Source organism: Streptomyces sp. NPDC056883 (assembly GCF_042788835.1).
In the GTDB taxonomy this organism is placed as follows: Bacteria; Actinomycetota; Actinomycetes; order Streptomycetales; family Streptomycetaceae; genus Streptomyces; species Streptomyces stoeckheimensis.
In genome coordinates this window covers 429290-485748 of record NZ_JBHUBS010000004.1, presented here as the reverse complement: position 1 = coordinate 485748, position 56459 = coordinate 429290, and the positions used below count along the sequence as shown (strand labels likewise).

47 protein-coding genes (1 of these 47 cut by a window edge) are annotated in these 56459 nt (G+C 72.9%); 29 read left to right on the top strand and 18 right to left on the bottom strand.

The window, feature by feature from the left end:
* Positions 1–991 carry the 5' portion of a hypothetical protein gene (locus ACFRU2_RS14110; RefSeq protein ID WP_382971737.1) on the bottom strand. Its footprint begins 44 nt before the window's first position, so the window shows 991 of its 1035 coding nt (coding positions 1–991); the start codon lies at positions 989–991; its stop codon lies beyond the left edge, outside the window.
* A gap of 192 nt (positions 992–1183) precedes the next feature.
* Here ACFRU2_RS14110 and ACFRU2_RS14105 point away from each other — a divergent pair, with 192 nt between their 5' ends.
* Positions 1184–1594 carry a RidA family protein gene (locus ACFRU2_RS14105; protein ID WP_382971735.1) on the top strand — a complete coding sequence of 137 codons (411 nt, stop codon included), beginning with the start codon at positions 1184–1186 and terminating at the stop codon, positions 1592–1594.
* 56 nt (positions 1595–1650) lie between these two features.
* Here the strand turns inward: ACFRU2_RS14105 and ACFRU2_RS14100 are convergent, their stop codons facing one another.
* From ACFRU2_RS14100 to ACFRU2_RS14080, 5 genes are all read right to left on the bottom strand, one after another.
* The gene (locus ACFRU2_RS14100) at positions 1651–2658 is read right to left on the bottom strand and encodes a LacI family DNA-binding transcriptional regulator (protein ID WP_382971733.1); all 1008 of its coding nucleotides are present in this window, start codon (positions 2656–2658) and stop codon (positions 1651–1653) included.
* A complete protein-coding gene (locus ACFRU2_RS14095) occupies positions 2655–4271 on the bottom strand; it encodes a glycoside hydrolase family 13 protein (RefSeq protein ID WP_382971731.1) in 1617 nt (538 codons plus the stop codon). The genes ACFRU2_RS14100 and ACFRU2_RS14095 overlap by 4 nt, the downstream gene beginning before the upstream one ends.
* A 75-nt stretch (positions 4272–4346) precedes the next feature.
* The gene (locus ACFRU2_RS14090) at positions 4347–5225 is read right to left on the bottom strand and encodes a sugar ABC transporter permease (RefSeq protein WP_382971729.1); all 879 of its coding nucleotides are present in this window, start codon (positions 5223–5225) and stop codon (positions 4347–4349) included.
* Positions 5222–6280, bottom strand: coding sequence for a carbohydrate ABC transporter permease (locus ACFRU2_RS14085; RefSeq protein ID WP_382971728.1), 1059 nt, complete (start codon positions 6278–6280; stop codon positions 5222–5224). Before ACFRU2_RS14085 ends, ACFRU2_RS14090 begins: the two co-directional genes overlap by 4 nt.
* A 7-nt stretch (positions 6281–6287) precedes the next feature.
* Positions 6288–7562, bottom strand: coding sequence for an extracellular solute-binding protein (locus ACFRU2_RS14080; protein WP_382971726.1), 1275 nt, complete (start codon positions 7560–7562; stop codon positions 6288–6290).
* Positions 7563–7782: 220 nt separating this feature from the next.
* Between ACFRU2_RS14080 and ACFRU2_RS14075 the strand changes: the two genes are divergently transcribed.
* The 3 genes from ACFRU2_RS14075 to ACFRU2_RS14065 all read left to right on the top strand — a co-directional run bounded on the left by ACFRU2_RS14075 (position 7783) and on the right by ACFRU2_RS14065 (position 11558).
* Entirely contained in the window at positions 7783–9447 is a 1665-nt protein-coding gene (locus tag ACFRU2_RS14075) for a glycoside hydrolase family 13 protein (RefSeq protein ID WP_382971724.1), read from the top strand.
* 26 nt (positions 9448–9473) lie between these two features.
* Positions 9474–10526, top strand: a complete 1053-nt coding sequence (locus ACFRU2_RS14070; RefSeq protein WP_382971722.1) for a LacI family DNA-binding transcriptional regulator — start codon at positions 9474–9476, stop codon at positions 10524–10526.
* 126 nt (positions 10527–10652) lie between these two features.
* Positions 10653–11558, top strand: a complete 906-nt coding sequence (locus tag ACFRU2_RS14065; RefSeq protein WP_382971720.1) for a phosphatase PAP2 family protein — start codon at positions 10653–10655, stop codon at positions 11556–11558.
* 13 nt (positions 11559–11571) lie between these two features.
* On the opposite strand, the gene ACFRU2_RS14060 is transcribed toward ACFRU2_RS14065, so the two are convergent.
* Positions 11572–13173 (bottom strand): amidohydrolase, encoded by a 1602-nt coding sequence (locus tag ACFRU2_RS14060; RefSeq protein ID WP_382971718.1) that lies wholly within the window; start codon positions 13171–13173, stop codon positions 11572–11574.
* A gap of 62 nt (positions 13174–13235) precedes the next feature.
* On the bottom strand, positions 13236–14756 hold the full coding sequence (locus ACFRU2_RS14055; protein ID WP_382971716.1) for an APC family permease: 1521 nt from the start codon (positions 14754–14756) through the stop codon (positions 13236–13238).
* 121 nt (positions 14757–14877) lie between these two features.
* Between ACFRU2_RS14055 and ACFRU2_RS14050 the strand changes: the two genes are divergently transcribed.
* The 3 genes from ACFRU2_RS14050 (at position 14878) to ACFRU2_RS14040 (ending at position 17054) form a co-directional block, all read left to right on the top strand.
* On the top strand, positions 14878–15510 hold the full coding sequence (locus ACFRU2_RS14050) for a TetR/AcrR family transcriptional regulator C-terminal domain-containing protein (RefSeq protein ID WP_382971714.1): 633 nt from the start codon (positions 14878–14880) through the stop codon (positions 15508–15510).
* A 70-nt stretch (positions 15511–15580) separates the two neighbouring features.
* Entirely contained in the window at positions 15581–16246 is a 666-nt protein-coding gene (locus ACFRU2_RS14045) for a hypothetical protein (protein WP_382971712.1), read from the top strand.
* Between the two features lie 67 nt (positions 16247–16313).
* The gene (locus ACFRU2_RS14040) at positions 16314–17054 is read left to right on the top strand and encodes a PP2C family serine/threonine-protein phosphatase (protein WP_250743621.1); all 741 of its coding nucleotides are present in this window, start codon (positions 16314–16316) and stop codon (positions 17052–17054) included.
* Between the two features lie 20 nt (positions 17055–17074).
* Here ACFRU2_RS14040 and ACFRU2_RS14035 read toward each other — a convergent pair whose 3' ends face one another.
* Positions 17075–17491: a winged helix-turn-helix transcriptional regulator gene (locus tag ACFRU2_RS14035; protein ID WP_382971710.1), complete on the bottom strand. Its 417-nt coding sequence runs from the start codon at positions 17489–17491 to the stop codon at positions 17075–17077.
* 112 nt (positions 17492–17603) lie between these two features.
* Here ACFRU2_RS14035 and ACFRU2_RS14030 point away from each other — a divergent pair, with 112 nt between their 5' ends.
* The 3 genes from ACFRU2_RS14030 (at position 17604) to ACFRU2_RS14020 (ending at position 21126) form a co-directional block, all read left to right on the top strand.
* Complete coding sequence (locus tag ACFRU2_RS14030; RefSeq protein ID WP_382971708.1) at positions 17604–18479, top strand: SDR family oxidoreductase; 876 nt, start codon at positions 17604–17606, stop codon at positions 18477–18479.
* 220 nt (positions 18480–18699) lie between these two features.
* Positions 18700–20367 (top strand): ribosomal protection-like ABC-F family protein, encoded by a 1668-nt coding sequence (gene abc-f / locus ACFRU2_RS14025; RefSeq protein WP_382971706.1) that lies wholly within the window; start codon positions 18700–18702, stop codon positions 20365–20367.
* Between the two features lie 180 nt (positions 20368–20547).
* Positions 20548–21126, top strand: a complete 579-nt coding sequence (locus tag ACFRU2_RS14020) for a hypothetical protein (RefSeq protein ID WP_382971704.1) — start codon at positions 20548–20550, stop codon at positions 21124–21126.
* A gap of 87 nt (positions 21127–21213) precedes the next feature.
* Here the strand turns inward: ACFRU2_RS14020 and ACFRU2_RS14015 are convergent, their stop codons facing one another.
* Positions 21214–24201: a bifunctional [glutamine synthetase] adenylyltransferase/[glutamine synthetase]-adenylyl-L-tyrosine phosphorylase gene (locus ACFRU2_RS14015; protein ID WP_382971702.1), complete on the bottom strand. Its 2988-nt coding sequence runs from the start codon at positions 24199–24201 to the stop codon at positions 21214–21216.
* A gap of 246 nt (positions 24202–24447) precedes the next feature.
* Here ACFRU2_RS14015 and ACFRU2_RS14010 point away from each other — a divergent pair, with 246 nt between their 5' ends.
* The 3 genes from ACFRU2_RS14010 to ACFRU2_RS14000 all read left to right on the top strand — a co-directional run bounded on the left by ACFRU2_RS14010 (position 24448) and on the right by ACFRU2_RS14000 (position 29414).
* Entirely contained in the window at positions 24448–26712 is a 2265-nt protein-coding gene (locus ACFRU2_RS14010; protein WP_382971700.1) for a PIG-L family deacetylase, read from the top strand.
* 264 nt (positions 26713–26976) lie between these two features.
* Positions 26977–29070 carry a PIG-L family deacetylase gene (locus tag ACFRU2_RS14005; protein WP_382971698.1) on the top strand — a complete coding sequence of 698 codons (2094 nt, stop codon included), beginning with the start codon at positions 26977–26979 and terminating at the stop codon, positions 29068–29070.
* A 38-nt stretch (positions 29071–29108) separates the two neighbouring features.
* Positions 29109–29414, top strand: a complete 306-nt coding sequence (locus tag ACFRU2_RS14000) for an antibiotic biosynthesis monooxygenase family protein (protein ID WP_382971696.1) — start codon at positions 29109–29111, stop codon at positions 29412–29414.
* Positions 29415–29509: 95 nt separating this feature from the next.
* On the opposite strand, the gene glnA is transcribed toward ACFRU2_RS14000, so the two are convergent.
* The gene (gene glnA, locus ACFRU2_RS13995; protein WP_243329674.1) at positions 29510–30871 is read right to left on the bottom strand and encodes a type I glutamate--ammonia ligase; all 1362 of its coding nucleotides are present in this window, start codon (positions 30869–30871) and stop codon (positions 29510–29512) included.
* A 241-nt stretch (positions 30872–31112) separates the two neighbouring features.
* Between glnA and ACFRU2_RS13990 the strand changes: the two genes are divergently transcribed.
* The 4 genes from ACFRU2_RS13990 (at position 31113) to ACFRU2_RS13975 (ending at position 33727) form a co-directional block, all read left to right on the top strand.
* A complete protein-coding gene (locus tag ACFRU2_RS13990; RefSeq protein WP_382971693.1) occupies positions 31113–31460 on the top strand; it encodes a hypothetical protein in 348 nt (115 codons plus the stop codon).
* A 73-nt stretch (positions 31461–31533) separates the two neighbouring features.
* The gene (locus tag ACFRU2_RS13985) at positions 31534–32187 is read left to right on the top strand and encodes a DUF3105 domain-containing protein (RefSeq protein WP_382971691.1); all 654 of its coding nucleotides are present in this window, start codon (positions 31534–31536) and stop codon (positions 32185–32187) included.
* Positions 32184–32894 carry a DUF305 domain-containing protein gene (locus ACFRU2_RS13980; RefSeq protein WP_382971689.1) on the top strand — a complete coding sequence of 237 codons (711 nt, stop codon included), beginning with the start codon at positions 32184–32186 and terminating at the stop codon, positions 32892–32894. Before ACFRU2_RS13985 ends, ACFRU2_RS13980 begins: the two co-directional genes overlap by 4 nt.
* Before the next feature lie 413 nt (positions 32895–33307).
* On the top strand, positions 33308–33727 hold the full coding sequence (locus ACFRU2_RS13975) for a CBS domain-containing protein (protein ID WP_382971687.1): 420 nt from the start codon (positions 33308–33310) through the stop codon (positions 33725–33727).
* Here the strand turns inward: ACFRU2_RS13975 and ACFRU2_RS13970 are convergent.
* Complete coding sequence (locus ACFRU2_RS13970; protein WP_382971685.1) at positions 33724–34626, bottom strand: alpha/beta fold hydrolase; 903 nt, start codon at positions 34624–34626, stop codon at positions 33724–33726. The two genes, ACFRU2_RS13975 and ACFRU2_RS13970, sit on opposite strands and share 4 nt — an antisense overlap.
* Positions 34623–35369 (bottom strand): DUF998 domain-containing protein, encoded by a 747-nt coding sequence (locus tag ACFRU2_RS13965; protein WP_382971683.1) that lies wholly within the window; start codon positions 35367–35369, stop codon positions 34623–34625. The genes ACFRU2_RS13970 and ACFRU2_RS13965 overlap by 4 nt, the downstream gene beginning before the upstream one ends.
* 72 nt (positions 35370–35441) lie before the next feature.
* Here ACFRU2_RS13965 and ACFRU2_RS13960 point away from each other — a divergent pair, with 72 nt between their 5' ends.
* From ACFRU2_RS13960 to ACFRU2_RS13945, 4 genes are all read left to right on the top strand, one after another.
* Positions 35442–35939 (top strand): hypothetical protein, encoded by a 498-nt coding sequence (locus tag ACFRU2_RS13960; protein ID WP_382971681.1) that lies wholly within the window; start codon positions 35442–35444, stop codon positions 35937–35939.
* Between the two features lie 90 nt (positions 35940–36029).
* Complete coding sequence (locus ACFRU2_RS13955; RefSeq protein WP_382971680.1) at positions 36030–37679, top strand: multicopper oxidase family protein; 1650 nt, start codon at positions 36030–36032, stop codon at positions 37677–37679.
* Positions 37680–37833: 154 nt separating this feature from the next.
* Positions 37834–39207 carry a DUF4352 domain-containing protein gene (locus tag ACFRU2_RS13950; RefSeq protein ID WP_382971678.1) on the top strand — a complete coding sequence of 458 codons (1374 nt, stop codon included), beginning with the start codon at positions 37834–37836 and terminating at the stop codon, positions 39205–39207.
* 96 nt (positions 39208–39303) lie between these two features.
* Positions 39304–41058 carry an NAD+ synthase gene (locus ACFRU2_RS13945; RefSeq protein ID WP_382971676.1) on the top strand — a complete coding sequence of 585 codons (1755 nt, stop codon included), beginning with the start codon at positions 39304–39306 and terminating at the stop codon, positions 41056–41058.
* 17 nt (positions 41059–41075) lie between these two features.
* Here the strand turns inward: ACFRU2_RS13945 and ACFRU2_RS13940 are convergent, their stop codons facing one another.
* The gene (locus tag ACFRU2_RS13940; RefSeq protein ID WP_382971674.1) at positions 41076–42104 is read right to left on the bottom strand and encodes an endonuclease/exonuclease/phosphatase family protein; all 1029 of its coding nucleotides are present in this window, start codon (positions 42102–42104) and stop codon (positions 41076–41078) included.
* Between the two features lie 285 nt (positions 42105–42389).
* Here ACFRU2_RS13940 and panB point away from each other — a divergent pair, with 285 nt between their 5' ends.
* The 3 genes from panB (at position 42390) to ACFRU2_RS13925 (ending at position 45293) form a co-directional block, all read left to right on the top strand.
* Positions 42390–43250 (top strand): 3-methyl-2-oxobutanoate hydroxymethyltransferase, encoded by an 861-nt coding sequence (gene panB, locus ACFRU2_RS13935; protein ID WP_382971672.1) that lies wholly within the window; start codon positions 42390–42392, stop codon positions 43248–43250.
* 163 nt (positions 43251–43413) lie between these two features.
* Positions 43414–44445 (top strand): ATP-binding cassette domain-containing protein, encoded by a 1032-nt coding sequence (locus tag ACFRU2_RS13930; RefSeq protein ID WP_382971912.1) that lies wholly within the window; start codon positions 43414–43416, stop codon positions 44443–44445.
* Entirely contained in the window at positions 44442–45293 is an 852-nt protein-coding gene (locus tag ACFRU2_RS13925; protein ID WP_382971670.1) for an ABC transporter permease, read from the top strand. Before ACFRU2_RS13930 ends, ACFRU2_RS13925 begins: the two co-directional genes overlap by 4 nt.
* 58 nt (positions 45294–45351) lie before the next feature.
* On the opposite strand, the gene ACFRU2_RS13920 is transcribed toward ACFRU2_RS13925, so the two are convergent.
* On the bottom strand, positions 45352–49338 hold the full coding sequence (locus ACFRU2_RS13920) for a BTAD domain-containing putative transcriptional regulator (protein ID WP_382971668.1): 3987 nt from the start codon (positions 49336–49338) through the stop codon (positions 45352–45354).
* Positions 49339–49368: 30 nt separating this feature from the next.
* Between ACFRU2_RS13920 and ACFRU2_RS13915 the strand changes: the two genes are divergently transcribed.
* Complete coding sequence (locus tag ACFRU2_RS13915) at positions 49369–50193, top strand: site-2 protease family protein (RefSeq protein WP_382971666.1); 825 nt, start codon at positions 49369–49371, stop codon at positions 50191–50193.
* 6 nt (positions 50194–50199) lie between these two features.
* On the opposite strand, the gene ACFRU2_RS13910 is transcribed toward ACFRU2_RS13915, so the two are convergent.
* On the bottom strand, positions 50200–50394 hold the full coding sequence (locus ACFRU2_RS13910) for a hypothetical protein (RefSeq protein WP_382971664.1): 195 nt from the start codon (positions 50392–50394) through the stop codon (positions 50200–50202).
* Between the two features lie 174 nt (positions 50395–50568).
* Between ACFRU2_RS13910 and ACFRU2_RS13905 the strand changes: the two genes are divergently transcribed.
* A complete protein-coding gene (locus ACFRU2_RS13905) occupies positions 50569–52680 on the top strand; it encodes a TerD family protein (RefSeq protein ID WP_382971662.1) in 2112 nt (703 codons plus the stop codon).
* A gap of 85 nt (positions 52681–52765) precedes the next feature.
* Here ACFRU2_RS13905 and npdG read toward each other — a convergent pair whose 3' ends face one another.
* Positions 52766–53491 carry an NADPH-dependent F420 reductase gene (gene npdG / locus ACFRU2_RS13900; protein WP_382971660.1) on the bottom strand — a complete coding sequence of 242 codons (726 nt, stop codon included), beginning with the start codon at positions 53489–53491 and terminating at the stop codon, positions 52766–52768.
* Positions 53492–53675: 184 nt separating this feature from the next.
* Here npdG and ACFRU2_RS13895 point away from each other — a divergent pair, with 184 nt between their 5' ends.
* Positions 53676–54281 carry a hypothetical protein gene (locus ACFRU2_RS13895; RefSeq protein WP_382971658.1) on the top strand — a complete coding sequence of 202 codons (606 nt, stop codon included), beginning with the start codon at positions 53676–53678 and terminating at the stop codon, positions 54279–54281.
* 11 nt (positions 54282–54292) lie between these two features.
* Here the strand turns inward: ACFRU2_RS13895 and ACFRU2_RS13890 are convergent, their stop codons facing one another.
* Positions 54293–54532 (bottom strand): hypothetical protein, encoded by a 240-nt coding sequence (locus tag ACFRU2_RS13890; protein ID WP_382971656.1) that lies wholly within the window; start codon positions 54530–54532, stop codon positions 54293–54295.
* Positions 54533–54591: 59 nt separating this feature from the next.
* Here ACFRU2_RS13890 and map point away from each other — a divergent pair, with 59 nt between their 5' ends.
* Together map and ACFRU2_RS13880 are read left to right on the top strand one after the other, a co-directional pair.
* Positions 54592–55449 carry a type I methionyl aminopeptidase gene (gene map / locus ACFRU2_RS13885; RefSeq protein WP_382971654.1) on the top strand — a complete coding sequence of 286 codons (858 nt, stop codon included), beginning with the start codon at positions 54592–54594 and terminating at the stop codon, positions 55447–55449.
* Positions 55450–55611: 162 nt separating this feature from the next.
* A complete protein-coding gene (locus tag ACFRU2_RS13880; protein WP_351375793.1) occupies positions 55612–56259 on the top strand; it encodes a biliverdin-producing heme oxygenase in 648 nt (215 codons plus the stop codon).
* The last annotated feature ends 200 nt before the right edge of the window (positions 56260–56459 follow it).

The following is a 56459-nucleotide window of genomic DNA, read 5'->3' as shown; positions in this document are numbered from 1 at the left end:
GGTCGGCGACCAGCGGGAGGGTGTCGAAGTACAACTCCCACTCGCCGCCCGGGCCGAAGCGCTCCACGATCCCGAACGGGATGTCCTTGCCCTTCGGTCCGGAGACCGTGCCGTGCCACTCCACGTAGGTCGTGGTCCTGCCGAAGGCGGCCTGGCCGGCCTTGAAGCGGACGTCCGCCGTGCCGAAGAACCGCTGGAGGTAGGCCCGCTTGCCGGACTCCGTCGCCAGGGGAGCGTCCAGCCCCGGCCCCGACAGCCGTGCGTTGCCCGTCCGGGCGAGCAGGGCGTCGACGTCCTCTCCGTTCCAAGCCGCCAGGCGGTCCGGGATCTCCGCGGCCCGCAAGCGCTCGGGTGCCGGGCCCCGGGAGGGAGCCCGGCCGGAGTCCGCGATCCCCTCGAACAGGCCCTCGGGCGCCAGCTCCGGGACCGTGTCCCGGAACAGGGCGTGGCGGTCGTAGTAGCGGCGGGCCTGGAGGGTCTTGCCGTCGTCCCCGAGGACATTGCGCGCGATCTGCGGGTAGGCCACCTTGTGACCCTTGAGCGTGACCTCGTTCCACTGGCCGAACATCATGACGCCGCCATCGGCCACCACGTCCGTTCCCCGGTAGCGCAGGTCGGGGACCAGCCGCAGGGAGCCGGTGATGGAGGTGCCGATCACGACGTGGCCGCGCTGCGGGGCGCTGCCGGCCTCCCAGAGGGTGGCCTCCTCGTCGAAGATGTCGAGGTAGGCCTTCACTCGGGGGTGGCTCAGGTCCCCGGGGGCCGGCGGGGCGCCGGTCGGCAGCTCACCGAAGGCGATTTGGCGCTGCATGAACGCGCAGGCGTTCGGGGTGATCCGGCCCTCCAGCCGCTCGACCTTTGCGCGCACCTCCGGGCAGTCGCCCTGGGCAGCGGCCTCCCCACCGCCCGGCGGCGCCGCCGCTGCGGTCGTCATCCCCGCGACGACCGCCGCCACCGCGACCGCCACCACACCACGCCGCCCCGCGAACATCCCGTACCCCGTCCCGTTCCCGACCGATGCGGCCCGTTGCCGCTCGTGTGGGGACCAACATGCCGGTCCGCCGGGGCAGGGGTCGATTACGCCTGAGGTAATGGCCCAGGTCGAATCGGTCGACGATCTCGGCTTCGGTGAGCCTCCGAAATTGCGGTGCGTGCCGGCGCCACGCTGGGCAGACTCGCGGGCATGACCGAGAAGATCACCCGCATCAATCCCGAGCAGCTGCATGCGACGCCCGGATACCACCACATCACGGTGGTGGAGGCAGGGCGTACGGCCTACCTGGCCGGACAGTGCCCGCTGGATCGCAACGGTGATCTCGTCGGTGCCGGTTCCGTCGAGGCGCAGGTCGACCAGGTGGTCGCGAACGCGCTCACCGCCCTGGCAGCGGCGAGTGCCCGGCCGCAGCACGTGGTGCGGTCGGTGATCTACGTACGGAGCGACGAGAGGGACGTGCTCGGAGCCGTATGGCGTCGGCTCACCGAGTCCGCCCTGGGGCCGGCGTTCACCACCGCCAGCACCCTCTTGGGCGTTGCCCAGCTGGGCTTTTCCGGACAGCTCGTCGAGGTGGACCTCACCGTGGCGCTGCCCGACTGACGTCGAAAGGGAGAGGGGCAGGGGAGAAGAGGGAGAACCCCCCTCCCCCCGGGCCCCTACGCCCCGGGCCCCTGCCCCGTGGATCCCCGGACCACCAGTTCCGGTTGGAAGACGTACTCCGTGCGCTGGACCGGGGTGCCGGCCACTGCCTCCAGGAGGGCGCCCACCGCTGCCGTTGCCATGGCGCGGACCGGTTGGCGGACCGTGGTCAGCGGGGGGTCCGTGAAGGCGATCAGGGGGGAGTCGTCGAAGCCGACCACCGAGATGTCCTCCGGGACGCGCAGGCCGCGTTCGCGGGCGGCCCGTATGACGCCCAGGGCCATCGGGTCGCTGCCGCAGACGATGCCCGTGCAGCCGCGGTCCAGCAGGGCTCCGCCCGCCGCGTGGCCGCCCTCGACCGTGAACAGGGTGCGCTGGATCAGGCCGTCCCCCTCAGCACCCGGCAACGCGGCCTTGAACCCGGCTTCCTTCCTCGCCGACGGGACGTAGCGCGTCGGGCCGATGGCCAGGCCGATCCTGCGGTGGCCCAGGTCCTCCAGGTGGCGGACCGCCATCTCCGCCGCCGCGCGGTCGTCCGGGGAGATGAAAGGGGCCTGGACCTGTTCGTTGAAGCCGTTGATCAACACGAAGGGGACCCCCCGCGCCGCCAGCCGCTGGTAGCGCGAAGGGTCCGCCGAGGAGTCCGCGTGGAGGCCGGACAGGAACACGATCCCCGTGACCCCGCGCTCCTCCAGCTGCTCCACCAGCTCGTCCTCGGTGGCCCCGCCCGGGGTCTGCGTGCACAGCACCGGGGTGTAGCCGTGGCCCGCGAGGGTCTGCTCGATGACCTGGGCGAACGCCGGGAAGATCGGGTTGGTGAGCTCCGGGGTGAGGAGGCCCACCAGCCCGTTGCTGCGCCGGCGCAGCCGGACCGGGCGTTCGTAGCCCAGCAGGTCCATGGCGGCCAGCACCTTGTGCCGGGTGCCGGACGCCACGCCCGCCTTGCCGTTGAGCACGCGGCTGACGGTCGCCTCGCTGACCGCGGCCTGCGCGGCGATGTCCGTCAACCGCAGCGGGGAGGTCATCCCCGCCACCACACCGCCGTGTCGGCCGGCAGCTCCGACGGGTCGGCGAGGTCCCCGCTCGCCAGCAGTACGGTGCCCGGCGCGGGCATCCGTACCGGCTCGGCCGTGGTGTTGACCGTGCAGGTGAAGTCCCCCCGGCGGAAGGCCAGGACGCCCGCCGGGGCCTCCAGCCACTGGACCGCGTCGCCCGCGCCCAGCTCCGGGTGCGAGCGGCGCAGGTGCAGCGCGGCGCGGTAGAGCTCCAGGGTGGAGGCCGGGTCGCCGGTCTGCGCGGCCACACTCAGGCCCGCCCACTCGGCCGGCTGCGGCAGCCAGCTGCCGCCTTCGCCGAAGCCGTACGGGGCCTCGGTGCCCGACCACGGGATCGGTACGCGGCAGCCGTCGCGCAGCCCGTCCTGCCCGGCGCCGCGGGCGAAGGCCGGGTCCTGGCGGGCGGAGTCCGGGAGGTCGAGTACCTCGGGGAGGCCGAGCTCCTCGCCCTGGTAGACGTACGCCGATCCGGGCAGGGCCAGCATCAGCAGCGCGGCCGCCCGCGCCCGGGCCAGGCCCTCGGCCCCTCCCCCGTACCGCGTGACGTGGCGCACCACGTCGTGGTTCGACAGCACCCACGTGGTCGGCGCGCCCACCGGGCGCATCGCGTCCAGGGACTCGTCGATGGTGGCGCGCAGCGCCTGCGCGTCCCATCCGGTGTTCAGGTAGTGGAAGTTGAAGGCCTGGTGGAGCTCGTCGGGCCGCAGGTACATGGCCGTCCGGTCGGCGCTCGGCGTCCAGGCCTCGGCGACGCCGATCCGGTCGCCGGCGTACTCGTCCAGGACCTTCCGCCAGGAGCGATAGATCTCGTGGACGCCGTCCTGGTCGAAGAAGGGCAGCACCTGGTTGCCCAGCAGCTTCAGCTGCTCGCCCCGCCCGAGATCGGGCAGGCCGGGGGCCTTGACCAACCCATGAGCAACGTCGATGCGGAAGCCGTCGGCGCCGAGGTCGAGCCAGAACCGCAGGATCGAGCGGAACTCGTCCTGGACGGCCGGGTGTTCCCAGTTGAAGTCGGGCTGCTCGGGTGCGAAGAGGTGCAGGTACCACTCCCCGTCGGCGACCCGGGTCCAGGCGGGTCCGCCGAAGATGGACTCCCAGTCGTTCGGGGGCTCCGTGCCGCCGTCGCCCCGGCCCGGGCGGAAGTGGAAGCGCTCGCGCAGCGGCGTCCCCGGCCCTTCGCGCAGTGCCTGCTTGAACCATTCGTGCTGGTCGGAGCAGTGGTTGGGAACCAGGTCCACGATGATCCGCAGGCCCAGTCCGTGCGCCTCGCGGATCACGGCGTCGGCGTCGTGGAGGGTGCCGAACATGGGGTCGATGGCCCGGTAGTCGGCGACGTCGTAGCCGGCGTCGGCCTGCGGGGAGGCGTAGAAGGGGCTGAGCCATACGGCGTCGACGCCGAGTTCCTTCAGGTACGGCAGTCGGCTGCGGATGCCTTCGAGGTCCCCCATGCCGTCCCCGTTGGAGTCGGCGAAGCTGCGCGGATAGACCTGGTAGATCACCGCTTCTCTCCACCAGCCGGGCAGGGTGCCGGTGGAGGTGGGGAGGCCGTCCAACGAGGTTTCGGCGGCGAGGTGCTGGGTCATGTCGTCCTTGGGGAGATCGGGCCGGGGGTGAGAGGGGGCAGGCATCGGGTGGTCGGCCCGTGCGCGCGGGGCTGGTCAGCCCTTGGTCGCGCCTGCCGTCATCCCGGCGACGAGGTGACGCTGGGCGAAGAGGAAGAAGAACGCCGCGGGGATGGCGATGAGGATGGAAGCCGCGCTCATCGCACCCCAGTTGGAGGTGTACTGCGTGACGAAGGTCTGCAGGCCGCCGGCCAGCGTCAGGTGCTCGTCGCCGACCATGAAGGCGGAGGCGTACGCGACCTCGCCCCAGGCGGTGATGAAGGCGTAGAAGCCGGTGACGGCGAGGCCGGGCTTGGCCAGCGGCAGGATGAGGCGCCAGAAGGTGCCGAAGGGGTTGAGCCCGTCGACGCGGCCGGATTCGTCGATCTCGACCGGGATGGTGTCGAAGAAGCCCTTCATCATCCAGGCGCAGAACGGCACGGCGATGGTGAGGTACGTGATCACCAGGCCGAGCGGCTGGTTCAGCAGCCCCAGGTCGCCCATGAGGTTGTAGAGCGGGACGATGAGGATGGCCATCGGGAACATCTGCGTGATGAGCAGGGTCCACATCAGCGGCTTCATTCCGGGGAACTTGAAGCGGCTGACGGCGTATCCGGTGGTGGCGGCGATGAACACCCCGAGGACGGTGGTGATGCCGGCGACCAGGACGGAGTTGCCGAACCAGGTGAGGAAGGAGGTCGACTCCACCAGGTAGCGGTAGTTGTCGAGGGTGGGTTCCTTGACGAAGTCCGTGGAGATGGCGTGCTTCGCGGGCTTGAGCGAGGTCAGCAGGATCCACAGCACGGGGAAGACGGCGATCACGGCGGCGACGGCCAGGGTGGCGTGCAGTCCGGCGGAGGCGAGCGGGGAGCGCTTGCCCCGGGGGCGGCCGACGGGCGCGTTCGCAGAGCTCACAGAGTTGGTCGTCACGGTCACCACACCTCTCCCTGCTTGCGCAGCGACCGCCGGTAGACCAGCGCGAACATCGTGAGCAGCAGGAGGATCAGTACGCCCCAGGTCGCCGAGACCGCGAAGTCGCGCGGGCTGGTCACGAACGCCTCGCGGAACGCCTGGGTCACCAGGATCTCGGTGGAGTCGCCGGGGCCGCCCCGGGTGAGCAGGAAGATCACCGGGAACATGTTGAAGGTCCAGATGGTGGAGAGCAGGATCACGGTCATGCTGACCGTGCGCAGTCCCGGCAGGGTGATGTGGCGGAACCGCTGCCAGGGGGTCGCCCCGTCCATCTCGGCCGCTTCGTAGAGCTCGCCGGGGATGGACTGCATGCCGCCGAGCAGGGCGACCATCATGAAGGGGACGCCGAGCCAGACGTTGACGGCGATGACCGCGATCTTCGCCCAGGTCGGGTCGTCGAGCCACGGGACGGCGGAGATGCCGCCGCCTTCGAGGATCTTGTTGAGGATGCCGTTGTCGCGGTTGAAGAGGAACCGCCAGGCGAAGACGGAGACGAATCCGGGCACGGCCCAGGGCAGGATGAGCGCCATCCGGTAGGCGGCGCGCCCCTTGAACTCGCGGTTGAGCACGGTGGCGAGGCCGAGGCCGAGCGCGAAGGTGACCGACACGCAGGCGACGGTCCACAGGACCGTCCACACCAGCCGCTGCAGGAACACCGGGTCGGCGAGGACGTCGGCGTAGTTGTCGAGTCCGACGAACTGGTACGTCGCCTCGATGTGGTTGACGCCGATGGTCCGGCTGACGTTGCGCTCGGTGGCGTCCGTCAGTGACAGGTAGACGCCGCGGACGAGCGGCCAGCCGATGATCACGCCGAGCACGAGCACCACGGGGGTGATCATGGCCCAGGCGTACCAGTGGGTGGCGAGGGCCCGCTTCAGCCCCGGGCGGTTGCCCCCGCCGGCGCCGCGTCCCGTCGTCTTGTCAGTCCTGCGGCTCCGGCCGCGGGCGGCGGGACCGGTGTCAGGACCGGTCTCGCTGCCCGCGGCCTTCGCCACCGACTGGCTGGTGTGAGCAGCCATGGTTTCGTTACTTCCAGCCCTTGAGGATCTTGCGGAATTCGGCGCCGGCGGCCTTGGCCGCGTCCTCCGGGCTCGATGCCCCGGTGATCGCCTTGGTGTATTCGACCTTGAGCGGCTCGAAGAGCGATCCGTTCTCCGGGATCCAGGCGCGCTCGACGGCCTTGTCCACGGCCGGCTTGAAGAACTGCACCATCTCGCTGGACTTGACCTCGGGCTGCTCGTAGGCGGCCGTCCGGGTCGGGAGCAGGCTCAGCTCCTTCGCGGACTGGACCTGCACCTCCTGCGAGGTCATGTAGTCGACGAAGGCGTTCGCGGCGGCGATGTTCTTGGAGCCCGCGTACACGGCGAGGTCGTGGCCGCCCTGCGGGGCGCCCGCCTTGACGGAGCCGGCCGGGACGGCGGCGATGCCGAGGTTGGCCTTGTCCTTGAACTGGTCGCCCGCGTAGGTGTCGGCCACGGCCCAGGGGCCGTTGATCATCATCGCGGCCTCGCCCGTCTTGAAGGCGGTCTGCATGTTGGTCCAGCCGTCGGTGGCGTTGGTGATCGCCGCACCCGAGGTGACCAGGTCGCGGGCGGCCTTGAAGGCCTTGACGCCCGCGGCGTTGTCGACGGTGACCGTCTTGGTCTTCGCGTCGACGAGGTCGCCGCCCTCTCCGTAGATGAGGGGGAGGAACCAGTAGGAGTCGTCGCCGCGCAGGTAGAGGCCGGCCTTGCCGGTCTTGGCCTTGATGGCCGCGGCGGCGGTCTTCACCTCTTCCAGCGTCTTGGGGGGCTCGACGCCGGCGTCGGCGAGCATCTTCTTGTTGTAGAAGAGGCCCATGGTGTCGATGACCTGCGGGACGCCGTAGGTCTTGCCCTCGTACTTGCCGCTGGCCGCGGCCTGGGGCAGGAACTCGGTGTCGATCTTCTTGGCCGTGTCGGCCGGAACCTCGGCGAGGTAGCCGAGGGAGGCGAAGTCTGCGACCCAGCCCACGTCGGCGCGGATCACGTCGGGGGCCTCGGAGCCGCTGCTGAAGGCGTTCTTGACCTTGTTCTGCGCGTCGCCGTACGGGACGTTGACGTACTTGACGGTCACCTTGGGGTGCTTGGCGGTGAACGCCTCGGCGATCTTCTGGAAGGACGCCTTCTCGGCGTCGTTCGAGGTGTCCCACCACGTGACCGTGCCGGAGAGCTCCCCGTCGGCCTTGGCGCCGTCGCTGCCGTCCTTGGTGTCACCGCCGCAAGCCGTCGCCGCGAGCGCCAGAGCCGCGACCAGCGCGGTGGCCGCTATGCCACGCCGCATATGAACTCCTTCGATGATCCCGGCCGCGCCTCGCGGTTCCGAGTTGCCGAGAACGTAACAAGCCTGAAAGCCGACCGAAAGACCTTGCGGGAACTTTCTGCAAGAAGGGGTGATCGTTACATCCGTGTGTCCGTACGGTTGCCGCAGCTTGCTGTTAGTTCGAACCCTCTTCGACTGTCCGGGCCCGCAACCAGGGGGTGCGTACGCGCGTTGACCCGATATGACCCACGAGTTGACCGCCTCCCGGCTTGCAAGCGCTTCCAGCAACGCCACCGCGAGCGGCGGCTGGTGGCGCGATGCCGTCATCTACCAGGTGTACGTCCGCTCCTTCGCGGACAGCGACGGCGACGGCATCGGGGACCTGCGCGGGGTCCGCGAGCGCCTGCCCCACCTGGCCCGCCTCGGGGTCGACGCGGTGTGGCTGACCCCCTTCTACGTCTCCCCCCAGGCGGACGGCGGCTACGACGTCGCCGACTACCGGGCCGTCGACCCGCTCTTCGGGGACCTCTCCGACGCCGACGACCTCATCCGCGCCGCGCACGCGCTGGGGCTGCGCGTGATCGTGGACGTGGTCCCGAACCACACCTCCGAGCAGCACGCCTGGTTCCGGGAGGCGCTGGCCGGGGAGCCGGGAGCCCGCGACCGCTACCACTTCCACCCCGGCCGGGGGCCCTGCGGGGAGCTCCCGCCCAACGACTGGGAGTCGGTCTTCGGCGGGCCCGCCTGGAGCCGGACCCCGGACGGCGCCTGGTACCTGCACCTCTTCGCCCCCGAGCAGCCCGACCTGAACTGGGAGAACCCGGAGGTCGCCGAGGAGTTCTCCGCCGTCCTGCGGTTCTGGCTCGACCTCGGCGTCGACGGGTTCCGGGTGGACGTGGCCCACGGCATGGTCAAGGCCCCGGGACTGCCGGACATCGGCCGTGGCGCGCAGGCCACCCTCATCGGCATCGAGCCGCTCCCCTTCTTCGACCAGGACGGCGTCCACGCGATCCACCGCTCCTGGCGGCGGCTGCTCGATTCCTACGAGGTCCCGCGCATCGGCGTCGCCGAGGCCTGGGCGCCCACCTCCGAGCGGCTCGCGCTCTACGTCCGCCCCGACGAACTGCACCAGGCCTTCAACTTCCGCTTCCTGAACTGCCCCTGGGACACCACCGCGCTGCGCACCGTCATCGACGAGTCCCTCGCCGCCACCGCCTCGGTCGGCGCCCCGACGACCTGGGTGCTGTCCAACCACGACGTCGTACGGCACCGCACCCGCTACGGCAGCCTGGCCCGGGCGCGGGCGGCCGCGCTGCTGATGCTGGCCCTGCCCGGATCGGCGTACGTCTACCAGGGCGAGGAGCTCGGCCTCCCCGAGGTGACCGACCTCCCGGACAGCGCCCGCCGGGACCCGGCCTTCGCCCGCGGCGCCGGGCAGGACGGGCTGCGCGACGGCTGCCGGGTACCGATCCCGTGGTCCGGGGAGGAGCCCCCCTACGATTTCGGGCCCGCCGGGAGCTGGCTCCCGCAGCCGGCCGGCTGGGGCGGGCTCAGCGTCGCCGCGCAGACCGGCGACCCCCACTCCACCCTGGAGCTCTACCGCGCCGCCCTGGAACTGCGCCGTGCGATGCCGGGCCTCGGGGCGCCGGAGGCGGGGCTCCCGGAAACGGACGGGGCCGGGGCCTCAGCCGGGGCCGGGGCCGCGGAGTCCGGGATGCAGTGGCTGCCCGCGCCCGAAGGGGTGCTGCTCTTCACCCGCCCCGGCTTCGCGTGCACGCTCAACACCCGCCCGGTCCCGCTCGAGATGCCCTCGCCCGGACGGCCCGTCCTGTCCAGTGCCCCGGTGGAGACGGACGGCCGCACCGTCCGGCTTCCCCCGGATTCGTGCACGTGGTGGTCATTGTGAACGTCCGACCGGTACAGTCCAATCCCGTGACCGCACGGCTAGCCGACATCGCAGCCCAGGCGGGGGTCAGCGAAGCCACAGTCAGCCGCGTGCTCAACGGCAAGCCCGGTGTGGCCGCAGGCACCCGCGAATCCGTGCTGGCCGCCCTCGACGTGCTCGGCTACGAACGCCCCGTACGGCTGCGCCAGCGCAGCGCGGGACTCGTCGGCCTGATAACCCCCGAGCTCGACAACCCCATCTTCCCGGCGCTGGCCCAGGTCATCGGCCAGGCGCTGACCCGGCAGGGCTACACCCCGGTGCTGGCCACGCAGACGCCCGGCGGGTCCACCGAGGACGAGCTCGTGGAGATGCTCGTCGAACGCGGGGTCTCCGGGATCATCTTCGTCTCCGGGCTGCACGCGGACACCACGGCCGACATGGGCCGCTACGACCAACTCCGCGGGCAGGGCGTCCCGTACGTCCTCATCAACGGTTTCTCCGACAAGGTGCAGGCCCCCTTCGTCTCCCCCGACGACCGGGCCGCGATGCAGCTCGCGGTGACCCACCTGACCGCGCTCGGGCACACCCGGATCGGGCTGGCCGTCGGACCCAAGCGGTTCGTGCCGGTGGTCCGCAAGATCGAGGGCTTCCGGCTGGGCATGAAGGAACGGCTCGGACTCGGCGAGGACGAGATCGAGGAGCTGATCCAGCACTCCCTCTACACGCTGGAGGGCGGCCAGGCCGCCGCGGCGGCGCTGATCGCGCGCGGCTGCACGGCGGTGGTGTGCGCGAGCGACATGATGGCGCTCGGCGCGATCCGGGCGGCCCGGCAGCAGGGGCTCAAGGTCCCGCAGGACGTGTCGGTGGTCGGCTTCGACGACTCCCCGCTCATAGCGTTCACGGATCCGCCGCTGACCACCATCCGCCAGCCCGTGCAGGCCATGGGCCAGGCCGCGGTGCGGACCCTGCTGGAGGAGATCGGCGGTACGCCGGCCCCGCACAGCGAGTTCGTGTTCCTCCCCGAACTGGTCGTCCGCGGCTCGACCGCCTCGGGCCCCCAGCAGGGCCGCGGACCCGCGCGCGGACCCGCACGCCCCTGAGGCGCGCCCCTGCCGATTCCCCTAGGGACGCAAGGCCTCCGCTCGTCCCCGAGGCTGAGGGGCTGCGGCCAAGACCGTCCCAAGGGATGATCGAAGGCGAGTCCGCATCTGGCAGACTCTTTTCCTATGGGTGAAGCGAGCGTGAAGACACTGGATACCCGGACGGACGTCTCGTCACCCCCCGTGACCGAGAGCCAGGACCGCCCGGAGTCGTCCGAGCGTGCACTGCTCTCCAGGCTGCGCGTCCCCCGGCGACCCCGGATCTGGTTCGAGGTCCTGCTGATCGCGGTCAGCTACTGGACGTACTCGCTGATCCGCAACGCCGTGCCCGAGCAGAAGGCGGCCGCGCTCGCGAACGCCGACTGGATCTGGAAGGTGGAGCAGACGCTCGGCATCGCCGTCGAGGAGAGGATCAACCACGCCGTCGATTCGGTGACCTGGCTCGTGGTGGGCATGAACTACTACTACGCCACCCTCCACTTCGTCATGACCATCGGCGTGCTGGTCTGGATCTACCGTTTTCATCCCGGGCGTTACGCGGCGACGCGGCTCGTCCTCTTCGCCACCACGGGCGTGGCCCTGGTCGGCTACTACTTCTACCCGCTCGCGCCGCCCCGGCTGATGAACGGGCAGAACTTCATCGACACCGTGCTGGTCCACCACACCTGGGGCTCCATGGCCTCGGGCAACCTCAAGCACATGTCGAACCAGTACGCGGCCATGCCGTCCATGCACATAGGGTGGTCGCTCTGGTGCGGGCTGACGATCTTCGCGGTCGCCTCCGCCCCCTGGGCCCGGATCCTGGGCCTGCTCTACCCGACGGCGACCCTGGTCGTGATCGTGTCCACCGCCAACCACTTCTGGCTCGACGCCGTCGGCGGCATGCTCTGCCTGGCCTTCGGCTACGCCGTCTCCCGCGCCTGGTACGGATCGCTCCCGCACCGGCTGCCGCGCCGGCCCGAGGAGACCGGCCGCCACCCGGTGGCGGCGGCCGTCCTGAACCATCCGGCGCTGGCCCGCTTCCAGCGCTGAGCCCCGGCTCCGCTCACCCCTCCCGGTGGGTGATCCGGCCTCCCGACATGGTGAGCCGGACCGGTGCCCCGGCCAGCTCGTCCGCCGGAGCGTCCACCGGGTCCAGGCCGAAGGCGGTCAGATCGGCCCGGAAACCGGCCGCGATCCGCCCCGCCACCGCTTCCTCCCCCGCCGCCAGCGCCGCGTGCGAGGTCATCCCCTCCAGGGCCATCAGCCCGCTCAGGGCCGCCCCGGTCCAGGCCCCCGTACCGGCCGAGGCCGCGCCGCGCGGGTCGCGGGCGGTGGCCAGGACCTGGCGGGCGTCGTAGTGGGCGATGGGCCAGTCCGAGCCCAGCGCGAGCACCGCGCCGGCCTCCCGCAGGTCCCGGCAGCGCCAGGCACGACCGGCCCGCTCCTCCCCCAGCCGCTTGGACCACTCGTCGCTGTGGTCGGCCCGGGTGTACGCGGTGTGCGGCGGCTGCATCGAGGCGATCACCCCGAGCTCCGCGAACCGCTTCAGCTGGCCGTCGGGGACCGTCTCGATGTGCTCGATCCGGTGCCGCATCCGGCCCCGCGGGCCCAGTGACTCCACGGTGTCCAGGACGTGCCGGACCGCCGCGTCGCCGATGGCGTGGGTCGCGGTGCGCACCCCGGCCGCGTCGAGGACCCGTACCGCCTCGGCGTAGGCCTGCGGGTCGGGCCAGAAGGCGTCGGTGCCCCGGCCGTGGCAGTCGGCGTGCTCCAGCCAGGCGGTGCCGCCCTCCACGGTGCCGTCCATGAAGAACTTGACCCCGCCGACCTTCCAGTGGCGGCCCAGGAGCCGCTGGAGCTCGATCAGCTCGTCCAGGTCCTCGCCGGTGGCTCCGGGCATGCACCAGGGCGAGAGGTTCAGCCGCAGCGGGAGATCGCCCTCGTACTCGGCGGTCGCGAGCAGGGCGGGTACGTCCCCGTCGCCGAGGTCCATGACGTGTGCGCCGGTCAGACCGGTGGCGGCCATGTCGGAGAGCAGCCCGGTGAGGCGCTCCCGGCGCTCGGTGTACGTGGGCTTCGGCGCGAGCGAGCCGACCAGGTCCATCGCGGCGTGCTCGACGAGGTGGCCGGTGGGCCGCCCGTCGGGGTCGCAGACGATCTCGGAGCGCTGGGCGAAGGCGCGCGGGCCGGTGATCCCGGCGGCGGCCAGGGCCGCGCCGGAGGCGAGCGCGGAGTGGCCGTCGTAGAGGCGCAGGAAGGCGGGGGCTCCGGCGAGGGCCTCCTCGATCAGGGCCTTGTCGACGGGACGGCCGCCGAAGGCGTTGTGGTCGAGGCCGAAGCCGGTGACCCAGCCGCCGGGGCCCCGGTCGGCGGTGCGCAGGGCGGCGCGGAGCTGGTCGAGGTCGGTGACGGCGGAGAGGTCCGTACCGGTCGCCATCTCGATGCCCCAGACGGGGTGGCTGTGGGCGTCGGTGAGGCCGGGGGTGAGGGTGGCGCCGCCGAGGTCGACGGTCTCGGTGCCGGGGCCGCGCCAGTCGCGGACGTCGGCCTCGTCTCCGACGGCGACGATCTCGCCGCCGAGGACGGCCACCGCGCGGGCCTCGGGGCGGGCGGGGTCGAGGGTGCGGACGCGGGCTCCGGTGAGGACGGTGTCGGCAGCGGGCACGGCTCTGCTCCTTGCGGGGGTTCGGGCTGGTCGGGCTGGTCGGGCTGTACGAGTACTGCGGGCTACGGGGACGCTACGGGCGCGGCGGGCTCCCCGTGCGCTGCGGATGCTGCGGCTGCTGCGGGCACCGCGGGTTCCTCTGCCCCGGCCGGCTCCTCCGCGAACCGTGCGTAGACCTCGGGTCGGCGGGTCTTCAGGCGCTGGGCGAGGGCGAGCCCGGCGAGGAAGACGGCGGGGACGAGGGCCACGAGGAGGGTGTTGACGGTGGTGGAGGCCATGGTGAAGAGGGCCACCTTGGAGATGACGAGGCAGATCGCCACGGCCAGCAGCACGGCGGCGGCGACGGGCGCGATCAGGGTCCGCCAGGGCCCCTCCTCGTGCCGGACGCGGCGGAAGTAGACGGGTACGGCGATGGCGGCGAGCAGCATCAGGGCCATGAGGCCGATCATGCCCGGGGTGTTCACCCAGAGCAGGAGCTGCTGGTACGGGTCGGCTCCGGCGAGGGCGAAGCCGAGGACGACGACGGCGCCGAGGGCGGTCTGCGCCGCGCCGGCGACGTACGGGGAGCCGTGGCGCGGGTGGATCCGGCCGAGGGCGGCGGGCAAAACGCCTTCCTCGGCGAGGGCGAGCGCGTACCGGTTGATGGCGTTGTGGAAGGCGAGGAGGGAGGCGATGACGCTGGTGACGATGAAGACGTGCATCAGGTCGGCCGCCCAGGGGCCCACGTAGGTGGTGATGGCGGTGAAGAAGAGGCCTGCGGGGTCCGCGGCGGCCGCGGCGAGGACTTCCTCGGAGCCGAAGGCCTGGATAACGGTCCAGACGATGAAGGCGTAGAAGAGGCCGAGGAAGGCGACGGCGATGTAGGTGGCGCGCGGGATGGTCCGGTCGGGGTCGCGGGCCTCGCGGCGGTAGATGACGGTGGACTCGAAGCCGGTGAACGCGGCGAAGGCGAAGGCCAGGACGGCCGCGGTGCCGGGGACGAGCACCGCGCCGGGGGCGAAGGAGCCGGCCGAGAGGCCGTGGGCGCCGCCCTCGATGAGCACGCCGCCCGCGAGCAGGACGAGGATCCCGGTCTCGGCGACGAGCAGGATGCCGAGCAGCTTGGCGCCGAAGTCGATGGAGCGGAAGCCGCCGTACCAGATGAGGAGGAGGCCGGCGAGGGAGACGGGCAGCCAGGGGATGTCGAGGCCGGCGAGGGCGTGCCCGGTGTCGGCGGTGGTGGTGCCGAGGAGTCCGTAGACGCCGATCTCCATGCCGTTGTAGCCGATGAGGGCGAGCAGGGCGGCGCCGATGCCGACGCGCTTGCCGAGGCCGCGGGCGATGTAGGCGTAGAAGGCGCCGCCGCTGCGGACGTGGCGGCTCATGGTGGTGAAGCCGACGGCGAAGATCGCGAGGGTGAGTCCGGCGAGGAGGTAGCCGGCGGGGGCGCCGACGCCGCCGAGCAGGATCGCGACGGGGGCGACGCCGGCCATGACGGTGAGCGGGGCGGCGGCGGAGACGACGAAGAAGGAGATGTCGGCGGTGCCGAGGGCGCCGCGGCGCAGGTCGGTTCCGCTACTCGGCGGCTCTGGCGTTTCGGGCATGCGGGAGCACCCTTCTGCGAACGGCAGGTGGCAGGGAAGAGAAAACCTAAAGGTTTTCGGTTTTCGGCAATGTAGCCTCCGGTTTTGGCGTACGGGAAGACCTGACGGCGGGAGAAATACGATGGCGCGGCCGCGCACCCCACTGCTGGACCGGGAGCGGATCGGCGCTGCCGCCCTGCAACTGCTTGCCGAGCAGGGCGAGTTCAGCGTCCCGCAGATCGCCCGGGCGCTCGGGGTACAAACCGGGTCGCTGTATCACCACGTGGACGGCCGGGCGGGGGTCATCGAGCTGATCCGCGAGCGGGTGTGCGCCGGGATCGACGGCGGCACGCTGTCCTCGCCGGAGCCCTGGGACCGGGCGCTGGAGGCCTGGGCCCGGTCGTACCGGGCCGCCTTCGCCGCCTATCCGCGGGCCATCCCGCTGCTGATGACCACCCCGGTACGGGCGCCCGCGGTGCTCGCGCAGTACGAACGGGCGGTGGCCCTCCTGCTGCGGGCCGGCTTCGCCACCGAGGAGGTGATGCCGCTGCTCACGGGCCTGGAGAACCTGGTCCTGGGCTCGGCCCTCGACCTCGCGGCCCCGGATGCCATGTGGGAGCCGACCCCGGGCACCCCGCTGCTCGCGCGGGCCCTGGCCGCCCAGGGCTCCGGGCGCGCGGAGGCCGCCTTCGAGGTGGGCCTGTCGGCGTTCCTGGCGTACGCGCGGGACCTGCGCGGCGGGGCGGAGGCGGCCGGGGAGCCTGACGCGGGTTGAGCAGGTACGCCCCGGCCAGGTGAGTACGCGTACTCACGCGCCGGGCTCGGCATGATCAGAAACTGGGCGCATGACCCGAACCCACGGCTCCACCGGCACGTTCGCCCGCTCCTCGCGCCGGCCGCGGCTCACCCTGGCCCTGACGGCCCTCGCGGTGCTGGCACTCGGCGCCTGCGGCACCGCGAAGGCGACGGGCGGCGGTGAGCCCGCCGCGCCCGCCACGCCGACAGCGGCGACGGCGGCAGCGGCCGCGAAGCCCATGGGAAGCCTGTCCTCGCCGGCCCTGGCGGGGCTCCAGAAGGAGATCGCGCAGATCTGCCCCGCACCGGGCACCCCCATGGAACAGCCGCCGAGCCCGCGGCCGGCGCCGCCGGGCGAGGAGGCCCCGGCGGGCACGGTCGTGCCGGCCATGCCCACGACGGGTCCGATGGTGGACCTGGACACGCGCGACTGGTGCGCGGGCGTCCAGCACGAGTCGTACGTCTACCTGGGCATCGAGAAGATCGCGGAGCCCACCCCGGCCAAGGTCAGGGCGGCCCTGACCGCCCTCGGCTACCCCGACGACCGCATCCACGACCTCAAGCAGTCCGGTGCGACCACGCACTTCTCCCTCGACCTGCGCGAGAACGGCGGACGGCTCTGCCTCCAGGGTGCGGTGGGCGGCGAGGAGCCCGTCACGGACAAGTGCGTGGCCCCCGCGACCGGCCCCTTCGCGGCCACGGGTACGCAGTACTGACGCGGCACCGGCCACCGGAGCCGCCGGACACGCGCCGCGCGCCCGGCGGCGGGACAATGGTGGCGTGGTGGCGTACATAGCCGTGACGGCCCTGAGTCATGTCGGGCTGGTCCGCGAGCACAACGAGGACAGCCTGGTCATCGGGCCGTGGACGCTGTGCGGGACCACGACCCGGAGCCCCCAGACGCTGCTGTTCCCCCTCGGCAGACCGCTGGTCGTCGCGGTGGCCGACGGCCTCGGCGGGCAGCCGGCGGGCGAGGTCGCCAGCGAGCTGGTCGTACGGGAACTCGCGCTCCTCGGCCCGACCCTGGAAGGGGCCGAGGCGATCGAGGACGCGCTGAACCTCTGCAACCGCGCGGTGCACTCCGCCACCGAAGGCCGTCCGGAGCTGACCTCCATGGGGACCACGGTCGCCGGCACCCTGGTCCTGCCGGAGTCGCTGCTGTCGTTCAACGTCGGCGACAGCAAGGTGTACCGGGTGGCCGATGACGGGCTCCGCCAGGTCAGCGTGGACGACAGCCCGCCGCTTCCGCCGGGGCAGCGCACCACCTCGGCCGTGACGCAGACCCTCGGCGGGAGCCGCGCCGAGCACGTCCTCACCCCGCACGTGGCGGCCTTCCCGCTCTCCACGGGCGACCGGTACCTGGTGTGCACCGACGGGCTGACCGACCCGGTGCCCGACGAGGCCATCGACGAGGTGCTGCGGGTGCACGACGACGGCAAGGCCGCGTTCGAGCTGTGGAAGGCCGCCATCGAGGCCGGAGGCCCCGACAACATCACGCTCGCGCTGGTGCGCATCGGGGCCTGAGGTCCGCTAGTTGGCGGCGGCTAGTTCGCGGCGGCGGCCGCCGCCTGCCGCTGCTTCGTCTCGTCGTAGGCCGCGCGGGCCTTCTCCACGTCGTCCATGCGCAGACCCGTCCAGTGGGCGAGGGCCCGGACCCGCTCGGCGGCCTCGCGCCCCAGCGGGGTCAGCGAGTAGTCGACGCGGGGCGGGATGACGGGCTTGGCATCACGGTGCACGAAGCCGTCGCGCTCCAGCGTCTGGAGGGTCTGCGTCAGCATCTTCTCGCTGACCTTGGCGACCGTTCCGACGTGCCGGCGCAGTTCGCTGAAGCGGTACGAGCGGTCGAGCAGGGCGTCCAGGACGAGGACGCCCCAGCGGCTGGTGACGTGCTCCAGGACGAGCCGGTGCGGGCACATGGCCTCGGCCTGGGTCCACTTCTCGCGCATCTCACTTACTCCCATGCCAGTACCTTACTTCAAAGTGGGTACTGTCGTTTGGTTAGTGCCAGCCGTACGGTGAGTGCACAGCCCGGACAACGGGAGCAAGACCCAGCCCAGGAGTGAGTGAACCGCCATGAGCATCGTCGTCACCGGAGCCACCGGAGCCCTCGGCCGTCTCGTCATCGACGAGCTGCTCGACCGCGGCGTCCCCGCCGCCGAGATCGCCGCCGTCGTCCGCGACAAGGAGAAGGCCGCCCCGCTCGCCGCCCGGGGCATCGACCTGCGCATCGCCGACTACGACGTGCCCGAGACGCTCGCCGGGGCCTTCCGGTCCGGTGACCGGGTCCTGATGATCTCCGGCAACGCGGTCGGACAGCGGGTGCCCCAGCACTCCGCCGTGATCGACGCGGCGAAGGAGGCCGGGGTGGCGCAGTTCGCGTACACCGGCATCCTGGGCGGGCCGGAGGCGGACTTCGACCTCGCCGCCGAGCACCGGGCGACCGAGGAGCTGATCCTCGCCTCGGGTCTGCCCCACACCTTCCTGCGCAACGGCTGGTACACCGAGAACCACACGGGCAACCTCGCGCCGGTGCTCGCGCACGGGGCCGTCCTCTCCAACGCGGGCGAGGGCCGGGTGGCCTCGGCGGCACGCGCCGACTACGCGGCGGCCGCGGCCGCCGTGGTGACCGGGGAGGGCCACCTCGGCCGGGCGTACGAGCTGAGCGGCGACGTGGCGTGGTCCTTCGCGGAGTACGCGGCGGCGGTGGCGGAGGCCACCGGGCGGGAGATCGCGTACAACGCCGTGACCCCCGAGGCCCACCTCTCCGTCCTGACCGGTGCGGGGGTTCCCGCCCCCTTCGCGGAGATCCTGGTCGACGTGGACCTCGCCATCGAGCGCGGCCGCCTGGCCGGCACCTCCGGCGACCTGTCCCGCCTGATCGGCCGCCCCACGACGCCGATGGCGCTGACGGTCGCGGAGGCCGTGGCCTCGGTGGGCAGCGCCGCCTGAGGGCGGTCCGGACACCGCCGAAACTCGCGAGACGCAACGACTCGCCTCGCGTTACCCTGGCCCCATGGGTTCGTACTCGTACTACTTCTTCCGCTGATCGGCGGCGCGGACGCGGCGTGAGGGGCATGGCCCCCGCGCCGCGCGCCCGCGCTGCCCGCATCCAGAAGGAGAACGCCGAAAACGCGGCAGAACCAGTACGAGTACCCCGAGGGGATCCCCCATGCGCTCGCGCGCCCATCACCCGTCCCAGTCCCGGGCCCAGTCCCAGCTGACGCTGTCCGGAGTCACCAAGGCCTACGGCGACCGGGTCGTGCTCGACCAGGTGTCGCTGACCGTACGGCCCGGCGAGAAGGCCGCCGTCATCGGCGAGAACGGCTCCGGCAAGTCCACCCTGCTCCGGCTGCTCGCCGGGGCCGAGCGGCCCGACGGCGGCGAGGTCACCGCCGTCTTCCCCGGCGGCGCCGGACACCTCGCCCAGACCCTCGACCTCGCGCCCGGGCACACCGTCCAGGACGCCGTCGACCTCGCCCTCGCCGACCTGCGGGAGCTGGCGGACCGGATCCGCGCCGCCGAGACCGCCCTCGGCTCCGGCGGCGGAGCCGACCCCGTCGCCCTCGACGCGTACGGCGAACTCCTGACCGCCTACGAGGAGCGCGGCGGCTACCAGGCCGACGCCCGCACCGACACCGCACTGCACGGGCTCGGCCTCGCCCACCTCACCCGGGACCGCACCATCGGCTCGCTCTCCGGCGGCGAGGCTTCCCGGCTCGCGCTGGCCTGCGTCCTGGCCGCCGCTCCCGAACTCCTGCTCCTGGACGAGCCCACCAACCACCTGGACCGGCGGGCCGTCGACTGGCTCGCGGAACGGCTGCGCACCCACCGCGGCACGCTCGTCGTCGTCACCCACGACCGGGACTTCCTGGAACGGATCACCAGCACGGTCCTGGAGGTCGACCGGGACCTGCGCACGGTCGTGCGGTACGGGGACGGCTGGGCGGGATACCTGGCGGCGAAGGCCGCCGCGCGCGGCCGCTGGGCGCAGCGGCACGCGGAGTGGCGGGAGGACCTGGCCCGCACCGAGACCCTGGTCGCCGCGGCGGGCCAGCGGCTCGACCGCACCGGCAAGGACCCGGGGCAGGGCTTCGGCAAGCACCGCCGCTCCTCCGAGGCCAAGCTGTCCGGGCAGGTCAGGGCGGCCCGCCGGCATCTGGAACGGCTCCGGGCCGAGCCGGTGGCGCCGCCGCCGGTGCCGCTGCGCTTCGAAGCGGGGATCGCCGCTCCCGGTACCGCCCCCGAAGGACCGCTGCTCGAACTCACCGGGATCCGGGTCGGCGACCGGCTCCGGCTCCCCGCGCTGACCGTGCAGCCCGGGCAGCGGCTGCTGGTGTCGGGGCCGAACGGGGCCGGGAAGACCACCCTGCTGCGGGTCCTGGCCGGCGACCTGGCCCCGGACACGGGCACGGTGCGCCGCGCGGAGCACGTACGGCTCGGCTACCTGGCACAGGAGTTGCCCCACTCCCCCGTCCGGCTCCCGCTGCTGTCCGCCTTCGCGGCGGGCCTGCCCGGACTGCCCGAGGAGCACGCGGAGGAACTGCTGACGCTCGGGCTGTTCCACGAGGAGGACCTCTCGGTGCCGGTCGCCGCCCTGTCCGCCGGGCAGCGGCGGCGCCTCGAACTGGCCCGCCTGGTGACCCGGCCCGCCGATGTCCTCGTCCTCGACGAGCCGACCAACCACGTGTCGCTGGCGCTGGTCGAGGAGGTCGAGCAGGCACTCGCGGGCTACCCCGGAGCGGTGGTCGCGGTCTCCCACGACCCCCGCTTCCGCGCCGCCTTCCCGGGCGACCGGCTGGAGCTGCGCGACGGGGCGCCGAGTCGGCCCGCGGTGTAGCGGACGAAGCCCGCCCGGGCGGCGGGGGCCGCGGCCGCTGCGCCCCCGATGAAGACGATCCGGGCCGAAATCGGGCCACGGGGACCCGAATCACTCTCTTGACGGTCTGTCAGCACCCCGACAGCATCTGGTCTCGCAGCACCACCCGGACATTCCACTGAACTCGACGAAGAGGCCATCATGGGCTTGGAGAACGGTCATTCGGGAGCATCCAGCCGGCGCGCGTTCCTCGGCCGCGCGGCCGGTGCGGGGGCGGGCATCATCGCCGTCGCGGCCGCCGGAACCCTGGCGGGAACCTCGTCCGCCACGGCCGCCCCCACCGGAGCACAGGGCGATCAGAGCAACTGGCGGTTCTGTCAGAAGTGTTACTCGATGTTCTTCTGGGGCTACCCCACCGACGGGGTCTGCCCGGCCGGGGGCGCGCACAGCGCCCAGGGCTACAACTTCGTCCTCCCCCACGACGTCGCCGAAACCTCCACCGCGCAGCGGAACTGGCGGTTCTGCCAGAAGTGCTACTCGATGTTCTTCTGGGGCTACCCCACCGACGGGGTCTGCCCGGCGGGCGGGGCGCACAGCGCCCAGGGGTTCAACTTCGTCCTCCCCCACGACATTTCGGAAACCCCCACCCGGCAGCGGAACTGGCGGTTCTGCCAGAAGTGCTACGCCATGTTCTTCTGGGGCTACCCCACCGACGGCGCCTGCGCCTCGGGCGGCGCACACAGCGCCCAGGGGTTCAACTTCGCCCTCCCCCACACGTAGGCCGCGGGATGCACGGCCCGCCCGCCGGACTGCGTGGTCACCGGCGGGCGGGTCTTCGGCGTCCTCGCCGAGGGAGGGCCGGGCGCACTACCCCCCGTAGAACAGCTCGTCCACCACGCCCCGCGCGCGGCGGGTGATGCGGCGGTAGTCCTCCAGCATGTCGCCGACCGTGCCCTCCGCGTAGCCGAGGTAGCGGCCGACCGCCGCCAGTTCGCGGGCCTCCGAGGGGAAGGTGTCGCCCGCGCGGCCGCGGACCAGCATCACGGCGTTGCGGACCCGGGTGGCCAGCACCCAGGCCTCGTCGAGGATCTGCGCCTCCTCGGTCGGGATCAGACCGGCCGCGTGCGCGGCGGCCAGGGCCTCCCGGGTCCGGGTCGTGCGCAGGCCCGGTTCCGCCCAGGCGTGCCGCATCTGGATCAGCTGGACGGTCCACTCGACGTCGCTGAGGCCGCCGCGGCCGAGTTTGGTGTGCAGGGTCGGGTCGGCGCCCCTGGGCAGGCGTTCGGATTCCATCCGGGCCTTCAGGCGCCGGATCTCGCGGACGGCGTCCTCGCCGAGGCCTTCCATCGGGTAGCGCAGCGGGTCGATCAGGTCGATGAAGCGCCGGCCGAGGTCGAGGTCGCCGGCCACCGGTTCGGCGCGCAGCAGGGCCTGGGACTCCCAGGTCAGGGACCAGCGGCGGTAGTAGGCGGCGTACGAGGGCAGGGTGCGGACCAGGGGGCCGGAGCGGCCTTCGGGGCGCAGGTCGGCGTCGATGAGCAGCGGCGGGTCTGCGGTGGGGAGTTGGAGGAGCCTGCGCATCTCGGAGACGACGTGCTGGGCGGCCTTGGCGGCTTCCTGTTCGTCGACGCCCTCGCGCGGCTCGTGGACGAACAGGACGTCGGCGTCGGAGCCGTAGCCGAGCTCGTGGCCGCCGAACCGGCCGACGCCGATGACCGCGAAGCGGGTGGGCAGGGTGTCGCCCCAGTGGCCCTGCACGGCGGCGCGCAGGGCGCCGGCGACGGTGGCGGCGGTGAGTTCGGAGACGGCGCGGCCGACCCGGTCGACCAGGGCTCCGTGGTCCTCCTCGGCCGGACTGTCCTCCGTACCGTAGGAGCCGATGATGTCGGCGGCGGTCGTACGGAACAGCTCGCGGCGGCGGACTCCGCGGGCGGCGGCCACCCCGGCTTCCGGGTTCTCGGCGCGGCCGACGGCGGCGAGGACCTCCTGCTCCAGGGCCTCGTGGGTACGGGGAACCAGGCCTTCGGGGTCGCCCAGCAGGGCCACCGCTTCGGGAGCGCGCATGAGGAGGTCGGGGGCGAGTCGTCCGGCGGAGAGCACCCGGGCGAGGTTCTCCGCGGCGGCGCCCTCGTCGCGCAGGAGGCGCAGGTACCAGGGGGTCCTGCCGAGGGCGTCGGAGACCTTGCGGAAGTTCAGCAGGCCCGCGTCCGGGTCGGCGGAGTCGGCGAACCAGCCGAGGAGCACCGGCAGCAGGGTGCGCTGGATGGCGGCGGCGCGGGTGACGCCGGAGGCGAGGGCTTCGAGGTGGCGCAGGGCGGCGGCCGGATCGGCGTACCCGAGGGCTTCGAGGCGCTGGCCGGCGGCGCGCGGGGAGAGCCGGGTCTCGCCGGGGGCGAGCTGGGCCACGGCGTCGAGGAGCGGCCGGTAGAAGATCTTCTCGTGCAGGCGGCGGACCACGGAGGCGTGCCGGCGCCAGGCCTTGTTGAGTTCGGCGACGGGTTCGGTGCGCAGGCCCAGCGAGCGGCCCAGGCGCCGCAGGTCGGCCTCGTCCTCGGGGACGAGGTGGGTGCGGCGCAGCCGGTAGAGCTGGATGCGGTGTTCCATGGCGCGCAGGAAGCGGTACGCGTCGTGCAGTTGGGCGGCGTCGGCGCGCCCGACGTACCCGCCGGCGGCGAGGGCGGTGAGCGCGTCGAGGGTGGTGCCGGAGTGCAGGGTGGCGTCGGAGCGGCCGTGCACGAGCTGGAGGAGCTGGACGGCGAACTCGACGTCGCGCAGGCCGCCGGGGCCGAGCTTCAGCTCGCGTTCGACCTGGGCGGCGGGGATGTTGTCGACGACGCGGCGGCGCATCTTCTGGACGTCGGGGACGAAGTTCTCGCGCTCGGCGGCCTGCCAGACGAGGGGAGTTATGGCGTCGATGTACTCGGCGCCGAGCGCCTCGTCGCCCGCGACGGCGCGGGCCTTGAGGAGGGCCTGGAACTCCCAGGTCTTGGCCCAGCGCTGGTAGTAGGCGAGGTGGGAGGAGAGGGTGCGGACCAGCGGACCGTTTCTGCCCTCGGGGCGGAGGTTGGCGTCGACGGGCCAGATGGTGCCTTCGACGGTGGTCTCGGAGCAGATCCGCATGAGGTGGGAGGCGAGGCGGGTGGCGGCCTGGATCGCCTTGCCCTCGTCCGCGCCCGGGGCCGCGTCGCCGACGAAGATGACGTCCACGTCGGAGACGTAGTTCAGCTCGTTGCCGCCGCACTTGCCCATGGCGATGACGGCGAGCCGGCAGACGGCCGCGTCCTCGGGGGCGGCGGCGCTCGCGATGCGCAGGGCGGCGCGCAGGGTGGCGGTGGCCAGGTCGGCGAGTTCGGCTGCGGTCTGGGCTACGTCTATGGTCCCGCAGACGTCGCGGGCGGCGATGGAGAGCAAGCAGCGGCGGTAGGCCACGCGCAGGGCGACGGGGTCGTGGGCGCCGGCCAGGCCCTGCTCGAACTCGGGTAGCCCGGGGTGCAGATCGGCGGCCTCGTAGGTGACCAGGGCCTGCCAGTCGCGGGGGTGGCGGGCGAGGTGGTCGCCGAGGGCTTCGGAGGCGCCGAGCACGCCGAGGAGGCGGTCGCGCAGGGGTTTGGCACTGACGAGGGTGTCGAGGAGGCCGGGCAGTTCCTCGGGGGTCTGCGCCTCGGCGATCCGGACCAGCCCGAGGAGGGCGAGGTCGGGATCGGCGGTGGCCCCGAGGGCGTCGAGGAGCACCGGGTCGGTGCGTACGGCGGCCAGCGCGTCGGTGTCGAGCAGCCGGGCGGCGGCCGAGGGGTCGGTGAACCCGCTGCGCAGCAGCCGGCTGAAGGTACTGCTCCTGCGTCCCGGGACTGTCATCCCGCCGCCTCCCGCGTACGTCGGCCTGCCTCTGCCTCTGCCTCTGCCCTGGCCGGGCGGTTGCGCGGGGTGTGGCTCGCCTCCGGCGGGTGTCGCCGTCGGCAGGGCCGCGCTTCCGCCCGGGGAGAGCCTAGCCGGAGCAGTCGTTCGACTCACCGCATGCCCGATGGGACTGTTTGTCAGATTTTTGGCAGACTTGTCGCGCAATGGGGCCCGCTCCCCGCCGACCGGCCAGGAGGACCCCCCATGCCCGACCCCGAACTCCCGGCCGAGGGGCCCTCCTCCGGCCATCCGGCCGCCGGGCCGGCCGGCGGCCCGGGCGACGGCCTCCCGGGCGGCCGGGCCGAAGGTCCCGCCCGCGCCCGTGTCCGTACGCGGCGGGCCCGCGCGGTGGCCCGCAGGCGGCGGGGGCGGGTCGTCAAGGCCGTCGGGTTCTGTGCGGCGGCCGCCGCCGGGGGGATGCTGCTGCTGCGGGGGAACGAGGCGCTCGACGCGCTCGACCGCCCCGCCGCCGCCGACGGCAAAGCGGTGGGCGCCGCCTCCGCCGCCTCCGCGACCGCCGACCCGGCGGCCCCCGCGGACCCGGGCCGGGTGCTGCAGATCGTGGCGCACCCCGACGACGACCTCTACTTCATGAACCCGGACCTGCGCTATTCCATAGCGGCGGGCCATCCCGTCACCTCGGTGTACCTCACCTCCGGCGAGGCCGACGGCATCAACGCGGGCGAAGCCCAGGTGGCCGCCACCCCGCCCGACAAGCCCGCCTACGCCGAGGCCCGCCAGAACGGCATCCGCGCCGCCTACGCGAAGATGGCCACCGGCGACCGGGACAGCCCCTGGCGGCGCACCGTCGTGCCGACCGCGGGCGGCGGCCACGCCGAGGTCGACGTCCTCACGGCGAAGCCGCAGGTCAACCTCGTCTGGCTGCAGTTGCGCGAGGCCGGCAACGTCTGGGCGGACCGGCCCGACAGCCTGCACGGCCTCTGGGACGGCAAGGTCCCCCGGCTGGAGTCGATGCTCGCCTCCGGGTCCCCGGTCAAGCAGCAGTTCACGTACACGAAGGACCAGGTCGTACGGACCCTCGTCGGTTTCCTGAAGCAGTACGGGCCGACCACCGTCCGCTCCCAGGACCCGACGCCCGGCCGGTTCCCCGACAGCAAGCACTACACGGACCACCAGGACCATTTCTACGGCGCCCGCTTCGTGCAGGTCGCGCTCGGCGCCTACGCGAAGGAGGTCAAGGACCGTCCGCACTTCTCCGTGCAGAACTACCTCGGCTACTTCAACGGCTCGCTCCCCAGCGCCCTGGACCCGGACGAGGCCAAGTCCAAGCTGGACATCCTGGACACGTACGCGTGGACGGACCGGACGAACCACTGCGGCAGCGCCGCCGGCTGCGGGGACCTGAAGGTCGCCGACCACCCGGCCGGCAACCGCTGGACCTCCTCCATCAACTACGCCCGCGGGACCGCCACCTCGTGGCTGACCTCCGACAAGGAGCACGGCCTGTGGGCGTTCAAGGTGCTCGACGGGCAGCTCGCCCTCTGGCGCCGCGACGGCCTGCTCGGCGGCTGGAGCGGCCCCCGGCTGCTCCCCGGCGCCGACGGCACCGTCATGGACCAGGGCATCTCCACCGTGACGCTGGCCGACGGCCGGATCGCCGCCTTCGGCACCCGGACCTCCTTCGGCGCCAAGCCCGCCGACTACCGGCGCGAGGTCGTCTACACCGTGCAGCGGGCGCCCGGCTCGCAGGAGTTCGGGGAGTGGACGGTCCTCGGCACGCCGGAGACCGCCGACGAGAACTGGACCTCCGACATCAGCGCGCCCGCGGTGGCCGTCGACGGCTCCGGGCAGCTCGCCGTCTACGTGCGCGACGGTGCGTACACCCTGCGGGGGCGGGTGCAGTCGCCGACCGGCGCCTGGGGGCCGTGGGAGCAGTACGGCGGCTCGGACCTGCACGGCAGCCCGGCCGCCGCGACCGACGCGGGCGGCCGGCGCATCGTCCTGGCCGCGACCACCAAGAGCGTGCTGGGCTGGGCCCAGCCGAAGGCCGGCGCACCGCTCGGCCCCGCCACCGCGACCGGGCTGCCGGCGCCGGCGCTGCCGATCACGGCGCAGAGCCGGGAGGACGGCGTACGGCTGTGGTTCCGCAAGCCGGATTCGGGCGCGGTCGGTACGGCATCGTTCACGGGTGACGGCGGGCTGAAGATGACCGGACCCACCGACGTGGGCGGGCTGTCGGGCTTCGGCTCGGTGACGGCGAGCGGCCATCTGCTGGCCGGGCGCTCGGCGGGCGGGCAGCTGGGCTCCGACGTCGGCCGGGGCAGGCCGTGGGCGCGGTCGCCGCTGATGTTCGTCGGGGCGCCCTCCTCGACGATGAACGGCAAGAGCACGGTGGACCTGGCGGTCATGGGGCTGGACGGGCGCCTGTACGTGACCTCGTCGGCGGACGACCCGAACGCGCACCTGGCTCCGTGGCAGCCGGCGGGACCGCCGAACGGCTCGCCCTGACCGGCCGGTAGGTCTGCACGCGGTTTCCGCGCGGTCTGCGCGCACCCCATCAACGCCCCCCACGGGGGCGTTTTTTGGTGGGCGCGCGCACTGTGACGGCGGACACGTGCGAAACGCCCACAAGGGGCGCACTCCGGCGGTCATTTCCACACATCTGAAGTCATCGGCGAACAGGGTGAACCAACTTGCCCGGAATGAACTCTCACTGACTGACCGACAGCTTCACGCGGTTCTTCCTGCCGGAACGACCCCAAGGCGTAGCCGATGCCCGTATCCCGTCGACGTTTCCTCCTCGCGACCGTGGTCCCGATGCTGACCATCGGGGTCACCGGCGCGCTCGCCGTCGCCTCCGGCCAGCAGACCGCGGCCGAGGCCGTCCCGGGATCCGATTCCTCGGCCGTCCTCCCGGTGAGCGCCACCGCCGGGTCGGTCGTCCAGATCGTCGCCCACCCGGACGACGACCTGTTCTTCATGAACCCGGACGTCAGCCGCTCCCTGCTGTCCGGCACTCCGCTCACCACCCTCTACCTCACCTCCGGCGAGGCCGACGGCCGCAACGAGGCCCACGGCGGCGCGGCCAAGGACCCGGAGCAGCCCGCCGACCGCGGGCACTACGCGGAAGCCCGGCAGAACGGCATACGCTCCGCCTACGCGCAGATGGCCACCGGCGACCGCACCAGCCCGTGGCGCCGTACGGTCATCGGCACCGCGGGCGGCGGGGACGCCGAGCTCGACGTCCTCATCGCGAAGCCCGAGGTCAACCTGGTCTGGCTGCAGATGCGCGAGGCCCGGGCCCCCGTCTCCGACACCCCGGACAGCCTGCGCGGGCTGTGGAACGGCCGGATACCGGCGCTCACCCCGCAGCTCAGCGCGGGCACTCCGGTCGCGCAGCCGCCCACGTACACCAAGGACCAGGTGATAGCCGCGATATCGGGGATCCTGGAGCGGTACAAGCCGACGACGATACGCATGCAGGACCCGTCGCCGGGCCGCTACCTCGACTCCGGCCGGCTCACCGACCATCAGGACCACATGTACGCGGCGCGGTTCGCGCAGGCCGGGGCCGCCTCGTACGCCGCGCGGGTCCCGGTCGGGCAGCGGCCCCGCTTCACCGTGCAGAGCTACCTCGGCTACCACAACAGCACCCTGCCGCACACGCTGGACCCGCAGACGGCCGAGACGAAGATCGGCTTCCTGAAGACGTACGCGTGGCACGACAAGCAGAACTACTGCGGCTCGCGCTCCGGCTGCGGCGACCGCAAGGTGGCGGGCAGCCCGAGCGGCCGCAACTGGGCCCAGTCGCTGCGGTACGCGCGCGGCGACCACTCCTCCTGGCTGGTGCAGGGCACGACCGGCCGGCTGTACGCCTTCGCCGTCCTCGACGGCCAGATGGCCGTCTGGAACCGCGGGGCCGGCACCGGCCCCGGCGCCGCCTGGCAGGGCCCGGTCCTGCTGCCGGGCACCGGCATCGACCCCGGCGCGAGCACCGCCCGCCTCCCCGACGGGCGCGTCGCCGTCCTCGCGACCCGCACCGTCTTCGGCGACCGGCCGGAGGAGTACCGGCGCGAGATCGTCTACGCCGCCCAGTCCGTGCCAGGCGGTCCCTTCGGGGCGTGGGTCTCCCTCGGCACCCCGGAGCCCGGCGACGAGCCCGGCACCTCCTCGATCAGCGCGCCCTCGGCCGTCTCCGACCCGGACGGGCGGCTCACGGTGTACGTCCGCGACTCCCGGCGCGCCCTGCTCGCCCGTACCCAGGAGCCCTCGGGCGCCTTCGGCGGCTGGCAGCACCTGGGGGGCGCCGACCTCCAGTCCGACCCGGTCGCGGCCACCGACTCCGCCGGGCGCCGCCACGTCTACGCCGCCACCACCCAGTCGGTCCTGGTCTGGATCCAGCCCGCCCCGGGCGCCCCGCTGGCCGGCCCCTTCCCGACCGGGCTCCCGGCCACCACCGTCCCCCTCACCGCCACCCCGGAGGCGGCGGGCATCCGCCTCTACTTCCGGCGCCCCGACTCGGGGGTCGTCCGCACCGCCCTGGTCACGGCGGCTGCCGACGCCGCGAAGCCGGCGGTCTCCAGCGTCACGGAGGCCGGCGGCCGGGCGGGCTACGGCGCGGTGGGCGTGGCGGGCCGCGTCCTGTCGGGCCGCGCCGACTCGGGCACCATCAGCACGACGGGCCTCGGCGGCCCCCCGGCGTGGACGGAGTCCCGCATGCTCTACGCGGGCGCCCCGGCCGGCATCCAGGAACCGGGCGGCGCCACGACCATCGCGGTCCTGGGCCTGGACGCCGAACTCCACGTCACCACGGCCGATCCCACCCCGACCCGCACCACGTGGCACCGAGCGGTACCGCAGGCGTAGCGGGTCGGCCCGTCGGGCCGCTGACTAGGATGCGGCCCATGATCTTGGAGAGTGCGCTGCTCGACGTCCGGCCCGGCCTGGAGGACGAGTTCCTCGCCGCGTTCACGAAAGCCAGACCACTGATCTCGGTACAGAAGGGCTTCCGCTCCCTGGAGCTCCGCCGCTGCCTGGACGAGGGACGCGGATCACGCTTCCTCCTCCAGGTGACCTGGGACACCCTGGCCGACCACACCGAGGGCTTCCGCCACTCGCCCGAGTACGCCCAATGGAAAGCCCTGCTCCACCACTTCTACGCCCCGTTCCCCGAGGTCGAACACTACGGCGACCCGCTCCTCACCGCGTAGACCGCCACCTGTCAGACGGAGACGGCTCAGGGCCGGTGGTCATCGACCACCGGCCCTGAATGTCGGAAAACTCCGACAGTGCTGCTGAGATGCGGTTACAGGACCGGCATCATCTTGCGGAGTTCGAAGGCCGTGACCTCGCTCCGGTACTCCTCCCACTCCTGCTTCTTGTTGCGCAGGAAGAAGTCGAAGACGTGCTCGCCGAGGGTTTCGGCGACCAGTTCGCTGCGTTCCATCAGGGCGATGGCCTCGCCGAGGTTCTGCGGGAGGGGTTCGATGCCCATCGCGCGGCGTTCCGCGTCGGAGAGGGCCCAGACGTCGTCGTCGGCGCCGGCCGGGAGTTCGTAGCCCTCCTCGATGCCCTTGAGGCCCGCGGCCAGGAGGACGGCGTAGGTGAGGTACGGGTTGGCGCCCGAGTCGATCGAGCGGACCTCCACGCGGGAGGAGCCCGTCTTGCCCGGCTTGTACATCGGGACGCGGATCAGGGCCGAGCGGTTGTTGTGGCCCCAGCAGATGTACGAGGGGGCCTCGCCGCCGGAGCCGGCGGTGCGCGAGGAGCCGCCCCAGATGCGCTTGTAGGAGTTGACCCACTGGTTGGTCACGGCGGCGGTTTCCGCCGCGTGCTTGAGCAGGCCCGCGATGAAGGAGCGGCCGACCTTGGAGAGCTGGTACTCGGCGCCCGACTCGTAGAAGGCGTTGCGGTCGCCCTCGAAGAGGGAGAGGTGGGTGTGCATGCCCGAACCGGGGTACTCCGAGAAGGGCTTCGGCATGAAGGTGGCCTGGACGCCCTGTTCCAGGGCGACCTGCTTCATGACCAGGCGGAAGGTCATGATGTTGTCGGCCGTCGAGAGCGCGTCGGCGTAGCGCAGGTCGATCTCCTGCTGGCCGGGGGCGCCCTCGTGGTGGCTGAACTCGACCGAGATGCCCATGGATTCGAGCATCGTGATCGCCTGACGGCGGAAGTCCATGCCGACGTTCTGCGGGGTGTGGTCGAAGTAGCCGGAGTTGTCGGCCGGGGTGGGCCGGGTGCCGTCCAGCGGCTTGTCCTTCAGCAGGAAGAACTCGATCTCCGGGTGGGTGTAGAAGGTGAAGCCCAGGTCGGAGGTCTTGTTCAGGATCCGCTTGAGGACGTACCGCGGGTCCGCGTAGGAGGGCGAGCCGTCCGGCATCAGGATGTCGCAGAACATCCGCGCCGTTCCGGGGGCCTCCGCGCGCCACGGCAGTATCTGGAAGGTGCTCGGGTCCGGCTTGGCGATCATGTCGGACTCGTAGACCCGCGCGAACCCCTCGATCGCCGAGCCGTCGAACCCGATGCCCTCGTCAAAGGCCTGCTCCAGCTCCGCCGGCGCGACCGCTACGGACTTCAGGAAGCCCAGTACGTCGGTGAACCACAGGCGCACGAAGCGGATGTCGCGCTCCTCGAGCGTCCGGAGGACGAATTCCTGCTGCTTGTCCATAGCTTCATCCTCGCAGTTCAGGCGGCCTGTGCACCACTGCCGCGGGGGCGTGGGCACAGTCGGGCCGCCCCAGTATCGCCAGCGGTGGTTTCCGCCAGATTACGCACCCCGGAAAGCCGGTGGCACCCCCGCACTGACCTTGGGCCCGTCATGAGCATTACCATCGGCGCCCATGGGGGGCCATGCGCATGACGAGCAGGGACGTCGGAGACGTCCGCTGCTTCGGCGTGCCGTCCTCCTGATGGCCTTCGGGGTGCTGGCCGGCACGGCGTTCCTGTGCCGGGCGGCCTGGGCCGGGGATCCGGCCGCCGTACGGACGGTTCCGCGGGCCGGGCACGCCGCGCACGCTCCCGGCGTCCATGCTCCCGGCGCGCAGCGCGCCGTCTGCGTGGCGCCGTACGACCGGCCCGGCTGCTCCCCGCTCTCGCACGTTCTCCCCGGGCTGCTGCCCCCGGCGCCGCCCGCGGTCCTGATGGCGGGCGCGGTGCCCGCGGCCGCCGTGCGTCCCGGGCCGGCGGCGGGGATCCGGCCTCCCTCGGCGCTCGCGCGCGGCCCCGACCTGTACGCCCTCCAGGTGCTGCGGACCTGACCGGTCCCGGCTCGGCGGCGCTCAGGCAGCGCGTTCTCCACTCCACCCCCCTCAGCACGAAGGATTCAGGGCCATGGCCAGCAGGAAGTCCGAAACCAACAACTCCCGCCAGGCGCGGATAGCCGAGATGCGCCGCGCCGACCAGTCGCGCGACCGGCGCAACAAGGCCGTCGCGATCACCGCGTCGGCCGCCATCGTCACCGCGCTCATCGGCTTCGGCGCATGGGTGATGATCGACCAGCAGAACAAGAAGGAAGCCGACGAGGCCAAGCTCAAGGCTCCGGTCGCCGGCGAGCAGACCTGGGACGCCAAGAACCTCGGCCGCAAGCACGTCGAGACCCCGGTGAAGTACGAGATGACCCCGCCGGTCGGCGGGGACCACAACCCCCGCTGGATGAACTGCAACGGCGACGTCTACAAGAACCCGGTTCCCGAGATCAACGCCGTCCACTCGCTGGAGCACGGCGCCGTGTGGGTGACGTACAACGAGAAGGCCGCGGCGGCCGACGTCGAGAAGCTCGCCACGACCGTGGCCAAGCGTCCGTACACGCTGATGAGCCCCGTCAAGGAGCAGTCCGGCACGATCATGCTCAGCGCGTGGGGCAAGCAGCTGACCGTGGACAGCGCGGACGACGCCCGGGTGGCCACCTTCCTCACCAAGTACGTGCAGGGCCCGCAGACCCCGGAGCCGGGCGCGGCCTGCACGAACGGGCTGGCCGACAAGTGACCCGTACGGCCGGCAAGGGTTCCGTGACCCGTACGTACTGGGCCGCGGGCACGGCCGTGGGCCTGGCGCTGCTCTTCGCGGTGGGGGCCACGGTCGCCACCGCGGGGGGAGCCGATTCCACTCCCGAGGCCTCCCGTACGCCGGGGCTCTACTCCGCCGACGCGGGCTTCGCCCGGGACATGGCGGTGCACCACCAGCAGGCGGTGGAGATGTCCTTCGTCGTGCGCGACCGCACCAAGGACGAGCCGGTGCGCGTCCTCGCCTACGACATCGCCAACACCCAGGCCAACCAGCGCGGCATGCTGCTGGGCTGGCTGGACATGTGGGGCCTGCCGAAGGTGGTGGCCGACGAGCCGCCGATGTCCTGGATGGGGGCCGGCGGCGCCGCGCACGGCATGGAGGGTCATGCCATGGGCGGGGCCGGGGCCGCCACCAAGCCCGGCGCGCTGATGCCCGGCATGGCCACCAAGGAGGACCTGGCACGGCTGGGCTCCGCCGAAGGCCGGGACGCCGAGGTGCTCTACCTGCGGCTGATGACCGAGCACCACAAGGGCGGCGTCGCCATGGCCCAGGGCTGTGCCGACGCGTGCGGGAACCCGGCCGAGCGGGCGCTCGCCCAGGGCATGGTCGAGGCCCAGCAGTCGGAGCTCCAGCTGATGGCCGACATGCTGAAGCAGCGCGGAGCGGATCCGCTGGCCGCGGAGTAACCCGTCGTCCACGTGCGGCACCGTCGCCTGGGGGCTCCGCCCCCCGGACCCCCGCGCCTCAAACGCCGGCGGGGCTGGATTTTCCAGCCCCGCCGGCGTTCACGTGCGGGCCGACGGCTAGTCAGCCGTCCGGCGTTTGAGGACCGGGGTCTGGGGCGGAGCCCCAGGGGGTCCGGGGCACAGCCCCGGCTGGGGGTCCCCCCGGACGGAGTCTGGGGGATGGGCGAAGGGCGGGTAGGGGACTCCGCCCCGCAGGGTTCCCCCCACCTCTCAGCCGCATCCACTTCCTCACCCGTTCGGCCCCCCTCTCACCCGTGTGGAGTCGCGGGGGCCGAACGGGCGAATGAGGATGAGGACGCCGAGGCCGGCGCACCCGCGCCCGGCCGCTACGGCGTGCTCAGGAGGTTTACGCGATGACCACCGCCGGAGAGATCATGCACCCCGGGGCCCAGTGGATCCCCGCCACCGAAACCCTGGACCGGGCCGCTCAGCTGATGAGCCGGCTCAACGTGGGCGCGCTGCCCATCAGCGACTCCAACGAACGGCTCTGCGGCATCCTGACCGACCGCGACATCGTCGTCGGCTGTGTGGCCAAGGGGCACGACCCGTCGAAGATCACGGCCGGCGACATGGCCCAGGGCACCCCGCGCTGGATCGACGCCGGCGCGGACGTCTCCGAGGTGCTGGAGGAGATGCAGAGCCACCAGATCCGCCGGCTCCCCGTCATCGACAACAAGCGGCTGGTCGGCATGATCAGCGAGGCCGACCTGGCCAAGCACCTGTCGGAGGAGCAGATAGCCGGCTGGGCCGAGAAGGTCTACGCCCGCCGCTAGACGGCCCAGGCCGTCCCCGGAGTCGACGGAGCCTCCGCGTACAGGACCGCCCGCGCCACGTGGTGCGGGCGGTCCAGCATGACCAGGTGTCCGGCCGGCTCCGCGACCTCGAACCGGGCTCCCAGGGCGTCGGCCAGCGCCGCCTGGCGGCCCAGCCAGCGCAGGTCCGGGCGGTGCGCGCCGGGGTCGTGGCCGGCCAGGACGGTGGCGGGCACGGTCAGCGGCAGCTCCGCGCGCAGCGCCAGCACCTCGGCGGCCGTGTCGGGGTAGGCGGCGTTCTCCAGCAGGGCCCCGCGCCAGACCCGGCCGGTCCGGTAGCAGCGGCGTACGAGGTCCTGCGCGGCCGGGTCGTCCGCACCGCCCGCGCGGGATGCCCGTACGGCGGTCCGCCGGGCCCGGGGGCCCAGCGCGGCGGGCAGCCCCGCGGCGGTCACGGCCCGGCCGAGCACCCGGGCGACGCCGGTGCGCACCCCTGCGGGCAGGGCCGTACGGGGCCGCTCCTCCACGCTGCCGTCGACCAGCACCACGGCGGCGGTGCGCCCCGGGTACAGCCGGGCGAAGGCTTCGGCGTGGAAGGCGGCGATGGAGTGCCCGGCCACGGTGACGCGCTCGGCGCCCAGACCGAGCGCGTCCAGCAGCCCGGCGATCCGGTGCGCCTCCCCGGCGGCGGACGGCGCACGCACGGCGGGGGCGCTCAGCCCGTGCCCGGGACGGTCGAAGCGGACGACGGTACGGCCGGCGGCGACGAGCAGCTCCGCCACGGGATCCCAGTCGAACCAGGCCATGGCGAGCCCGGCGCTGAGGACGACCGGGGGGCCGGAGCCCTCCACGAGGACGTGCAGCGCCACCCCGTCGGGGAGGCGTACGAACCTCCCGGGTCCGCTTCCGCTTCCGCTCATGTACGGCGTTCCCGGTGGACGGAGTACGCGAGCAGCCCCAGCCAGACGGCCACGAACAGCACCTGGAGCCGCTGTCCGGCGCCGAGCGCCCAGGTGCCGTGCCCGGCGGTGAACAGGGCGATGGAGACCAGGGTCCAGGCGGTGGCGAGCAGTTCGAGCACGACGAGCAGGGGCCCGAACCGCGCGAGCGGGGCGAGACGGCCGTAGCGGCGGGCGGCGAGCGTGAGGGCCACGATCCCGACCAGCGCTCCCGTCATGGCGAGACTGCTGCTGACGGCGTGCGCCTGATGGGTGGCGGGGACCAGCCCGGCGGTCTCCCGCGCCGCGCATTCGGGGTCCACGGTCGGCGTGCAGCTCAGCGGCAGCCAGGCGTCCGCCGCGGTGGCGGCGCCGAAGAGGGTGACCCCCGACCAGCCGGCGACGGACCAGGGGCGGCGGGCTTCGACGCGTCGTGCGAGGCGGACCAGGGCCAGGAAGCCGCCGAGGAGGACGAGGAGGCCGGCGGTGAAGTCGGTGGCCCGGAACAGGCCGCCGAGCGGCTGGTCCTGGGCCGCGAGCTCGCTGACGTACGTCTCGATGGGGTTGAGGCCCGTGGAGAGGACGACTTCGAGGACCCACGCGGTGTAGGCGGCGGCGCCGAGCCCGACGAGGCAGGCCACGGAGCGGGCACCGGGCCCGGCCGTGGGGGCGGGACCCGTCTCCGCGGAGGGGCTGGTCACGGACTTCGGGTCTTTTGTGGACATAGTGCGACTAATCCTAAACGCGGCCGGGCCCGGTCCTCCGATCGGATACCCACCCCGGGTAGGGTTCTGCCCATGACCCGCCCAGCCTCGCACCCGCAGCGGCCAGCAGTCCGGTGGCCCCGGCTGCTGCTGTTCGCCGCGCTGCTGCTCGGCATCGCGGGCATGCACACGCTGGGCCATCCGACGCGGGCCCACGCCATGGAGGACGTGCCGTCGGTCCGTTTCGTTCCCGGAGCCGGCCATACGCCGTCCGGGGAGGCGCACGGCGTCCGACCGGTCGGGGCGATGCCGGACATGGCGGCCCCGGCCGCCGCCGCCGGCATGGCCACCGCCGGCATGGCCACCGCCACCCTCGAGGCTCCGCGCCCGCAGCACACCGGCATGGATCCCATGTCCGTGTGTCTCGCCGTACTCGGCGCCCTCGTCCTGCTGGTCCTCGGAGCCGGACTGGCCGGCCCGCGCCGTGCCGCGCCGCTCGGGGGTGCGGCACGTGCGCCGGGCCGGTCCGGCGGCCCGGACCCGCCGCCACCCCGCGAACTCCTCACCCTGCTGGCGGTGCTGCGCGTATAGGCCGGGCTCCGTCGTCGCCCCCGCATGCCTCCGGGGCGGCGGCAGACGGTGCCCACCTGCCTGCCTCACACCATCACGAGGTGTTCCACCATGCGCTCTTCCGCTTCTCCCTCCCCCTCCCGCCGCGCCGTCCTCGGCGCCGGCGCCGCCCTCGCCGGCTCGGGGCTGCTCGCCGCCTGCTCGGGCGGCTCCGGCATGGCCGGCATGGACCACGGCGGGGGCGCCACGGGCAAGGGGGCCTCCTCCCCCGCCCCCGGCGGCTACGTGGACCCGGCCGGCGCCGAGGTGCGGGCCGCCGAGGCCGCCCGCAAGGCCACCGGCCCGCTCACCGAGGTCCGGCTGACGGCCACCGCCACCCCGCTCGACCTCGGCGCCGGCCGCTCCGTCCGCTCGTGGGCGTACGGGGACAAGCTCCCCGGCCAGGAGGTCCGGGTCACCGCGGGCGGCACCCTCGCCCTGACCCTGGCCAACCACCTCCCCGAAGCCACCTCCCTGCACTGGCACGGCCTGGCGCTGCGCAACGACATGGACGGGGTACCGGGGCTGACCCAGCGGGACATCGCACCGGGCGGCTCGTTCACGTACGAGTTCGCCGTCCCGCACCCCGGGACGTACTGGTTCCACCCGCACTCCGGGGTGCAGCAGGACCGCGGGCTGTACGCGCCGCTCATCGTCGAGGACCCCAAGGAGCCCCTCTCCTACGACAGGGAGTGGGTGGTCGTACTCGACGACTGGCTCGACGGGGTGGACGGCTCCACCCCCGACGCCGTGCTCGGCGAACTCCGCAAGGGCATGAACACGAGCCCGGGCGGCGGCGGCCACTCGGGCCACGGCTCCGGCTCCGGCTCCGGCTCCGGCTCCGGCTCCGCGGGCACGCCCGCGCCCGCCGCGAGCGGCGGCCCCTCCCGGGTCCTCATGGGCGGGGTCAGCGAGGTCCTCGGCAAGGACGCGGGCGATGTCGCGTACCCGCACTACCTGGTCAACGGCCGCACCCCCGAGGACCCCTCGGTCTTCACCGCCCGCCCGGGCGACCGGATCCGGCTCCGGATCATCAACGCGGGCGGGGACACCGCCTTCCGGATCGCCCTGGGCGGCCACGAGTTCACGGTCACCCACACCGACGGCTTCCCCGTCGAGCACGCGGCCGCCCGCTCACTGCTGCTGGGCATGGGCGAGCGCTACGACGTCCTGGTGACGGCGGGCGACGGGGTGTTCCCGCTGACCGCACTCGCCGAGGGCAAGGGGGACGCCGCCTCGGCGCTCGCGGTGCTGCGCACCGGTGCGGGGGCGGCGCCGACCGCCGCGACCCGGCCCGCCGAGCTGTCCGGGCGGCCGCTGACGGCGGACGCCCTGAAGGCGGCGGAGCCGGTGGCCCTGGCCGCGCGCGAACCGGACCGCACGGTGCGGATCAAGCTGACCGGCGGGATGGCGGCGTACGACTGGGCCTTCGACGGCAAGCCGTACGCCCCGGACCAGCGGCACCCGGTGAAGGCGGGGGAACGGGTCCGGCTGGAGTTCGACAACTCCACGACGATGTGGCACCCGCTCCACCTGCACGGGCACACCTTCGCCCTCGGCGGCCGGCCGGGCGGGGCCCGCAAGGACACCGCGGTGGTCCTGCCGAACGGGCAGCTGACGGTGGACTTCGACGCCGACAATCCCGGTCTGTGGATGGTGCATTGCCACAACGTCTACCACGCGGAGGCCGGGATGATGACCGTGCTGGGCTACCTGCGCTAGGCCGGACCGGGCTGCCGACGCGCCGCGTTCCGCGCGCCGGCGGCCCGGCCGGGGGTGCCCGGGCGGGGCCGAAATGCCCGGCAGGGAGGCCGAATTCCATGACAGGCTGGTGATCGTCCCGCGCCGATCGCGATCTGAAGGATTTCCCGCCGGTATGAGCACCCCGCCGAACCCGCCCAGCACCCCGTCCGGCCCGCCGACGGAGCCCACGGGCGCCCCCGCATCCGAGGCGGCTCCCATACCGGCACAGGCACCCGCGCAGCCCCTGTCCCTCGACAAGGCTCAGGCCGCGACACCACCCCTGCCCCCGGCCCCGGCAGCCGACCCGGCCGAACCCACGGACGCCGAGCCCACAGGCACCACCCCGGCGGACACCGTCCCCGCGGACGCCGAACCCACTGACGCCGAGCCCACTGTCGACGTCCCCGCAAGCACCACTCCGGCGGACTCTGTCCCCGCAAGCACCGTGCCCACGGGCACCGCCCCCGCAGGCACCGCCCCGGCGGACGCCGAGTCCACCGACTCCGTCCCCGCGGACGCCGTCCCCGGTTCCTTCGCCCCGGTCACCCCCGCCCCGGCGGCCGCCGCCGCGCCCCCGGCGCACGCGTGGGGAGCCCCGTACGGCGCGCCCGGCGCCCCGTACGGCGCCCCCGCGCCCGGCAACCCCTGGGCGACGCCCGCCGGCGGCCCTGCCGGCGGTTTCCCCGGCGGCCCGCAGGCGCCCGGCTTCCCGGAGCCCCCGCCCGCCTCGAACGGCCTGGCCGTCGCCGCCCTGCTCCTCGGACTGTTCGGCATCTTCGTCGGACTCGTCCCCTTCTTCTTCTGGGCCGGCGCCCTCCTCGCGGTGACCGGCGTCGGCGTCGGCATCGCCGCCGTCCTCAAGTCCCGCCGCGGCGCCCCCCGCGCCGCGCTGGCCGCGGTCGGCACCGCCCTGAGCGTCCTCGCCCTCGGTGCTTCCGTCGGCGGCTGGTTCATCACCACGGCCGTCTTCGACAGGATCGACAGGAACGTCGCCGCCAACCGCTCGGACGACGAGTACGACTACGGCTACGACGACGACTACGAGCCCCGCACCCCGAGCGCCCCCGCGAGCCCGACCCCCAAGCCCTCGCCCTCCGACGTCCCGGGCAAGACCTCGGCCCTGGCCTGGGGCAAGCCCTACACCTACGAGGACGGGGTCCAGGTCACCGTGCAGGGCGCGACCCCGTACAAGCCGTCCTCGACGGCCTACCCGCCCTCGGCCCGCAACGGCAACGCGGTCAAGGTGACGGTGAAGATCGTCAACAACTCGGGGGCCGCGCTCGACGTCAGCCTGGCCCTGCCGCACGCCCGCGACGACCAGGGCACCGAGGCCGAGATGGCCTTCGACGGCTCCGTGCCGAAGATGTTCAAGGGCTCGGTCATGGCCGGCGAGTCGATGACCGGCACCTTCGCCTTCGTCGTGCCCGAGGGCACCAAGAGCCTGCACTTCGAGATCGCGCCCGGCACCAAGTACGACGACGCGATCTGGAGCGGCCCGATCGGCTGAACCGGCGGCTCCGGGCGGCCTCGGAACCCCGCCCGGACACGGCGACTCGGGCAACTCCCAGGACATCGCGTCAGAAAGACGATTAGACTGGGCCGCGTGCCTCAACTACGCCTCGCTCTGAATCAGATCGACTCGCAGGTCGGCAACATCGCCGCCAACGCCGACTCGGTCGTCCACTGGACCCGGCACTCCGCCGAACAGGGCGCCCACCTGGTGGCGTTTCCGGAGATGGTGCTGACCGGGTACCCCGTCGAGGACCTCGCCCTGCGCGGCTCCTTCGTCGAGGCCTCCCGTACGGCGCTGCTCGAGCTCGCGCGGCGCCTGGCGGCCGAGGGCTTCGGAGACCTCCCGGTCGTCGTCGGCTACCTCGACCGTACGGAGAAGGCCGCGCCCCGGCTCGGCCGCCCGGCGGGGTCCCCGGAGAACGCGGCCGCCGTGCTGTACGGCGGGCAGGTCGTCCTGCGCTTCGGCAAGCACCACCTCCCCAACTACGGCGTCTTCGACGAGTTCCGGTACTTCGTGCCGGGCGACACCCAGCCGGTGATCCGGGTGCGGGGCGTGGACGTGGCCCTGGCCATCTGCGAGGACCTCTGGCAGGAGGGCGGGCGCGTCCCCGCCACCCGCTCCGCCAGGGCCGGGCTGCTGATCTCGATCAACGCGTCCCCGTACGAGCGCAACAAGGACGACCTCCGGCTGGAGCTGGTGCGCAAGCGCGCCCAGGAGGCCGGCTGCACCCTCGCCTACCTGGCGATGATCGGCGGCCAGGACGAGCTCGTGTTCGACGGGGACTCGATCGTCGTCGACTCCGCCGGCGAGGTCATCGCGCGCGCCCCGCAGTTCTCCGAGGGCTGCGTCCTGGTCGACCTGGACCTGCCCGCGGCCTCGGACACCCCCGTCGAGGGCACCGTGGACGACGGCCTGCGCATCGACCGCGTGATCCTCACCGAGGAGCCGGTGGAGCCGTACGAGCCGGTCGTGACGGGCGGCTACGCCGACCGGCTGGACGACGACGAGGAGATCTACGACGCGCTGGTCGTGGGTCTGCGCGCGTACGTGCGGAAGAACGGGTTCCGTTCGGTCCTGATCGGCCTCTCCGGGGGCATCGACTCCGCCCTCGTCGCCGCGATCGCCTGCGACGCGATCGGCGCGCAGAACGTGTACGGCGTCTCGATGCCGTCCAAGTACTCCTCGGATCACTCCAGGGGCGACGCGGCCGAGCTGGCGACCCGGACCGGCCTGAACTTCCGGACCGTGTCGATCGAGCCGATGTTCGACGCCTACATGGGCGCGCTGGGCCTGTCCGGGCTCGCCGAGGAGAACCTCCAGTCCCGGCTGCGCGGCACCCTGCTGATGGCGCTCTCCAACCAGGAGGGCCACATCGTGCTGGCCCCGGGCAACAAGTCGGAGCTGGCCGTCGGCTACTCCACCCTGTACGGGGACTCGGTGGGCGCGTACGGCCCGATCAAGGACGTCTACAAGACGGACGTCTTCCGCCTCGCCGAGTACCGCAACCGGGCGGCGGCCGAGCGCGGCGAGACCCCGCCGATCCCGGAGAACTCCATCGTCAAGCCGCCGAGCGCCGAACTGCGCCCGGGCCAGGTGGACACGGACTCACTGCCGGACTACCCCGTGCTCGACGGGATCCTGTCCCTGTACGTGGACCGCGACCAGGGCCTGGAGGCGATCGTCGCGGCGGGGTACGACCCCGAGCTGGTCGCGAAGACCCTGCGGATGGTGGACACCGCCGAGTACAAGCGCCGGCAGTACCCGCCGGGCACGAAGATCTCCGCGAAGGGCTTCGGCAAGGACCGCCGGCTGCCCATCACGAACGGCTGGCGCGAGCAGGCGTAGCGCCCGCGCCGCGCCCCCTACGGCTTCACGGTGACGCGGGCGGCGATCGGCAGGTGGTCGCTGCCCGTGCGGGGCAGGGTCCAGGAGGCCTCGGGGGTGACCCCGCGGACCAGGATCTGGTCGATGCGGGCCATCGGGAACTGCGCGGGCCAGCTGAAGCCGAAGCCGTCGCCGGACGCGCCCTGGGTGGAACGCAACTGCGAGGTGACCTCGGACAGGGCCCGGTCGTTGACCGTTCCGTTGAGGTCGCCGAGCAGGATGACCCGGCGCAGCGGTTCGGCGGCGAGCGCGGCGCCGAGGGCGTCGGCGCTGTTGTCGCGCTGGTTGGCGGTGAAGCCGGCATTGAGCTTGACGCGGACCGAGGGGAGGTGGGCCACGAAGGCGGCCACCTCTCCGTAGGGGGTGTGGACGGTGGCGCGCATGGCCCGGGTCCAGCCCATCTTGATGTCGACGGGCCGGCTGGAGACCAGCGGGTACTTGCTCCAGAGCCCGACGGTGCCTTCGACGGAGTGGTACTTGTAGGTCCCCGCGAGGGCCTTCTCGTAGACGGGGACGACGCTGCCCTTGAGCTCGGTCAGGGCCAGGACGTCGGCTCCGGCCTTGGCGACGGAAGCGGCGGTGCCGGCGGGGTCGGCGTTGTCGGCGTCGACGTTGTGGGTGGCGACCGTGAGGTTGCCGCCGGTCCGTGCCTTGTCGGTGACCAGGCCCCCGAAGAGGTTCACCCAGACCGCGGCGGTCAGCAGTATCGCGATGAGCGCGGTCGCGGACTTGCGGAAGAGCGCGGCGGCGAACAGCACCGGGACGGCCAGGCCCAGCCAGGGCAGGAAGGTCTCGGTGAGGCTGCCGAGGTTGCCGATGTCGTTGGGCAGCTCGGCGTGCAAGATCATGACGAGCGAGATCAGCACGGCGAACGCGGCGAGCACGATGCCGCGGCGCCAGATGCCCGGATCGCGCCGCAGCTCGGCCAGCCGGCGCCGGAGACCCGCTCGGGAGGGCTCGGGCTCCGAGCCGTCGCTCCCGGTCTCCGTCATGTACGCCTGTGCCATGCCACTGCCCTCGCTGCCGTGCTCGCGCTCCGTCCCCGCCTCTTGACCCTAGGCGATATACGGAGGGTTCCGCGCCGATTGTGTCGGCCGTACGTCCGGGAGGACGAACGGTCCAGCGGCCTGAGTTCCGCTTGTCACCAAACGCGCACATTGAGCCGTGGTGCGCCCGTCGCGGGGAAGCGTGGCCCGTGCCACTTCCCGCCCGGGCCCCGAGAGTGCCACCATGGTGGTGAGTCCGGGGACGTCGTAAGGGCGCCTCGAGATGAACATCAAGGAGCAGTTGCAATGACGCATGCCGTTTCGCCTGCCCGCGAAGCCTCCTCCCCCACCCTGTACGGAGGCTCGGGCACCCGGCGCATCACCGTCCGCGACCTCACCCTCGCCAAGGAACGCGGCGAGAAGTGGCCCATGCTCACCGCCTACGACGCCATGACGGCGTCCGTGTTCGACGAGGCCGGCATCCCGGTCATCCTCGTCGGCGACTCGATGGGCAACTGTCACCTCGGCTACGAGACCACCGTCCCGGTGACGATGGACCAGATGACCATGCTCTCGGCGGCCGTCGTACGGGGCACCAGGCGGGCCATGGTCATCGGCGACATGCCGTTCGGCTCCTACCAGGAAGGTGCCGTACAGGCGCTGCGCAGTGCCACCCGGCTCGTCAAGGAGGCCGGGGTCGGAGCGGTGAAGCTGGAGGGCGGCGAGCGTTCGCTGGCCCAGACCGAGCTGATCGTGCAGTCGGGCATCCCGGTCATGTCCCACCTGGGCCTGACCCCGCAGTCCGTGAACGCCATGGGCTACCGGGTCCAGGGCCGTGGCGACGAGGCCGCCCACCAGCTGCTGCGCGACGCGAAGGCGGCGCAGGACGCGGGCGCCTTCGCGGTGGTGCTGGAGCTGGTCCCGGCCGAGCTGGCCGCCGAGGTGACCCGGTCCCTGCACATTCCGACGGTCGGCATCGGCGCGGGTGCGGAGTGCGACGCGCAGGTGCTGGTGTGGACGGACATGATGGGGCTGACCGGCGGCAAGATGCCGAAGTTCGTCAAGCAGTACGCGAACCTCCGGGCGACCATGAGCGACGCGGCGAAGGCCTTCGCCGAGGACGTGGTCGGCGGAACGTTCCCGCAGGAAGCGCACGCCTTCCACTAGTCCGACCGGGCCTCCGACGGCCCCCCGACAGCCCGCCCACGGACCCGCCGGTGTTCCGTGGGCGGGCCGTCGGTGTTCTGCGGGCCGGCTGTCGGTGTTCCGTCGGCGGGCCGTCCGGGCCTGTAGGTGGCCTGTAGGTGCTTTGTCAGTGGCCTCTGGTCCCATGGTGGACATGACGCGAAACGACAAGAATCCCCTGAACGGCTCGAACGCCGTGGAGGTCCGGGGGCTGGTCAAGCACTACGGCGAGACCAAAGCCCTCGACGGTGTGGACCTCGATGTCCGCGAGGGAACCGTACTCGGGGTCCTCGGCCCCAACGGTGCGGGCAAGACCACCCTGGTCCGCATCCTCTCCACCCTGATCACCCCCGACGCCGGCACCGCCCGGGTCGCCGGCTTCGACGTGGTCCGCCAGCCGCGGCAGCTGCGCCGGACCATAGGCCTGACCGGCCAGTACGCCTCGATCGACGAGAAGCTCTCCGGCTGGGAGAACCTCTACATGATCGGCCGGCTGCTGGACCTGTCCCGCAAGGACTCCCGCAACCGTGCGGACGAGCTGCTGGAGCGGTTCTCGCTCACGGACGCCGCCAAGAAGGCCGTGATGACCTACTCGGGCGGCATGCGGCGCCGGCTCGACCTGGCCGCCTCGATGATCGGCAGCCCGGCCGTGCTGTACCTGGACGAGCCGACCACCGGTCTGGACCCCCGCACCCGCAACGAGGTGTGGGACGAGGTGCAGCGGATGGTCGCCGAGGGGGCCACCGTCCTGCTCACCACCCAGTACATGGAGGAGGCCGAGCAGCTCGCCAGCGAGCTGACGGTCATCGACAAGGGCAAGGTCATCGCCAAGGGCAAGGTCGACGAGCTGAAGGCCCGCGTCGGCGGCCGGACCCTGCGGATCCGCCCCACCGACCCGTCCGACCTGCCGGGCATGGCCCGCTCCCTGGCCGAGGCCGGTCTGGACGGGGTCGCCGGTTCCCAGGCCGTCCCGGACGAGGGCGCCCTGCTGGTGCCGATCCTGGCCGACGAGCAGCTGACCGCCGTGGTGGGCCTGCTGGCGGCCCGCGGGTACGGGATCTCCGACATCAGCACCTACCTGCCCAGCCTGGACGAGGTGTTCCTGTCCATCACCGGACAGAAGCCCACCGTCGAGGACTCCATCCCCCACCAGCAGACCGAGGAGGTCGCGGCATGAGCACCGTAACCACGACTAAGCCCAGCCCCACCTCGGCCGCCCCGGCCGGCGGGCCCGTCCTCGCGGACGAGGGCCGGATCGGCCTGCGGGGCAACCTGCGCCACATCGGCGCCCTGGCCCGGCGCAACGTCCTGCAGATCAAGCAGGACCCGGAGTCGATGTTCGACGTCCTGTTCATGCCGATCATCTTCACGCTGCTGTTCGTCTTCGTCTTCGGCGGCGCGATCTCCGGCAAGGGCAACCAGGACGAGTACGTCAACTACGTGGTCCCGGGCCTGATGGCGATGATGGGCATGAACATCGCCATGGGTGTGGGCACCGGAGTCAACGACGACTTCAAGAAGGGCGTGATGGACCGCTTCCGGTCCATGCCCATCGCCCGCTCCTCGGTGCTCATCGCCAAGATCGTGGTCGAGCTCGGCCGGATGATGGTCGCCATCGCGATCCTGCTCGGCATGGGCTTCCTGCTCGGCCTGTCCATCAAGGGCTCGATACTGGACCTGTTCCTGTCCATCGGGCTGTCGGCGGTCTTCGGCGCCTCCCTGATGTGGATCTTCATCCTGCTGGGTCTCACCATGAAGACCCCCCAGGCGGTCCAGGGCGTGGCGATGCTGGTCCTGATGCCGCTGCAGTTCGGCAGCTCGATCTTCGCCCCGCCGACGACGATGCCCGGCTGGCTGCAGAGCTTCACCGACGTCAACCCGCTGTCCAACCTGGCCGACGCGGCCCGCGCCCTGATCAACGGGACCCCGCTCGGCAACTCCGTGTGGATCACGCTGGCCTGGTCGGTCGGCATCACGCTGGTGACCATGCCGCTCGCCGTGCGGAAGTTCCGCCAGAAGACCTGATCCGCCGGCGGGTCCGCTCCGGATCGCGTCCCGGGCGGACCCGGACGGGGGAACCGGGTCAGATGAGGGCGGTGGCCTCCTCCAGGGAGAGGCCGCCGCCTTCGGCGTACGCCGCCTCGTACGCGGCGTCGCCGAGCGCCGCCCGGAGCAGGCGCTCGGCCAGTTCGGCGTCCGCCCGCTCGATGGCGACCTGGACGTGCTCGGGCGGAAGCAGCGCGCGGTAGGCGCCGAGCAGCCGCGCGGCGTCGTACCCCCGCTCCGAGCCTCCGAGCCGGGCCAGGGAGCGCGCCCCGGTCACCAGGAAGGCGGCCGGGAGGTGCGGGGCGACCATCAGGGCGAGCGGGTCCCGTACGGCCTCCATGGCCTGCCGGAGCACGGTGAGGGAGTTCTCGTACTTGCCCTCCTCGTTGTCCAGCCAGGCCATCGTGCCGAGCAGGAAGCCGTCGAAGATGGCGAACGCGCCGAAGGAGAACTCGTCGCGCAGGTACTGGAGCTGGACGCGGGCCTCGGGGATGCGGCCGGTGCGGCCGTAGACGGTGGCGAGGAACATCCGGGCGGCGGGCAGGGCCTCGTTGCCGAACTGGCGCATGGTGCCGGCGAGCAGGCCCGTGAGGAGTTCCTCGGCCTCCTCCAGGAGGCCGTCCTCGGCGAGGGTTCCGGCCATCCGCACCTGGAGCACCGTGACCTGGGCCTCGGCCCCGAGCCGCCGGGCGTATTCGATCGCGGCGCGGAAGTCCTGGGCTGCCAGGGCGTACTGGCCGCGCTTCTCATGGGTCTCGGCACGGGCGGAGAGCGCTTCGGCGCAGCCCCAGTCGTCGCCGAGGGAGGCGTAGAGGGCGAGGCTCTCCTCGGCGTCCCGGGAGGCGTTGCCGGCCCAGTCCGCGCGGTTGGCGAGGATGTTGGCGCGGAGCTGGAGGGCGGAGGCCAGCTCCCAGCGGTAGCCGAGGGCGCGGGCCGTCTCCACGGTCTCCTCGGCCACGCGGCGGAGCAGATCGGGGTCCCCCCAGATCATGACGGCGTAGATCCACAGGGCGGAGGGGGCACGGCAGATCTGCGGCAGTCCCGGGCTGTAGGCGGCGATCATGCCGTCGATCTGGTCGCGGGCCTCCGGGCTGGACCAGGCGTCGCTGGTCTGGTCCCGGGAGGCCAGCACCATCATCCGGATGCCGCGCCAGGCCTCGGTGAGCAGTTCGCCCTCGTACGGCGGGGGCGTGTCGACGATCCGCTCGTAGACGGGCAGGGCGGGGACCACGGGCGCGGCGAAGGGGTCCGGGCCGAGGGCGGCGGCGGCACCGGCCCAGTGGCGGGTCTCGGCGCGCAGATCGTGCATGTGCCAGTACCAGACGAGGGAGTGCAGGAGGCACAGGACCTCGCCCACGTCCTTGGCGGCGACCGCCCGGCGCAGGGCGGTGCGCAGGTTCTCGTACTCGGTGGCGAGCCGGTCGGCGGCGGCCCGCTGGCCGTGGCCGCGCAGCAGCGGCTCGGTGGTGCGGGCGAGTTCCCGGTAGTGGGTGAGGTGGCGGCGCTCGGTCTCCGCGCGGTCCTCGCCGGCCTCCGCGAGGCGGTCGGCCGCGTACTCGCCGACCGTCTCCAGGAGGCGGTAGCGCATGCCCGCGGCGCCGTCGGGGGCGGCGACGACGAGGGACTTGTCCACGAGGGATCCGAGCAGGTCGGCGACGTCCGCGCCGTCGAGCCGGTCGAGGGACCCCCCGTCCGCGCAGACGGCCTCGGCGGCGTCGAGGTCGCAGCCGCCGGCGAAGACGGACAGCCGGCGCAGGACGGCCCGTTCGGGCTCGTCGAGCAGGTCCCAGGACCAGTCGACCACCGCGCGCAGGGTCTGCTGGCGGGGCAGATGGGTGCGGGCACCGCCGGTCAGGAGCCGGAACCGGTCGTCCAGCCGGTCGGCGATCTGACGGGGGGTGAGCAGCCGCAGCCGGGCGGCGGCCAGCTCGATGGCGAGCGGCATCCCGTCGAGCCGGCGGCAGATCTCCACGGCGGCGGCCGGGTCCTCGTCCACGGTGAACCCGGCCCGGGCGGCGGCCCCGCGGTCGTCGAGCAGCCGCAGCGCGACGGGGTCGGGCAGCGGGTCCACCGGGCGCAGGGTCTCCCCCGGCACGCCGAGGGGTTCGCGGCTGGTGGCCAGGATCTGTACGCCGGGGCAGCGCGCGAGCACTTCCTCCGCGAGACGGGCGGCGGCGACGACGACGTGCTCGCAGTTGTCGAGGATCAGCAGCATCCGGCGCCGCGCGCAATGCTCTGCGAGGCGGTCCAGGGGGTGGTCCCCGCGCTCGGTCAGCGCCCGCATCTCCTCGGCGGAACCGCCGCGCAGCTTGGTCTCCCGGGCCCCGAGCGCGGCGAGCACGGCCTCGGCGACGTCCTCCGGATCGTCCACGGGAGCCAGCTCCACGAACCACACCCCGTCGGCCCAGGCGGGGGCGGGGGCGGGGGCGCCGGGGGCGCCGGTGTGTGCGTCCCGCATGCCGCGGCCGGCCCGTGCGTGGGCCTCGGCGGCCTCCTGCGACAGCCGGGTCTTGCCGGCGCCGCCGGGTCCGAGCAGGGTGACGAGCCGGGCCCGGGCGAGGTCGTCGCCGATGACCCGGATGTCCTCCTCCCGCCCGACGAAGGTGGTCAGCCGCATCCGCAGATTGCCCGCACCCGGCCCGTCCGGCACCGTCCCGGTGCCGGCCCCGGGCGAGGTCCCGACCCCGGTCGGCATCCCAGCCCCGGACGGCACCGAGGGGGCCCGGTGCGGCTCGGCCGGGGCGGCGGAGCCACCCGTCATCCCGGCGGGCACGCCGGGACCGGCCGGGACGGCGGCGGGACCTTGCGGGGGCGCGGCGGAGACCGGTGCCGTCCCGGCGGGGACCGGCGTGGTCCCAGCGGGGACGGGTGCGGTCCCGGCGGAGACCGGTGTCGTCCCGGCAGGGACCGGCGTGGTCCCGGCGGAGACCGGTGCCGTCCCAGCGGGGACCGGCGTGGTCCCGGCGGAGACCGGTGCCGTCCCAGCGGGGACCGGCGTGGTCCCGGCGGAGACCGGTGCCGTCCCGGCAGGGACCGGCGTGGTCCCGGCGGAGACGGGTGCGGTCCCAGCGGGCGCGGCGGGGTCGCCCGGGGTTGCTCGGCCCGTCGGTGTTTCGGTGGGGTGGCCGGGGCCCGCTTCAGGGCCGGGTCCGGGCTGTTGGGGACTGGGGTGCCGGTCCGTCCGATTGGTCCCGGCGAGGGGCTCCGGCTGCCCGGTTGCGGTGGTCGGCGCCGACCGGGCCGGACCGCTCGGCGCCGGGGGGAGCTGCCCGGATCCGGCCGTCGGGGCGGGGGTCAGCAGGGCCGTGTGGAGGGTGCGGAGGGTGGGCCCCGGGGTGGTGCCCAGGCGGGTGGCCAGCTCCCGGCGGACCTCGTCGTAAGCGGCCAGCGCCTCCGCCGGGCGGCCCGCGTCGCGCAGCGCCCGGATGCGGAGGGCCTGCAGGGGTTCGTCCAGCGGCAGCCCCGCGCACAGCGCGGTCAGCTCCGGCAGGACCCGCTCCGCCTCCCCCAGAGCCAGCGCCGCGTCCAGGCGGCCCCGGCGCGCGTCCAGCCGTAGCGCCTCCCAGCGGGCGGCCTCCGGCCCGGAACCCGGCAGGGAGCTCAGCGGCTCGCCCCGCCACAGCGCCAGGGCCTCGTCGTACAGGGCGGCCGCCTCCGCCGGGGAGGCCTGCGCCGCGGCCCGGGTCAGCCGCTCGAAGCGGTACAGGTCGATGTCGTCCCGGTCGGCGACGAGCCGGTAGCCGCCCTCCCCGGACCCCACCGCCTCGCGCCCCAGCACCCTCCGCAGCCGCCCCACGAGTGCCTGGAGCGCCGCGAGGCCGTCCGCCGGCGGGTCGCCGTCCCAGACCTCCTCGATCAGCGAGGCCGCGGGTACGGCCCGCCCCGGCCGCAGGGCGAGCGCGGTCAGGAGCGCGCGCAGCCGCGCACCGCCGACGGGTACGGTGCTCCCGTCGTCGCGGATGGCCTGGGTGGTGCCGAGCATCGCGTAACGCACCGGCCCATTGTCTCCGGCCCGGGGCCCCATCGGGCGCCGCCTCCGGGATAGGTTCGCCGCATGGGTTTCCAGGGCAGTCAGAACCGTAGCCACCCCCGCAGTCACGACCGCGGCGACCGGCGGATCAGTCCGGTGTTCATCGGCATCTTCGCCGTGATGGCGGTCACGGGGTGGGCGGTGTGGACGGGGTACTCGACCAGCACCGGGCTGGCCGTCTTCCTCTTCGTCACGGCTGCCTGGATCGTTTCCCTGTGCCTGCACGAGTACGCGCACGCCCGTACCGCCCTGCACAGCGGCGACCTCAGCGTCGGCGCGAAGGGCTACCTGACGCTGAATCCCCTCAAGTACACGCACGCACTGCTCAGCATCATCCTGCCCGTCCTCTTCGTGATCATGGGCGGTCTGGGTCTTCCCGGCGGTGCGGTGTACATCGAGCGCGACCGGATCGAGGGCCGGTGGCGGCACAGCCTCATCTCGGCGGCCGGCCCGCTGACGAACGTCGCGTTCGCGGCCGTCTGCACGGCTCCGTTCTGGCTGAACGCCCTGGACGGGGTCCCGATCCCGTTCCGTTTCGCGCTCGGCTTCCTGGCGCTGCTCCAGGTGTCGGCGGCGATCCTGAACTTCCTGCCGGTCCCGGGCCTGGACGGCTACGGCATCATCGAGCCCTGGCTCTCCCACCGGATCCGCCGCGAGGTGGCCCCGCTGGCGCCGTTCGGCCTGCTGGCCGTGTTCGCGCTGCTGTGGATCCCGGAGATCAACGCGTACTTCTTCGACGCGGTGTACGGCGTGCTCTCCGCCCTGGGCGTGAGCGAGCTGGAGGCGTACTGCGGCCGGGACCTCTACCAGTTCTGGCAGGACACCAACGGCTTCTGCCAGGCGTCCTAGACGGGCCTAACCCGCGGTGCGGGTTGCTGCCGCGGCCTTCTCGATCTTCGCCTTGCGGATGTAGAACCACGCCATGTTCGAGGTGAGGCCCGCCATCAGCACCCACGCGATCCCGAGCAGGCTGCCCTCGACGAAGGAGATCACGGCGGCGGCCACGGCGAGGACGCAGAGAACGACGGCGAACACGGCAAGGCGGGGCATGGTGGGGGCTCCTCGAAGACACTGAAGCGGTTCAAGCCCCTCCAGTGTCCCCCATGCCCCGACGTGCTCCCGTCCGGCTGATTTCCGCCATCCCGTGATCTTTTCCTCCTCCCGCCGCTACGGTTCGCCCGAGACGCACCGCGCACGGGGGTGCGGAAGGACCGGGGGTAAGACATGCAGGAGATCCCGAAGGGCGCGAACGTCAGCCTGACCGCCCTCAGCGAGGACGCCGGGGCGGTCGTCGTGAGCCTGGGCTGGAGCAGCGCTTCGGGGGCCGGCGACGCCGACGTGTCGGTGCTGCTGCTGGACGAGAACGGCAAGGTCCGCGACGAGAACGACTTCTACTTCTACAACAACCCGGCGGCCGCGGACGGAAGCGTGCAGCTGCTGGGCAAGGTGCCGACCGACAACGGCGACGAGGACCGCATCAGCGTGGACCTGACGGCGGTCCCGGAGGGGGTCGCGCGGATCGTCGTGGCGGCCAGCCGGTACGCCGGCGCGCGCTTCGGGGACCTCGACGACCTGCGGATGACGGTCGCGGACCGCTCCGGGGAACCGCTGGTCGGCTTCTCCATCGACGATGCGGGCGTGGAGACCGCCTTCATCTTCGGCGAGCTGTACCGGCGGGGCGAGGAGTGGAAGTTCCGCGCGGTCGGCCAGGGGTACGAGACCGGCCTCGCGGGGCTGGCCACGGACTTCGGCATCCCGGTGCTGGAGGACTCCGAGGGCCCCGAGGAACCGGAGGGGGCGGAGGAAGCGGAGCTCGCGGGTGAGGGGCGGCCGGCAGAGGCCGCCGCCCCGGCGGAACCCGAGCAGGGCCCCGGAGCGGCCGTCGCCGGGGCGGAGGCTCCGGCCGCCGTGCCCGTCGCCGAACCTCTCGCCGGGCCCGCCGCCGGGCCCGCGCCCGCCGAGGCCGCAGCCCCCGCCGCCGTACCGGCGCAGACCCGCGGCCGTAGTCCCCGTACGACCAGGAAGAAGGTCACCCTGCCCAAGGTGGCCAAGAAGTCCCTCGCCGAGAACGAGTCCTGGAGCCAGGCCCGCCTGTTCCCCGTCCCCTCCCTCAAGAGCGACCGGGAACGGGAGGTGCGCGCCACCTCGGTCCTGCTGTCGGTCATGGCGCAGGTGCCGGAGTTCGGCCGCCGCCTGACCGCCGGGTTTGGTGCGCCCGCCGGCCGGATGCAGACCTTCACGGAGGTCTCCCTCCCCCACGGGGACACCCCGCGGCGCCCGGACGGGGTGATCCGGGTGGAGCGCGCGGGCAAGCTGTGGACGGCGCTCGTGGAGACGAAGACGAACGGCAACCCGCTCAAGGCGGAGCAGGTCCAGGCGTACATGGACATCGCCGCGCGCCGCGGCTACGAGGCCGTGATCACCCTCTCCAACGACGTGGCCCTGGAGGGCCGGCCCATGGTGGAGGTGAAGGTCGACGGCCGGCGCAAGCACAAGGTCAGCCTCTGGCACCTGTCCTGGGCCGAGGTCGCCCACCAGGCGCAGCTGCTGATCCGCCACGAGGGCGTGGGCAACGCCGCGCACGCCTGGCTCCTCCAGGAACTGCTGGAGTACCTGCGGCACGAGCAGTCCGGCTGCCACGGCTTCCAGAACATGGGCGCAGCCTGGGTGCCCGTGCGCAAGGGCATCGAGGACGAGACCCTCGGCCTCGGGGACGCCCGGACCGTGGAAGTGGTCGAGAGCTGGGAGCGGCTCATCCGGCAGGTCTGTCTGCGGCTCGGCGGAGAGCTCGGGCAGAAGGCGCTGCCGGTGCAGCGGGCCCGGCGGGGCAGTGATCCGCAGGCCCGGCGGGTCGCGTCGGCGGACCGGCTGTGCGCGGACGGGAAGCTCTCCGCGGAGCTGCGCATCGACGGGACCAGCAGCGTCATCGCGGTGAGCGCCGACCTCCGGACCTCCAAGGTGCGGACGTCCGTGGACGTGCCGGCACCGGAGGGCGCGTACCCGCTGGTGATGGTGAAGCGGCTGCTGAAGCTGCTCGACGGGGCTCCGGCGGACCTGCACGTGGAGAGCCTCTTGGAGACAGGGCCGGGCGGTGGACCGGGGAGCGGGCCGCGCGGGACGCTGGAGCGACTGCGGCCCGAGCCGGGCGATCTGCTGCCCGCGGACGGCTCCGCCGTCGTGGGGTTCCGGCTGTCGCTGCTGAAGGGGATGGGGAGCACGCGGGGGAACACGGAGTCCGGGTTCATCCGCAGCGTGGACGATGCGGTGGAGCGGTTCTACCACGGTGTGGTGGCGCAGCTGGCTCCCCTCGAAGGGCGCGGCGGGCGGCGCGGCTGAGGGGGCCGGCCGGTCCGCCCGGTCCCGAGGGGCCGGGCGGACGGGTGGCCCTGGTGGGGCTGGTAGCCCTGGTGGGGCTGGTGGGTCAGACGTCCGTGATGCGCAGGCCCGCGTGGGCCTTGTAGCGGCGGTTGGTGGAGATGAGGTTGGCCACCAGGGATTCGACCTGGTGGGCGTTGCGCAGGCGGCCCGCGAAGACGCCGCGCATGCCCGGGATCCGGCCGGCGAGGGCCTGCACGATGTCGGTGTCGGCGCGGACCTCGCCGAGGACCATGACGTCGGTGTCGATCTCGTCGATCGACTCGTCCTGGAGGAGCACCGCCGAGAGGTGGTGGAAGGCCGCCGTGACGCGGGAGTCCGGCAGGAGGGCGGCGGCCTGCTGGGCCGCGCTGCCCTCTTCGACCTGGAGGGCGTACGCGCCCTGCTTGTCGAAGCCGAGCGGGTTGACGCAGTCGACCACGAGCTTGCCGGCGAGGTCCTCGCGCAGCGATTCCAGGGTCTTGGCGTGGCCCTCCCACGGCACCGCGATGATCACGATGTCGCTGCGGCGCGCGCACTCGGCGTTGTCCGCGCCCTCCACCCCGAGGCCGAGCTCGTCGGCGGCGGTCTGCGCGCGGTCGGCGGCGCGGGATCCGATGATCACCTTCTGGCCGGCCCGGGCGAGCCGGTAGGCCAGGCCCCGGCCCTGGTCGCCGGTGCCGCCGAGGACGCCTACGACGAGGCCGGAGACGTCGGGAAGGTCCCACGGGTCCTTGGCGGGGGCCTTCGCGGGGGCCTGCGCGGGCTGCTGCGTGCTGTCTGTGGAGGTCATGGGGGCGAGGGTAGCCGCGAGATCGTCAGAGGCGAATGCGCGGACGCTGTGAGATGCCCGAGGAAGCCGGAGATGCCGGAGCAAGGGCCGGACATGCCGAAGCAGGCGCGGGGCGGGGCGCAGGTGGGGTGGGAGATGGGGGGAACGGCTCCCGTTTGTCCCTTCCATACGGCAGGATGCCGATATGGACGCCGTGAGAGTCGCGCTGCTGCGCGAGGTGCTCGCCGGTACGGAGTGGCCCGGTGCCGCGCGCCGGTTCGCCGGGACGCTGCGCCGGTCGGTCGTGCCGGCCGGCGGGAATCTGCTGCTGGTCGGGACCGAGCAGTACGAGCCCTGGCACCTGGCGGCGCACCTGGTCGACGAGGCCGCCTGGTCGGGGCTGCCCGAGCTGGCGCCCACGCTCGTACGCCACCAGGTGCTGCCCGGTGACGCCCCGCACCTGTCGGTCGGCCTGAGCCGACTGGAGGCGGCCCGGCGCGGTCACACCCTGCTGGTGGTGGCTCCGGAGCAGCCCGGGGACGGGCTGCTGGAGCGGGTGCACGGAGCCCGGCGCGCGGGGGCGACCGTACTGTCCCTGGACGGCGGGGACCCGGATCTCGGGATGCTCGCGCACGAGGTGCTGTCCGTACCGGACGGGGCCGCCGAGCTGGACCTGGACACCGTGCAGCACCTGGTCAGCGCGGCGGCCGGGGAGAACAGCCTGCCGGTGCAGCGCGGGCCCAAGCGGTTCCGGGACCGGCTGGCGCGGCTGGCCGACCAGCTGGCCGCGCCGCCGCCCAGCCGCTGGTAGCCAGCCGGTGGCTAGGGAGTGCCGGTTCCCTCTTCGGTCTCACGCGTCTTGTCGTTCCATTTGGGGTCGTTCTGCCATTCGAGATTGCGCTCCTGCGCCGTCTCCATGGCGTGGTTCGCCTCTTCGGGTGTCTCGTAGGGGCCGAAACGGTCCTTCGCCGGGCACTCGGGGCCTTCCTCGACCTTCTTGTGGACCAGGCAGTAGTACCACTCGCCCGGTTTGCCCACCTGGCGCTTCTTGAACAGGGCCATCGTCAGGCTCCTCTCTCTGTCGCCATGCTGCCCCATACCCGCTCGATACACTCGCTCGTATGTCTGGCCAGTCGCTGCTCGTACCAGGCGAGCTCACTCCCGTCCGTTCCGTTCCCGGAAACATCCGCCGGCCCGAGTACGTGGGCAAGCCCGCGCCCACTCCGTACACCGGACCGGAGGTGCAGACGCCCGAGACCATCGAGGCCATGCGCATCGCCGGCCGGATCGCCGCCCAGGCGATGGAAGAGGCCGCCAAGCTGATCGCGCCGGGGGTGACCACCGACGAGCTGGACCGGGTCGCCCACGAGTACATGTGCGATCACGGCGCCTATCCCTCGACGCTGGGCTACCGCGGTTTCCCCAAGTCCCTGTGTTCCTCGCTCAACGAGGTCATCTGCCACGGGATCCCCGACTCGACCGTCCTGCGGGACGGCGACATCGTCAACCTCGACGTGACCGCGTACATCGGCGGGGTGCACGGCGACAACAACGCCACGTACCTGTGCGGGAACGTGGACGAGGAGTCGCAGCTGCTCGTGGAGCGCACCCGCGAGGCCCTGAACCGGGCCATCAAGGCCGTCAGGCCGGGCCGGCAGATCAACATCATCGGCCGGGTCATCGAGTCGTACGCGAAGCGCTTCGGCTACGGCGTCGTCCGGGACTTCACCGGCCACGGGATCAACTCGTCCTTCCACTCCGGCCTGATCGTCCCGCACTACGACAGCCCGCACGCCACCACCGTCATCGAGCCCGGGATGACCTTCACCATCGAGCCGATGCTGACCCTTGGCACCCACGAGTACGACATGTGGGAGGACGGCTGGACGGTGGTCACGAAGGACCGGAAGCGGACCGCGCAGTTCGAGCACACACTGGTGGTCACGGACACCGGGGCGGAGATCCTGACGCTCCCCTGACACCGGCCCGACGGTGGACCGAGGAAATCGGCTCGCGGAGGTTTTTACCGACAAGGCGTCGGGAACACATTGACTTAGGTAAGCCTAAGTAGGAGGATCGGGTGTGGCGGCGCGGCCGCCACGCCCGGCTCCCCTTTTCTTCCGATTTCTCGGAGGTCCGCCTTGGACGCCTTCTCCACCGTCATCCGTGTCGCCTCGCACGAGCAGCACACCGAGGCAGAGACCTCGACGTTCATGAGCGACCTGCTCGGCGGCCGGCTCGGGGTGGACGCGTACACGCGTTACACCGAGCAGCTGTGGTTCGTGTACAAGGCCTTGGAGGACGCCGCGGAGGCCCTCAAGGACGACGCCGTGGCCGGCCCGTTCATACAGCCCGAGCTGATGCGCCTCGCCGAGATCGAGCGGGACCTGGCCCATCTGCGGGGTCCCGCATGGCGCGAGACCCTGGTCGCGCTGCCCGCCACCGAGGCCTACGCGGCCCGCGTGGCCGAGTGCGCCGCCTCCTGGCCGGGCGGGTACGTGGCCCACCACTACACCCGCTACCTGGGCGACCTCTCCGGCGGCCAGATCATCCGCGACAAGGCGGAGCGGACCTGGGGCTTCGAGCGCAAGGGCGACGGCGTGCGGTTCTACGTCTTCGCGGACATCTCCAACCCGGCCGCCTTCAAGCGGACCTACCGCGAGCTGCTGGACACGATCGCCGCGGACGATCTGGAGAAGCAGCGCATCATCGACGAGTGCAAGCGCGCCTTCGACTACAACGGCGCGGTCTTCCGCGAGCTGGGCGAGCAGTTCCCGCTCAGCGCGTGACGCCTGCGGCGGGCTGAACGGGGAAGGGGGGTGGGCCCGATGGGCCCACCCCCCTTCGGGCTTCACCCCCGGGGGTGGCGGCGGCCTGCGGCGCGGCGGCTGCGCCCCCGTGGGCACGGCAGCCAGCGGCGCGACGGCTGCGCTCCAGGCTCCCGGGGCTCCGCCCCCGGACCCCGCACCCCGGCCCCTCGTCCCAGCCG

Bases quoted from the DNA above. Each gene is read 5' to 3' on its own strand.
- ACFRU2_RS14105 (WP_382971735.1), top strand. From the start codon at position 1,184: ATGACCGAGAAGATCACCCGCATCAATCCCGAGCAGCTGCATGCGACG.
- ACFRU2_RS14100 (WP_382971733.1), bottom strand. From the start codon at position 2,658: ATGACCTCCCCGCTGCGGTTGACGGACATCGCCGCGCAGGCCGCGGTC.
- ACFRU2_RS14095 (WP_382971731.1), bottom strand. From the start codon at position 4,271: ATGACCCAGCACCTCGCCGCCGAAACCTCGTTGGACGGCCTCCCCACC.
- ACFRU2_RS14085 (WP_382971728.1), bottom strand. From the start codon at position 6,280: ATGGCTGCTCACACCAGCCAGTCGGTGGCGAAGGCCGCGGGCAGCGAG.
- ACFRU2_RS14080 (WP_382971726.1), bottom strand. From the start codon at position 7,562: ATGCGGCGTGGCATAGCGGCCACCGCGCTGGTCGCGGCTCTGGCGCTC.
- ACFRU2_RS14075 (WP_382971724.1), top strand. From the start codon at position 7,783: ATGACCCACGAGTTGACCGCCTCCCGGCTTGCAAGCGCTTCCAGCAAC.
- ACFRU2_RS14065 (WP_382971720.1), top strand. From the start codon at position 10,653: ATGGGTGAAGCGAGCGTGAAGACACTGGATACCCGGACGGACGTCTCG.
- ACFRU2_RS14055 (WP_382971716.1), bottom strand. From the start codon at position 14,756: ATGCCCGAAACGCCAGAGCCGCCGAGTAGCGGAACCGACCTGCGCCGC.
- ACFRU2_RS14050 (WP_382971714.1), top strand. From the start codon at position 14,878: ATGGCGCGGCCGCGCACCCCACTGCTGGACCGGGAGCGGATCGGCGCT.
- ACFRU2_RS14045 (WP_382971712.1), top strand. From the start codon at position 15,581: ATGACCCGAACCCACGGCTCCACCGGCACGTTCGCCCGCTCCTCGCGC.
- ACFRU2_RS14035 (WP_382971710.1), bottom strand. From the start codon at position 17,491: ATGGGAGTAAGTGAGATGCGCGAGAAGTGGACCCAGGCCGAGGCCATG.
- ACFRU2_RS14030 (WP_382971708.1), top strand. From the start codon at position 17,604: ATGAGCATCGTCGTCACCGGAGCCACCGGAGCCCTCGGCCGTCTCGTC.
- abc-f (WP_382971706.1), top strand. From the start codon at position 18,700: ATGCGCTCGCGCGCCCATCACCCGTCCCAGTCCCGGGCCCAGTCCCAG.
- ACFRU2_RS14020 (WP_382971704.1), top strand. From the start codon at position 20,548: ATGGGCTTGGAGAACGGTCATTCGGGAGCATCCAGCCGGCGCGCGTTC.
- ACFRU2_RS14015 (WP_382971702.1), bottom strand. From the start codon at position 24,201: ATGACAGTCCCGGGACGCAGGAGCAGTACCTTCAGCCGGCTGCTGCGC.
- ACFRU2_RS14010 (WP_382971700.1), top strand. From the start codon at position 24,448: ATGCCCGACCCCGAACTCCCGGCCGAGGGGCCCTCCTCCGGCCATCCG.
- ACFRU2_RS14005 (WP_382971698.1), top strand. From the start codon at position 26,977: ATGCCCGTATCCCGTCGACGTTTCCTCCTCGCGACCGTGGTCCCGATG.
- ACFRU2_RS14000 (WP_382971696.1), top strand. From the start codon at position 29,109: ATGATCTTGGAGAGTGCGCTGCTCGACGTCCGGCCCGGCCTGGAGGAC.
- glnA (WP_243329674.1), bottom strand. From the start codon at position 30,871: ATGGACAAGCAGCAGGAATTCGTCCTCCGGACGCTCGAGGAGCGCGAC.
- ACFRU2_RS13990 (WP_382971693.1), top strand. From the start codon at position 31,113: ATGGCCTTCGGGGTGCTGGCCGGCACGGCGTTCCTGTGCCGGGCGGCC.
- ACFRU2_RS13985 (WP_382971691.1), top strand. From the start codon at position 31,534: ATGGCCAGCAGGAAGTCCGAAACCAACAACTCCCGCCAGGCGCGGATA.
- ACFRU2_RS13975 (WP_382971687.1), top strand. From the start codon at position 33,308: ATGACCACCGCCGGAGAGATCATGCACCCCGGGGCCCAGTGGATCCCC.
- ACFRU2_RS13970 (WP_382971685.1), bottom strand. From the start codon at position 34,626: ATGAGCGGAAGCGGAAGCGGACCCGGGAGGTTCGTACGCCTCCCCGAC.
- ACFRU2_RS13965 (WP_382971683.1), bottom strand. From the start codon at position 35,369: ATGTCCACAAAAGACCCGAAGTCCGTGACCAGCCCCTCCGCGGAGACG.
- ACFRU2_RS13960 (WP_382971681.1), top strand. From the start codon at position 35,442: ATGACCCGCCCAGCCTCGCACCCGCAGCGGCCAGCAGTCCGGTGGCCC.
- ACFRU2_RS13955 (WP_382971680.1), top strand. From the start codon at position 36,030: ATGCGCTCTTCCGCTTCTCCCTCCCCCTCCCGCCGCGCCGTCCTCGGC.
- ACFRU2_RS13950 (WP_382971678.1), top strand. From the start codon at position 37,834: ATGAGCACCCCGCCGAACCCGCCCAGCACCCCGTCCGGCCCGCCGACG.
- ACFRU2_RS13940 (WP_382971674.1), bottom strand. From the start codon at position 42,104: ATGGCACAGGCGTACATGACGGAGACCGGGAGCGACGGCTCGGAGCCC.
- panB (WP_382971672.1), top strand. From the start codon at position 42,390: ATGACGCATGCCGTTTCGCCTGCCCGCGAAGCCTCCTCCCCCACCCTG.
- ACFRU2_RS13930 (WP_382971912.1), top strand. From the start codon at position 43,414: ATGGTGGACATGACGCGAAACGACAAGAATCCCCTGAACGGCTCGAAC.
- ACFRU2_RS13925 (WP_382971670.1), top strand. From the start codon at position 44,442: ATGAGCACCGTAACCACGACTAAGCCCAGCCCCACCTCGGCCGCCCCG.
- ACFRU2_RS13920 (WP_382971668.1), bottom strand. From the start codon at position 49,338: ATGGGGCCCCGGGCCGGAGACAATGGGCCGGTGCGTTACGCGATGCTC.
- ACFRU2_RS13915 (WP_382971666.1), top strand. From the start codon at position 49,369: ATGGGTTTCCAGGGCAGTCAGAACCGTAGCCACCCCCGCAGTCACGAC.
- ACFRU2_RS13910 (WP_382971664.1), bottom strand. From the start codon at position 50,394: ATGCCCCGCCTTGCCGTGTTCGCCGTCGTTCTCTGCGTCCTCGCCGTG.
- ACFRU2_RS13905 (WP_382971662.1), top strand. From the start codon at position 50,569: ATGCAGGAGATCCCGAAGGGCGCGAACGTCAGCCTGACCGCCCTCAGC.
- npdG (WP_382971660.1), bottom strand. From the start codon at position 53,491: ATGACCTCCACAGACAGCACGCAGCAGCCCGCGCAGGCCCCCGCGAAG.
- ACFRU2_RS13895 (WP_382971658.1), top strand. From the start codon at position 53,676: ATGGACGCCGTGAGAGTCGCGCTGCTGCGCGAGGTGCTCGCCGGTACG.
- ACFRU2_RS13890 (WP_382971656.1), bottom strand. From the start codon at position 54,532: ATGGCCCTGTTCAAGAAGCGCCAGGTGGGCAAACCGGGCGAGTGGTAC.
- map (WP_382971654.1), top strand. From the start codon at position 54,592: ATGTCTGGCCAGTCGCTGCTCGTACCAGGCGAGCTCACTCCCGTCCGT.